The organism is Streptomyces sp. NPDC057136 (assembly GCF_042670885.1).
Taxonomy (GTDB): Bacteria; Actinomycetota; Actinomycetes; order Streptomycetales; family Streptomycetaceae; genus Streptomyces.
Genome location: NZ_JBHUUV010000007.1, coordinates 52,791 through 109,985 on the forward strand (window position 1 = coordinate 52,791; position 57,195 = coordinate 109,985).

The 57,195-nt window shown below is 70.4% G+C and carries 49 protein-coding genes and 4 pseudogenes (2 of these 53 running past the window's edge); 26 read left to right on the forward strand and 27 right to left on the reverse strand.

The annotated features are described in order from the left end of the window. Positions 1–985, forward strand: the 3' portion of a protein-coding gene (locus ACFT7S_RS11380) for a helix-turn-helix domain-containing protein (protein ID WP_382729835.1). It extends 200 nt beyond the left edge of the window; 985 of the gene's 1,185 nt are visible here — the last part of the coding sequence; its start codon lies beyond the left edge, outside the window; the stop codon is at positions 983–985. A 113-nt stretch (positions 986–1,098) separates the two neighbouring features. After that, complete coding sequence (locus ACFT7S_RS11385; protein WP_382729837.1) at positions 1,099–1,314, forward strand: hypothetical protein; 216 nt, start codon at positions 1,099–1,101, stop codon at positions 1,312–1,314. A 526-nt stretch (positions 1,315–1,840) separates the two neighbouring features. On the opposite strand, the gene ACFT7S_RS11390 is transcribed toward ACFT7S_RS11385, so the two are convergent. After that, positions 1,841–2,716, reverse strand: a complete 876-nt coding sequence (locus ACFT7S_RS11390) for an undecaprenyl-diphosphate phosphatase (protein ID WP_382729839.1) — start codon at positions 2,714–2,716, stop codon at positions 1,841–1,843. Positions 2,717–2,907: 191 nt separating this feature from the next. Next, positions 2,908–3,618 (reverse strand): TVP38/TMEM64 family protein, encoded by a 711-nt coding sequence (locus ACFT7S_RS11395; RefSeq protein WP_382729841.1) that lies wholly within the window; start codon positions 3,616–3,618, stop codon positions 2,908–2,910. 357 nt (positions 3,619–3,975) lie between these two features. On the opposite strand from ACFT7S_RS11395, the gene tuf reads away from it, so the two are divergent. Together tuf and ACFT7S_RS11405 are read left to right on the forward strand one after the other, a co-directional pair. After that, positions 3,976–5,151: an elongation factor Tu gene (gene tuf, locus ACFT7S_RS11400; RefSeq protein ID WP_382729843.1), complete on the forward strand. Its 1,176-nt coding sequence runs from the start codon at positions 3,976–3,978 to the stop codon at positions 5,149–5,151. A 78-nt stretch (positions 5,152–5,229) separates the two neighbouring features. Next, positions 5,230–6,075 (forward strand): spermidine synthase, encoded by an 846-nt coding sequence (locus tag ACFT7S_RS11405; protein WP_382729845.1) that lies wholly within the window; start codon positions 5,230–5,232, stop codon positions 6,073–6,075. Here ACFT7S_RS11405 and ACFT7S_RS11410 read toward each other — a convergent pair. Next, a complete protein-coding gene (locus tag ACFT7S_RS11410) occupies positions 6,037–7,380 on the reverse strand; it encodes an MFS transporter (RefSeq protein ID WP_382729847.1) in 1,344 nt (447 codons plus the stop codon). The genes ACFT7S_RS11405 and ACFT7S_RS11410 overlap by 39 nt on opposite strands. 55 nt (positions 7,381–7,435) lie before the next feature. Beyond that, positions 7,436–8,485, reverse strand: a complete 1,050-nt coding sequence (locus tag ACFT7S_RS11415) for a hypothetical protein (protein WP_382729849.1) — start codon at positions 8,483–8,485, stop codon at positions 7,436–7,438. A 109-nt stretch (positions 8,486–8,594) separates the two neighbouring features. On the opposite strand from ACFT7S_RS11415, the gene ACFT7S_RS11420 reads away from it, so the two are divergent. Next, positions 8,595–9,032 (forward strand): DUF4442 domain-containing protein, encoded by a 438-nt coding sequence (locus ACFT7S_RS11420; RefSeq protein WP_382730251.1) that lies wholly within the window; start codon positions 8,595–8,597, stop codon positions 9,030–9,032. Positions 9,033–9,201: 169 nt separating this feature from the next. Beyond that, a complete protein-coding gene (locus ACFT7S_RS11425; protein ID WP_382729851.1) occupies positions 9,202–9,861 on the forward strand; it encodes a DedA family protein in 660 nt (219 codons plus the stop codon). Between the two features lie 25 nt (positions 9,862–9,886). On the opposite strand, the gene ACFT7S_RS11430 is transcribed toward ACFT7S_RS11425, so the two are convergent. Next, on the reverse strand, positions 9,887–10,417 hold the full coding sequence (locus ACFT7S_RS11430; protein ID WP_382729853.1) for a gamma carbonic anhydrase family protein: 531 nt from the start codon (positions 10,415–10,417) through the stop codon (positions 9,887–9,889). A gap of 140 nt (positions 10,418–10,557) precedes the next feature. Between ACFT7S_RS11430 and ACFT7S_RS11435 the strand changes: the two genes are divergently transcribed. Continuing rightward, positions 10,558–11,310 (forward strand): acyltransferase, encoded by a 753-nt coding sequence (locus ACFT7S_RS11435; RefSeq protein WP_382729855.1) that lies wholly within the window; start codon positions 10,558–10,560, stop codon positions 11,308–11,310. On the opposite strand, the gene ACFT7S_RS11440 is transcribed toward ACFT7S_RS11435, so the two are convergent. Continuing rightward, positions 11,307–12,173, reverse strand: a complete 867-nt coding sequence (locus ACFT7S_RS11440) for an EamA family transporter (RefSeq protein ID WP_382729857.1) — start codon at positions 12,171–12,173, stop codon at positions 11,307–11,309. The two genes, ACFT7S_RS11435 and ACFT7S_RS11440, sit on opposite strands and share 4 nt — an antisense overlap. 93 nt (positions 12,174–12,266) lie before the next feature. On the opposite strand from ACFT7S_RS11440, the gene ACFT7S_RS11445 reads away from it, so the two are divergent. From ACFT7S_RS11445 to fxsT, 5 genes are all read left to right on the forward strand, one after another. Then, the gene (locus tag ACFT7S_RS11445; RefSeq protein WP_382729859.1) at positions 12,267–12,839 is read left to right on the forward strand and encodes a helix-turn-helix domain-containing protein; all 573 of its coding nucleotides are present in this window, start codon (positions 12,267–12,269) and stop codon (positions 12,837–12,839) included. 44 nt (positions 12,840–12,883) lie between these two features. Further along, positions 12,884–13,438 (forward strand): YbaK/EbsC family protein, encoded by a 555-nt coding sequence (locus ACFT7S_RS11450; RefSeq protein ID WP_382729861.1) that lies wholly within the window; start codon positions 12,884–12,886, stop codon positions 13,436–13,438. 583 nt (positions 13,439–14,021) lie between these two features. Continuing rightward, entirely contained in the window at positions 14,022–16,445 is a 2,424-nt protein-coding gene (locus ACFT7S_RS11455) for an FxsB family cyclophane-forming radical SAM/SPASM peptide maturase (RefSeq protein ID WP_382729864.1), read from the forward strand. A gap of 177 nt (positions 16,446–16,622) precedes the next feature. Further along, positions 16,623–17,960, forward strand: coding sequence for a TIR-like protein FxsC (locus tag ACFT7S_RS11460; RefSeq protein WP_382729866.1), 1,338 nt, complete (start codon positions 16,623–16,625; stop codon positions 17,958–17,960). Next, entirely contained in the window at positions 17,944–21,906 is a 3,963-nt protein-coding gene (fxsT, locus tag ACFT7S_RS11465; RefSeq protein ID WP_382729868.1) for an FxSxx-COOH system tetratricopeptide repeat protein, read from the forward strand. Before ACFT7S_RS11460 ends, fxsT begins: the two co-directional genes overlap by 17 nt. 45 nt (positions 21,907–21,951) lie before the next feature. Here the strand turns inward: fxsT and ACFT7S_RS11470 are convergent, their stop codons facing one another. From ACFT7S_RS11470 to ACFT7S_RS11480, 3 genes are all read right to left on the reverse strand, one after another. Further along, positions 21,952–22,815, reverse strand: a complete 864-nt coding sequence (locus ACFT7S_RS11470) for an alpha/beta fold hydrolase (protein ID WP_382729870.1) — start codon at positions 22,813–22,815, stop codon at positions 21,952–21,954. Positions 22,816–22,944: 129 nt separating this feature from the next. Then, positions 22,945–23,787 (reverse strand): aminoglycoside N(3)-acetyltransferase, encoded by an 843-nt coding sequence (locus ACFT7S_RS11475; RefSeq protein WP_382729872.1) that lies wholly within the window; start codon positions 23,785–23,787, stop codon positions 22,945–22,947. Positions 23,788–23,848: 61 nt separating this feature from the next. Continuing rightward, positions 23,849–24,256 (reverse strand): CoA-binding protein, encoded by a 408-nt coding sequence (locus ACFT7S_RS11480; protein WP_382729874.1) that lies wholly within the window; start codon positions 24,254–24,256, stop codon positions 23,849–23,851. 93 nt (positions 24,257–24,349) lie between these two features. Here ACFT7S_RS11480 and ACFT7S_RS11485 point away from each other — a divergent pair, with 93 nt between their 5' ends. The 3 genes from ACFT7S_RS11485 (at position 24,350) to ACFT7S_RS11495 (ending at position 29,328) form a co-directional block, all read left to right on the forward strand. After that, positions 24,350–24,976, forward strand: a complete 627-nt coding sequence (locus ACFT7S_RS11485) for a YigZ family protein (protein ID WP_382729876.1) — start codon at positions 24,350–24,352, stop codon at positions 24,974–24,976. A 126-nt stretch (positions 24,977–25,102) separates the two neighbouring features. Beyond that, positions 25,103–26,269 carry an exonuclease SbcCD subunit D gene (locus ACFT7S_RS11490; RefSeq protein ID WP_382729878.1) on the forward strand — a complete coding sequence of 389 codons (1,167 nt, stop codon included), beginning with the start codon at positions 25,103–25,105 and terminating at the stop codon, positions 26,267–26,269. Further along, positions 26,266–29,328 (forward strand): AAA family ATPase, encoded by a 3,063-nt coding sequence (locus tag ACFT7S_RS11495; RefSeq protein WP_382729880.1) that lies wholly within the window; start codon positions 26,266–26,268, stop codon positions 29,326–29,328. The genes ACFT7S_RS11490 and ACFT7S_RS11495 overlap by 4 nt, the downstream gene beginning before the upstream one ends. Here ACFT7S_RS11495 and ACFT7S_RS11500 read toward each other — a convergent pair. Then, positions 29,318–29,764, reverse strand: coding sequence for an Lrp/AsnC family transcriptional regulator (locus ACFT7S_RS11500; RefSeq protein WP_382729882.1), 447 nt, complete (start codon positions 29,762–29,764; stop codon positions 29,318–29,320). The genes ACFT7S_RS11495 and ACFT7S_RS11500 overlap by 11 nt on opposite strands. A gap of 88 nt (positions 29,765–29,852) precedes the next feature. Here ACFT7S_RS11500 and ACFT7S_RS11505 point away from each other — a divergent pair, with 88 nt between their 5' ends. Both ACFT7S_RS11505 and ACFT7S_RS11510 read left to right on the forward strand, forming a co-directional pair. Then, complete coding sequence (locus ACFT7S_RS11505; protein WP_382729884.1) at positions 29,853–30,347, forward strand: rhodanese-like domain-containing protein; 495 nt, start codon at positions 29,853–29,855, stop codon at positions 30,345–30,347. 8 nt (positions 30,348–30,355) lie between these two features. Beyond that, positions 30,356–30,535, forward strand: a pseudogene (locus tag ACFT7S_RS11510) (GNAT family N-acetyltransferase); the annotation flags it as partial. Between the two features lie 59 nt (positions 30,536–30,594). Here the strand turns inward: ACFT7S_RS11510 and ACFT7S_RS11515 are convergent. Both ACFT7S_RS11515 and ACFT7S_RS11520 read right to left on the reverse strand, forming a co-directional pair. Beyond that, entirely contained in the window at positions 30,595–32,280 is a 1,686-nt protein-coding gene (locus tag ACFT7S_RS11515) for a DUF885 domain-containing protein (protein WP_382729886.1), read from the reverse strand. Between the two features lie 48 nt (positions 32,281–32,328). Further along, complete coding sequence (locus ACFT7S_RS11520) at positions 32,329–32,874, reverse strand: Lrp/AsnC family transcriptional regulator (RefSeq protein WP_382729888.1); 546 nt, start codon at positions 32,872–32,874, stop codon at positions 32,329–32,331. 59 nt (positions 32,875–32,933) lie between these two features. Between ACFT7S_RS11520 and ACFT7S_RS11525 the strand changes: the two genes are divergently transcribed. Next, positions 32,934–34,154, forward strand: coding sequence for a trans-sulfuration enzyme family protein (locus ACFT7S_RS11525; protein WP_382729890.1), 1,221 nt, complete (start codon positions 32,934–32,936; stop codon positions 34,152–34,154). On the opposite strand, the gene ACFT7S_RS11530 is transcribed toward ACFT7S_RS11525, so the two are convergent. The 3 genes from ACFT7S_RS11530 to ACFT7S_RS11540 all read right to left on the reverse strand — a co-directional run bounded on the left by ACFT7S_RS11530 (position 34,081) and on the right by ACFT7S_RS11540 (position 38,178). Then, positions 34,081–35,466 carry a GNAT family N-acetyltransferase gene (locus tag ACFT7S_RS11530; protein ID WP_382730253.1) on the reverse strand — a complete coding sequence of 462 codons (1,386 nt, stop codon included), beginning with the start codon at positions 35,464–35,466 and terminating at the stop codon, positions 34,081–34,083. The genes ACFT7S_RS11525 and ACFT7S_RS11530 overlap by 74 nt on opposite strands. Positions 35,467–35,591: 125 nt before the next feature. Continuing rightward, complete coding sequence (locus tag ACFT7S_RS11535) at positions 35,592–37,172, reverse strand: alkaline phosphatase D family protein (protein WP_382729892.1); 1,581 nt, start codon at positions 37,170–37,172, stop codon at positions 35,592–35,594. 175 nt (positions 37,173–37,347) lie between these two features. Continuing rightward, positions 37,348–38,178, reverse strand: a complete 831-nt coding sequence (locus ACFT7S_RS11540) for an alpha/beta fold hydrolase (protein WP_382729894.1) — start codon at positions 38,176–38,178, stop codon at positions 37,348–37,350. Between the two features lie 121 nt (positions 38,179–38,299). Here ACFT7S_RS11540 and ACFT7S_RS11545 point away from each other — a divergent pair, with 121 nt between their 5' ends. Next, positions 38,300–39,184 (forward strand): RNA polymerase sigma-70 factor, encoded by an 885-nt coding sequence (locus ACFT7S_RS11545; RefSeq protein WP_382729896.1) that lies wholly within the window; start codon positions 38,300–38,302, stop codon positions 39,182–39,184. Between the two features lie 275 nt (positions 39,185–39,459). Continuing rightward, positions 39,460–40,224 carry a GntR family transcriptional regulator gene (locus ACFT7S_RS11550; protein ID WP_382729898.1) on the forward strand — a complete coding sequence of 255 codons (765 nt, stop codon included), beginning with the start codon at positions 39,460–39,462 and terminating at the stop codon, positions 40,222–40,224. 58 nt (positions 40,225–40,282) lie between these two features. On the opposite strand, the gene ACFT7S_RS11555 is transcribed toward ACFT7S_RS11550, so the two are convergent. From ACFT7S_RS11555 to ACFT7S_RS11565, 3 genes are all read right to left on the reverse strand, one after another. Further along, a complete protein-coding gene (locus tag ACFT7S_RS11555; RefSeq protein ID WP_382729900.1) occupies positions 40,283–41,440 on the reverse strand; it encodes an ROK family transcriptional regulator in 1,158 nt (385 codons plus the stop codon). 100 nt (positions 41,441–41,540) lie between these two features. After that, positions 41,541–42,191: a response regulator gene (locus ACFT7S_RS11560; RefSeq protein ID WP_382729902.1), complete on the reverse strand. Its 651-nt coding sequence runs from the start codon at positions 42,189–42,191 to the stop codon at positions 41,541–41,543. 4 nt (positions 42,192–42,195) lie between these two features. After that, positions 42,196–43,368: a sensor histidine kinase gene (locus ACFT7S_RS11565; protein WP_382729904.1), complete on the reverse strand. Its 1,173-nt coding sequence runs from the start codon at positions 43,366–43,368 to the stop codon at positions 42,196–42,198. A 108-nt stretch (positions 43,369–43,476) separates the two neighbouring features. Between ACFT7S_RS11565 and ACFT7S_RS11570 the strand changes: the two genes are divergently transcribed. The 3 genes and pseudogenes from ACFT7S_RS11570 to ACFT7S_RS11580 all read left to right on the forward strand — a co-directional run bounded on the left by ACFT7S_RS11570 (position 43,477) and on the right by ACFT7S_RS11580 (position 45,734). Continuing rightward, a complete protein-coding gene (locus tag ACFT7S_RS11570; protein ID WP_382729906.1) occupies positions 43,477–44,415 on the forward strand; it encodes an ATP-binding cassette domain-containing protein in 939 nt (312 codons plus the stop codon). Beyond that, positions 44,412–45,155 (forward strand): ABC transporter permease, encoded by a 744-nt coding sequence (locus ACFT7S_RS11575; RefSeq protein WP_382729908.1) that lies wholly within the window; start codon positions 44,412–44,414, stop codon positions 45,153–45,155. Before ACFT7S_RS11570 ends, ACFT7S_RS11575 begins: the two co-directional genes overlap by 4 nt. 142 nt (positions 45,156–45,297) lie before the next feature. Then, positions 45,298–45,734, forward strand: a pseudogene (locus ACFT7S_RS11580) (hypothetical protein). Between the two features lie 42 nt (positions 45,735–45,776). Here ACFT7S_RS11580 and mug read toward each other — a convergent pair. The 3 genes from mug to ACFT7S_RS11595 form a co-directional block, all read right to left on the reverse strand. Next, positions 45,777–46,355, reverse strand: coding sequence for a G/U mismatch-specific DNA glycosylase (gene mug / locus ACFT7S_RS11585; protein ID WP_382729910.1), 579 nt, complete (start codon positions 46,353–46,355; stop codon positions 45,777–45,779). Positions 46,356–46,374: 19 nt separating this feature from the next. Next, on the reverse strand, positions 46,375–47,817 hold the full coding sequence (gene purB / locus ACFT7S_RS11590) for an adenylosuccinate lyase (protein ID WP_382729912.1): 1,443 nt from the start codon (positions 47,815–47,817) through the stop codon (positions 46,375–46,377). Between the two features lie 742 nt (positions 47,818–48,559). Beyond that, positions 48,560–49,702, reverse strand: coding sequence for a S1 family peptidase (locus ACFT7S_RS11595; protein ID WP_382729914.1), 1,143 nt, complete (start codon positions 49,700–49,702; stop codon positions 48,560–48,562). A gap of 352 nt (positions 49,703–50,054) precedes the next feature. Here ACFT7S_RS11595 and ACFT7S_RS11600 point away from each other — a divergent pair. Both ACFT7S_RS11600 and ACFT7S_RS11605 read left to right on the forward strand, forming a co-directional pair. Beyond that, positions 50,055–50,315: pseudogene (locus tag ACFT7S_RS11600) on the forward strand (XdhC family protein); the annotation flags it as partial. Positions 50,316–50,575: 260 nt separating this feature from the next. Continuing rightward, complete coding sequence (locus tag ACFT7S_RS11605; protein ID WP_382729916.1) at positions 50,576–51,442, forward strand: GNAT family N-acetyltransferase; 867 nt, start codon at positions 50,576–50,578, stop codon at positions 51,440–51,442. Between the two features lie 314 nt (positions 51,443–51,756). Here ACFT7S_RS11605 and ACFT7S_RS11610 read toward each other — a convergent pair. From ACFT7S_RS11610 to ACFT7S_RS11635, 6 genes and pseudogenes are all read right to left on the reverse strand, one after another. Beyond that, positions 51,757–52,533, reverse strand: a pseudogene (locus ACFT7S_RS11610) (zinc-binding dehydrogenase); the annotation flags it as partial. A 98-nt stretch (positions 52,534–52,631) separates the two neighbouring features. Next, a complete protein-coding gene (locus ACFT7S_RS11615) occupies positions 52,632–52,829 on the reverse strand; it encodes a hypothetical protein (protein ID WP_382729918.1) in 198 nt (65 codons plus the stop codon). Between the two features lie 246 nt (positions 52,830–53,075). Beyond that, a complete protein-coding gene (locus ACFT7S_RS11620) occupies positions 53,076–53,855 on the reverse strand; it encodes an SGNH/GDSL hydrolase family protein (RefSeq protein ID WP_382729920.1) in 780 nt (259 codons plus the stop codon). A gap of 81 nt (positions 53,856–53,936) precedes the next feature. Then, positions 53,937–54,956 (reverse strand): hemolysin family protein, encoded by a 1,020-nt coding sequence (locus tag ACFT7S_RS11625; protein ID WP_382729922.1) that lies wholly within the window; start codon positions 54,954–54,956, stop codon positions 53,937–53,939. Further along, the gene (locus ACFT7S_RS11630; RefSeq protein ID WP_382729924.1) at positions 54,953–56,290 is read right to left on the reverse strand and encodes a hemolysin family protein; all 1,338 of its coding nucleotides are present in this window, start codon (positions 56,288–56,290) and stop codon (positions 54,953–54,955) included. The genes ACFT7S_RS11625 and ACFT7S_RS11630 overlap by 4 nt, the downstream gene beginning before the upstream one ends. A gap of 147 nt (positions 56,291–56,437) precedes the next feature. Then, a complete protein-coding gene (locus ACFT7S_RS11635; RefSeq protein ID WP_382729926.1) occupies positions 56,438–56,872 on the reverse strand; it encodes a GNAT family N-acetyltransferase in 435 nt (144 codons plus the stop codon). A 174-nt stretch (positions 56,873–57,046) separates the two neighbouring features. Here ACFT7S_RS11635 and ACFT7S_RS11640 point away from each other — a divergent pair, with 174 nt between their 5' ends. Continuing rightward, positions 57,047–57,195: the 5' portion of an antitoxin gene (locus ACFT7S_RS11640; protein WP_382729928.1), read on the forward strand. 79 nt of this gene lie beyond the right edge of the window; only the first 149 of its 228 coding nucleotides appear in the window; it begins with the start codon at positions 57,047–57,049; its stop codon lies beyond the right edge, outside the window.

Below are 57,195 nucleotides of genomic sequence, written 5' to 3' on the forward strand. Positions count from 1 at the left end.
GACGGGACAGCCCTACGTGACCGAACTGCAGCAGGACCGCCTCGCCGAGCTTGTGCGCCCCATCCGGGAAGCACTCGACCTGTACGACTTGGGGGCCGACGACGCCATCCCTGACAGGCCAGCCGAGCAGCTGATCGAGAGCGCCGAAGAGTTGTGCGCCCAGGTCCGCGCCACGCACCTGCGGAACGCTGCCCGACGACTGCCCTCGACGATCGCGGAACTCACCACCGCGGCATGGCGCGCCCAGTCGACAGAGCTGTGGCAGGCCCTGGCGTCGACGTATCGGACCGCCCACGACATCTCGGTGAAGCTCGGCTACTACGACCTGTCCAGCGTCGCCTTGGACCGCATGGACTGGGCCGCCCACTGTGCGTCGGATCCGTGCCTCGCCGCGATCCGCCAGTACATGCGGGCGCTCGTCTATTTCCGGGAGGGCGAGTACACGATTGGGCAGCGCCTGGTGTCCGCCGGCCACGGAATTGTCGGGGCCGTCGAGCAGACCCGGGAGGCTGTCGCTGTCACCGGCCAGCTGCACCTTGGGGCCTCGGTCATCGCGGCGCGAGCGGACCAGCAGACCGCCGTCGACACCCACATCGCCGAGGCGAGGCGCTGTGCCCAGCAGATAGGTGACGCCTCCGACGTCCACTGGCTCAGCTTCGGACCAATGAACGTCGCGCTGCACCAGATGTCCGCCGCGGTGGAGATGCGCCAGTACGACGAAGCGCTCACGCAGGCCCGGCGCATCAGCCTGCCGGCAGCCCTGGCCACGTCCAGGCGGGCGCACTTCCTCATCGACAAGGCGCGCTCTGAGATGGAGACCGGCCGCGCCGAGGCGGCGCTGAGCAGCATCGTCGACGCCCGGCACGCGGCACCAGAACAGACCCGGTACCACCCGGGGGCCCGCGAGACCATCAAGGGCCTGGTGCACATCTCGCGCCGAACCCCGGACAGCCTCGGCCACATGGCTGCTTGGATCGGCTTGTAGCCACGCTCACTCCCTGACCTGCCAACGCTCACAGATTCGTGAGCGTTAGGCCCTTCCCCGCCCGTCACGCTGGTCACGTACCTGATCAACGACGAGCCGGGGACGCCGTGACAGTGAGGGATTTACCGTCGGTCAGTGACCTGACCGAGCAGCAGCAGCGCGGCGGGGTGTGCGTCTGGTGCCGCACCCCTCTCAGCGTCGGTGCGGACATCGACCTCGGTGAGCAGCGGGCAAGGCCGGACGGCGGCGCCGCCTACTCATGGTTCCCGCGGGCCTGTTCGGACGTGGCGGCCTGCTCGGCGCGGGAGGCGGGGGCGGTGAGGCAGTGATCTGCGCGCGATGCGACCGGGCAATCACGGGTGACGCGGTCAGGCTCGACCGCTCCGGGTCGATGAGCGGGGCCCGGCCGGACGGCTGGGCGCACAAGGTGGGTGACCCGGAGTGCAAGCCCCGCCCGCCGGCTTCGGGCCATGGCTCGCCTCTGGCCCGCGCGCTACGGCGCCGATGACCTCAGCTGCAGGCGCTAGTCGTCGACCAGTCGGGACACGGGAATGAGCGGTGAGTGGGCAGTCCCAGACTTCTTTCGATCACCTTGGTTCAAACCCGCTCGAACGAATGACAGTCATGCACGTGTCACGTGTCAGTTGCCATTCGTTGAACAGTCTGGCCAGGGCAAGGTCGCGGTCCACCCCTCCAGGTGGTGACCTTGCCCTGGTTCAGTCATGCGGGAGATCGAATGGGAGACGACTGGGAGATGATCATGTCCAGAAGGCCCGAACCGTCTCTGAATCTCTCTAGAAATCTCCAGCTAAGGGGCAGCAGGATGGGCGCTCAAGAGCGCCCTGGGCCCCTTAACTAGCCTGCCGACTCACCCGCGTGCGGGCTGAGCACACCGGCCGACACCAGCACGAACAGGAGGATGCCCAGCAGCACGCGATAGATGACGAACGGCATGAAGCTCTTGGTAGTAATGAACTTCATGAACCACGAGATGACGGCGTAGCCCACGCCGAAGGCGACGAACGTCGCGAAGATCGTCGGCCCCCAGGACACATGACCGCCCTCGCTCGCGTCCTTCAGCTCGAAGACGCCCGAGGCCAGCACCGCGGGAATCGCGAGGAGGAACGAATACCGGGCCGCCGCTTCACGGGTGTAGCCCATCAGCAGACCACCGCTGATCGTCGCCCCGGAACGTGACACACCCGGAATCAGCGCCAGTGCCTGGCAGAAGCCGAAGATCAGGCCGTCCCTGATGCCCAGTTCCTTGAGGGACTTGCGCTCCTTGACCGCGCGGTGCTTGCCCCCGGCCTCGTCACGGGCGGCGAGACGGTCCGCGATTCCGAGGACGACGCCCATGACGATGAGCGTGGTCGCGATCAGACGCAGATCACGGAACGGTCCCTCGATCTGGTCCTTGAACGTCACACCCAGCACACCGATGGGGATCGAGCCCACGATGACCAGCCAGCCCATCTGGGCATCGTGGTCACTGCGCATCGAGGCGTTCGTCAGCGAACGGAACCAGGCCGAGACGATCCGGGCAATGTCCTTGCGGAAGTAGATGAGGACCGCCGTCTCCGTGCCGATCTGGGTGATGGCGGTGAACGCCGCACCCGGGTCGTGCCAGCCCGCGAAAGCGGCGGTGAGCCGCAGGTGGGCGCTGGAGGAGATCGGCAGGAACTCGGTCAGTCCCTGAACGAGGCCCAGGACGAATGATTCGAACCAGCTCATGGGGCTAAGGCCATCCCGGAGGTGATCATGCATCGGCCGACGGACGCGAAGGCCGTCGGCAGCGTGCGGATTGCGGTCATGGAGGGACGGGACGCCTGAGCCCCGGAGATCCTTTGTCGGTCGCGGGCAGCGTATCGCCTGTCGGTGAACGCCCTTCCGCCTGCCCCCTGACGCCCGCCGGGCTCAGCGGATCACCGGGCGCCCAGCCGGTGGCGCTTGCGCCAGGCGACCAGGGCAGCGCCCGCGCCCGACAGCACGATGAAGCCCATCGCCGCCAGAAACGCCGGGGACGTTGGGGAGGACGCCTCGCTGCCCGCGATGACGTACGCGGCCGTGTTCGGGATGGAGCCGAGCCCTGTGGCCAGCAGGAACGGCGGATATCCCATCCGCGAGGTCGCCGCACAGTAGTTGGCCGCGGCGAACGGCACCCCGGGGAAGAGCCGCAGCGCCAGCATGGACCGGAAGCCGTGTCGGCTGAGCAGCCCGTCCGCGGCCTTCAGCCACCGGCCGCGCAGCAGCGTACGGAGCGCGTCCTGCCCCAGCACCCGGCCCAGCATGAAGGAGACGCCCGCCCCGAGCACGGTGCCCGCCAGGGCGGCGGCCAGACCTGTCTGCGCACCGAACAGCGCGCCCGCTGCCAGGTTGAGCAGGGGACGCGGTACGAACGCCACGGTGCACACGCCGTACGCGAGGCCGAACACCATCGCCGCGGTGCTGCCCGTGAGCTCGGGCGGCCAGCCGGAGGCGAGCAGCCGCTGCGGTTCGAACAGCAGCATCGTCGAGGCAGCGGCCAGCAGCACCGCCACGAGCAGCGAGAACCGGGACCACGGGGAGAGCAGCGCCCTCGTACAGCGCACTGCGAGACCGCCGGCGGGCCGGGCGGCGGGGACGGGGTCGAGCATTTGGGGAGAGTAACCGAAACGCATGTGTGATCGCCGTAATGTGCGAACGCGGCGCCGGCGGTCCTCCGGCATCAGGTAACGAACCCCTCGGGCAGGCATCCGCACCGCCGAAAACCATTCGACGCGGACTTCGCCGCCCCGCCATGATCAGGGCATGTTCCGGTACGCCTTCCTCGCAGCGCAGTCCGCAGTCGCGGACGCGCCGAAGGCTGCCGTACTCACCGCGACGGCCGTGGCAGCGCCCTTCGGCGGCGCCCGAAGCTGACCCTCCCCCGACAGTCCGGCGGACCCCGTAAGGGGAGGGTCGGCAGGGCCCTGGGGTCTTCTCGCTCAGCTTCGAACTGCAAGGAATCAGCCATGCCCAAGACGGCATACGTGCGCACCAAGCCGCACCTGAACATCGGCACCATGGGCCACGTCGACCACGGCAAGACCACCTTGACCGCCGCCATCACCAAGGTCCTCAGCGACCGCTCCGGCAGCAGCACCTCCTACGTCGCGTTCGACCGGATCGACCGGGCGCCCGAGGAGGCGCAGCGCGGCATCACCATCAACATCGCGCACGTCGAGTACGAGACCGACACCCGTCACTACGCCCACGTCGACATGCCGGGTCACGCCGACTACATCAAAAACATGGTCACCGGCGCCGCTCAGCTCGACGGCGCGATCCTCGTCGTCTCCGCGCTGGAAGGCGTCATGCCGCAGACCGCCGAGCACGTCCTGCTCGCCCGCCAGGTCGGCGTCGACCACATCGTCGTCGCTCTCAACAAGGCCGACGCGGGCGACCCCGAGCTCACCGACCTGGTCGAGCTGGAGGTCCGCGACCTGCTGTCCGCGCACGGCTACGGCGGTGACACCGTCCCCGTCGTCCGGGTGTCGGGGCTGGGCGCGCTGGACGGCGACCCACGCTGGACGGCGTCGATCGAGGGCCTGTTGGACGCCGTCGACACGTACGTACCGATGCCGGTGCGCTACACCGACGCGCCGTTCCTGCTGCCGGTGGAGAACGTGCTCACCATCACCGGCCGCGGCACCGTCGTCACCGGAGCCGTCGAGCGCGGAACGGTCCGCGTCGGTGACCGGGTCGCGGTGCTCGGCGCGGACATCGAGACGGTCGTCACCGGTCTGGAAACCTTCGGCAAGCCGATGGAGTCCGCCGAGGCCGGCGACAACGTCGCGCTGCTGCTGCGCGGAGTGGAGCGCGACCGGGTCCGTCGCGGCCATGTGGTGGCGGCGCCGGGCAGCGTCAGTCCCAGCCGTCGCTTCACCGCCCAGGTGTACGTCCTGTCGGGGCGGGAAGGGGGCCGCACGACCCCGGTCACCACCGGCTACCGGCCGCAGTTCTACATCCGTACCGCCGATGTCGTCGGAGACGTCGACCTCGGGGACGCGGCGGTGGCGCGGCCCGGTGAGACGGTCACCATGACCGTCGAGCTCGGCCGTGACATCCCGCTGGAGCCCGGCCTCGGCTTCGCGATCCGCGAGGGCGGCCGGACGGTCGGCGCCGGCACGGTCACCGGACTGCTCTGACCGGGCGGACCCGCCTCCTCGGCCCCAGGGCCCGGGAGGCGGGTCCGATGTCTCCCGTCCGACCCTCACAATGGGGGAGTGAACGAGCCGATACCCGTCATCCGCGACGTCGACCACGGCACCGCCCGGCTGCTGCCCGATGTGGACCGCGACCGGGCCTGGCTGCTCACGGTCGACGGCGCCCCGCAGTCGTACGTGGACCTGGACGATCCGACGTACCTGGAGTTCGAGTACGTACGACGCCTCGCCCACGTCCTGGACTGCGCGGCCGCGCCCGGCGCCGCTCTCGACGTGATCCACCTCGGCGGCGGGGCCCTGACCCTGCCCCGCTACGCCGCCGGCACCCGGCCGGGTTCGCGGCAGGACGTGGTGGAGGCGGACCGCGGGCTGCTGGCGCTGGTCGCCGAGCATCTGCCGCTGCCCGCAGGAGCGGGGATCGGCGTGCACGGCACGGACGCCCGCGCCTGGCTCGAACAGGCACCACCGGGGTCGGCGGACGTCCTGATCGCCGATGTCTTCGGCGGCTCCCGGGTGCCCGCCCACCTCACGTCCGTCGAGTACGCGCGAGCCGCGGGACGGGTCCTGCGCGAGGACGGGATCTACGCCGCGAATCTGGCGGACGGCGCGCCCTTCGGATTCCTCCGGTCCCAACTGGCCACCTTCGCGGCGGTCTTCGAGGAACTCGTCCTGATCGCCGAACCCGCCGTGCTGCGCGGCCGGCGTTTCGGCAACGTGGTGCTCGTCGCCTCGCACAGCACCGTCGACACCGGACCGCTGACCCGCCTCTGCGCGGGCGACGCGTTCCCGGCCCGGGTCGAGTACGGGGCGGCGCTGACGCGGCTCATCGGCGGCGCGAAGCCGGTGCGGGACAGTGAGGCGGTCGCCTCACCCGAGCCCCCCGCCGGCGCCTTCAGCATCGGCTGAGGACACCGCGGGCGGCCGCGCGGCAGGGAGCTTCGCGGCGCCCCCGGCGATCTCCTTGCCCGTAGGACTGCCCGTACGACGCGTCAGATTGCGTACGTCCGGCACGAGCAGCACGAGCGCCGTCACCAGCACGACCAGCGCCGCGCACCCCCACAGCGCCTGGCTGCGGCCGACGAGTCCTTCCACCGGACCGGCCACCGCGGTGGACAGCGGCACCATGGCGACGGAGCCGAACCAGTCGTAGGCCGACACCCGCGACAGCTTCTCCTCCGGGATCTCCTGGTGCATCGCCGTCATCCAGGAAACGCCGAACACCTCGATGGCGACGCCGCTGACGAACATCACCGCGGCCAGTCCGGACACCGGCAGCGGCACCGCAAGCGCCGCCGACGGCAGGGCCAGCGGGAACACGCAGAGGGTTCCGGCCAGCAGCAGCCGCCGCGGTTTCCAGCGCATCATCAGCACCGCCCCGGCCAAGGTTCCGACGCCGAACGCGGCGAGTGCCAGCCCCCAGGGCTGCGCGCCACCGAGTTCGTCCCGGGCGACCAGGGGCCCGTACACCGACTCGGCAGCGGCGACGACCGCCACGACCACGGAGAACTGCGCCACGATCGACCACAGCCAGGGACGGCCGATGAACTCCTGCCAGCCCTCGCGCAGATCGGACAGCAGCCCGCCGCCCGCAGCACGCACGGGAATGTGACTCACATCGAGAAACGCCCGCAGGACCCCGGCGACGGCGAACGCGGCGGCGTCGACGGCGAGCACCCAGCCCGGGTCCATGGCCGCGATCATCGCCCCGCCCAGTGCCGCGCCGCCGATGGCCGCACCGTGCATCGACATCCGGAAGAGCGCGAAGGCGCGACTGGCGTGCTCGGCGTCGACGCTGGACATCAGCATGCCCTCGGCCGCCGGGTTGAAGAACGCCTGCCCCGTGCCGCAGAGAGCGGTCAGCAGCATCATCTGCCACAGCTGAGGGTCACCGGTCAGGACCAGCCAGGCGAAGACGGTCTGCGACACGCAGTTCAGGGCGTTCGCGGCCACCATCACCCGGTGGCGCGGCAACCGGTCCGCTATCGCGCCGCCGATGAGCAGGAAGAGCACCAGCGGCGCGGTCCGGGCGGCGGCGACCAGTCCGACGTCGCCGCCGTCGCCTCCCGACTCCAGAACCGCGAACGCCGCCGCGATCAGCGCGCCATGGGTACCCAGGCTCGTGATGATCGCGGCGGCCGTCAGCAGACCGTAGTTGCGGCCGGCACCGACAGGGCGGGCGGCAGGGGCGGGAGGTTCGGAGGCGGGGGTCACCAGGGGACTATCGCCACTGGAACCCCTTCCCGACAACTCGAATACCGGGCGTGGGTCAGGACGAGGACTTCGCCAGCCGCACCGTGCTCAGGATCTGCTGGATCGTGGTGTCCGGGAGCTCGTCGTCGACGCCCGCGTTGGCGTACAGGACCCAGGTCGAGTACTCCTTCTTGGCGTTCGTGAAGCTGAAGGCGATCGACTTGCCGTCGGTGTCGCACTTCTTCTTCTTGGAGACGTCCGCCGCGGTCGCCGTCGCCACGCTGCCGGAGAGACCCGACTTGGTGGTGTACGGCTTGGGCTTGCCGACCTTGACGGTGCCCTTGGGCTCCTCCTGGGCGTAGGGGGCCCACACCCAGTTGCCCGCCTCGTTCCTGGCGGCCTCGTCGGTGCTCTTCGCACCCTGGGCGCCCTTGGTACCGACACCGGCGAGGCTGGTGTCCTCCTTGGTGCCGTCCTTGTCGGCGTCGTCGATGCACCACTTGCTCTTGTAGTAGGCCGGTGCGGAGAAGCCGACCGCGGGCGGCCCCTCGGGGTTCTTGGCGTCCTCGAAACCGGAGAACACACCCGTGCCCGCGACCTCCCAGTCACCCGGGACGTCGAACTGCGTGCCCCACTTGGGGTTGGTGACGACCTTCCACCCCGGGATCAGCGGTTTGGCGTCCCCGCCGCCCCGCGGATTCTCGGCGGGAGCCGACGACGTGGCCTCCGACGGCTTCGCCGACGCGGACGGCTTCTTGCCGTCGGCGACGGTCTTGCCGCCCTTCTCGTCGTCCTTGCCCAGAACGATCACACCGGTGACGACCGCCGTCACGACGACCGCGGTGGCGGCAACGATCGCGACGATCGTCGTCTTCTTCTTGTCGTCGCCCTGCGGGCCGCCGGGCTGACCCGGAACGGCGTACTGCGGCACGGTCGGCTGCTGGTACGGATTGGGCTGCGGGTACCCCGGCTGCTGCGTGGGCTGACCCGGCTGCTGATACCCGGGCTGCTGGTATCCCGGCTGCTGATAGGGATTCGGCTGCTGGTACCCCGGCTGCTGGTACGGGTTCTGATTCTGGTCCTGCGGGTTCTGCTCGCCCCCGGGCGGCTGCTGTCCTGGCCACATGGCCAGTAACCATAGAGGGGTCGCGGCACCGCTGCTACGGCCGCCCCCGTGCGGGGATGGCCAAACGCCCCTACTCGTGAGTAACCTTCGGCGCATGAGCGCTGAACAGATGACAGTCGGCGAGATGCTCGTCGCGACGGTTCCGATGGCCAGGACCCTCAACCTGGAGTTCCTGGAGACGACCGCGGACCGCGCGGTCGTCCGGCTGCCCGACCAGGCCGAGTACCACAACCACGTCGGCGGACCGCACGCCGGAGCGATGTTCACGCTCGCCGAGTCCGCGAGCGGCGCCATCGTCATCGCGGCCTTCGGCGACCAGATGTCGCGTGCCGTGCCGCTCGCCGTGTCGGCGGAGATCGGCTACAAGAAGCTGGCGATGGGCGAGGTCACCGCGACCGCGACGCTCGGCCGGCCCGTGGCCGATGTCGTCGCCGAACTCGACGAGGGCAAGCGGCCCGAATTCCCGGTGGCCATCGAGATCCGGCGTGCCGACGGCGCGGTGACGGGCGAGATGACCGTCGTCTGGACGCTGCGTCCCAACAGCTGACCTCCGGCTCGGCCGGGCAGGGCCGTCGCGTATCCCGTACGAGGGGCGCGGCGGCCCTGTGCGCTGCCGGGGGCGGGTAGGCTGCCCGCCGTGCGCCACCGAGGTGCGCGGTGGGTGGTGAGCGGCTGCGCGGGGCGCGGCTGCGGAACCTGTACGGGAGGAATCGGCGTTGCACGTTCAGGAGTGGCTCGAGACCGTTCCCGCGGTCAGCATCTACCTCCTCGTGGGGATCGTCATCGGACTCGAGAGCCTGGGCATTCCGCTGCCGGGCGAGATCATCCTCGTCAGCTCGGCGCTCCTCGCCTCGCAGCACGGTGACATCGACCCGGTGGTGCTCGGCATCTGTGCCTCGGCCGGCGCGATCATCGGCGACTCGATCGGTTACGCCATCGGCCGCAGGGGCGGCCGGCCCCTGCTCGCCTGGCTCGGCGGCCGATTCCCCAAGCATTTCGGGGAGGCCCAGATCGCCATGGCGGAGCGGTCCTTCGAGAAGTGGGGCGTGTGGGCGGTCTTCTTCGGCCGCTTCGTGGCGCTGCTGCGCATCTTCGCCGGACCGCTGGCGGGCGTCCTGCACATGCCGTACTGGAAGTTCCTGATCGCCAACGTCCTCGGCGGCATCCTCTGGGCGGGCGGCACGACGGCCGTCATCTACTCCGTCGGCATCGTCGCCGAGGCGTGGCTGAAGCGCTTCTCGTGGCTGGGCCTGGTCCTCGCCGTACTCATCGGGCTGACCTCGATGCTCGTGCTCAAGAACCGGGCCAGGAAGGCCGCCGCACAGAGCGACGGCGACGCCGTGCCCGAGCCGGTGACGGTGCCGGCCGCCGACTGAACCGGCGGCCGGGTTGTTCCGGCGCTCAGCCCTCGTGCTCCTGGCGGTGGGCCTTGGCCAGCTCGACGTAACCGACCGCGTTGAACCTGACGCCCTCGCGCTCCTCCGCGGTCAGCTCCCGCTTGACCTTGGCGGGCACGCCGGCGACGAGCGAGTTCGGCGGTACCCGCATGCCCTGCGGTACGAGGGCCTGCGCCGCGACCAGTGAACCCGTGCCGATGTGCGCGCCGTTGAGCACGGTGGCGCCCATGCCGACCAGGACGTCGTCCTCGATCGTGCAGCCGTGCAGGACCGCGTTGTGGCCGACCGAGACCCGGGCACCGACGGTGAGCGGGAAGCCCGGGTCGGTGTGCACGCTGCAGTTGTCCTGGATGTTGCTGTCCGGACCCAGGCTTATGGGACCGCAGTCCGCACGGAGCACCGCGTGGTACCAGACGCTGGAACCGGGCCCCATCGTGACCTCACCGATCACGACGGCGGTCGGCGCCACGAAGGCGTCCGCGTCGATGTCCGGCTCATGGCCGCCCATACCCATGATCAACGCCTGTTCAGCCATGGCCTGCTCCTCCGTGCTCCGGTGTGGTGCGGTTGCTCCGGAGGAACGGTAGGCGACGCCCGCGCGGCTGCCGGGGTTGGGGTGAACATCACAGGCCGGGGCGCCGACCGGCCCCTGCCCCGGCCATTACGGTGTGTCGGGTGCCGACGAACAGAAACACGTTCTCCTCGCTCGCCGCCCGGCGGCGCAGCGTCCTGTCCCGGGCAGTCCACCGTGTCTGGGCCTGGGTGCAGGAGACGGGTGCGGTCACCGCGGAGCACCCCGGGCGGCTGCGGTTCGGCCGGATAGGTCCGGGGACCCGGCTGGCCTTCCCACAGGGCACGGTGTTCGGGGAGCGGTGGATCGAGCTCGGAGACCACTGCATCATCGGCGAGCAGGTCACGCTCACGGCCGGTCTGATGCCCGATCTCGACCTGGGCTCCGAGACCGTCCTGACCCTGGGCAACGGCGTCGTGCTGGGCCGGGGCAGCCATGTCATCGCCGACACCACGGTGACGATCGGCTCGGACACGTACTGTGGCCCGTACGTCTACATCACCTCGACCAACCACAGTTACGACGATCCGCACGAGCCCGTCGGCCGGCAGTGGCCGCGCATGGAACCGGTCGTGATCGGCCCCGGCTGCTGGATCGGCACGGGCGCGGTGATCCTCCCCGGCGCCAGGCTCGGCCGCAATGTGGTGGTCGCCGCCGGAGCGGTCGTCCGGGGCGAGGTCCCCGACCACGCGGTGGTGGCCGGTGCGCCGGCCCGTGTCGTACGGAGCTGGGACCCCGACAAGGGCTGGCAGCCACCGCTCCGCACGCCCGCACCGGTCCCCATCCCGGAGGGCGTCACCCCCGAACAGCTGCTGCTCCTCGCCGAACTCGAACCGGAGACCCCCGAGGTCTCCTAACCGGATGCCAGCAGCACCGTCCCCACCAGCGCCAGACCTGCGCCCGCTGCCTGGATGCCCCGCAGCCGCTCGCCCAGCACTCCGCGTGCGGCCAGGGCCGTGACCACCGGGTAGAGCGAGGCCAGTACGGCGGCCACGGTGACCGGGCCGTGCTGGGCGGCGATCGAGTACGTGCCGTTGGCCGCGACATCGGCGAGACCGACGAAGGCGAGCGCGGGCAGCGCGGCCACGACGACCGCCCGGCCGCCGTCCTCCGGCAGCGCACGGCCGCCTCGGCGCACCGATACGTACAGTGCCGTGCCGCCGACCGCGATATTGGTGATGCGCTGGACGAACAGCGCCAGGAACAGCCCGGTGACCGTCGTGGACGCCTCGGAGATCAGCGCCATCACCGCGCCGAATCCGAACGCGGCCAGCAGCGTCAGCAGGACCGCCTGACGCTGCACAGGCGCCCCGCGCAGCTCCGGCCCGCCCGCCAGCACGATTCCCACCACCGCGACGCCGACACCGGCGAGCTGGAGCAGCCCCGGCCGCTCACCGACGACCAGTCCGACACTCACCGGCACCGCCACCCCCAGTGAGCCGAGCGGGGAGACGACGCCCATCGGGCCCAGGGCCAGAGCCTTGTAGAAGCTCAGCATCGCCACCGGGCCGACGGCGCCCGCGGCGACCGCGAACCACAGCTGACCGCCGGCCTCGCTCCAGGCGCCGGTCGCGATCACGACGGCGCCCAGCACCACGGCCGCGATGGTCTGCGAGACGACCACCACGGTGAGCGCGGGCGTACGTCGGGTGAGCAGCCCGCCGCCGAAGTCGGCCAGCCCCCACAGCAGGCTGGTGGCCAGGGCGAACAGTGCTGTCATTGCATGCCTCGCAGTACAGTGCGGTGAACGGTTGGGTGCACCACACCGTAGTGCAGTATTTTGAACTCTGTCATCCAGAATATTGGACGGAATGTGTCTGACCTCGATCAGCTCACCCAGTCGCTGGCCCGCAATCTCAAGCGGTGGCGGGGTGAGCGCGGTTTCACCCTGGACGCCCTGGCCGCACGTGCCGGGGTCAGTCGCGGCATGATCATCCAGATCGAACAGGCGCGGACCAATCCCAGCGTCGGCACCACCGTCAAGCTCGCCGACGCACTCGGCGTCAGCATTACCACGCTGCTCGACTACGAGCAGGGCCCGCAGGTCCGGCTCATCCCCGCCGAGCAGGCCGTACGCATGTGGTCGACGGAGGCGGGCAGTTCGACCACCCTGCTGGTCGGCACGGAGGCCGCCGGCCCCCTGGAGCTCTGGTCCTGGCGCCTGATGCCCGGCGACGGCAGTACCTCCGACCCGCATCCCGAAGGGACCGTCGAGCTCCTCCATGTCACCGCGGGCGAACTGACCCTGGTCGTCGACGGCGAGCCCCATGCGGTGCCGGCTGGTACCTCCGCGACGTTCGAGGCGCATCTGTCGCACGGCTACCGCAACGACGGTACGCAACCGGCCGAGTTCACCATGGCGGTCTCGGTCCCGCCCGCTCGCTGAGACGGTGAACTGACCACCGGGTGACGGCTGTTAGCGTGTGATGCATGCGCGCACCCGTGGGCTCCTTCGAGGACGCCTCTCCCGCTGTGGACCGTATCGGCCTGCTCACGCCGCCCGTGGCGCGTGCCGTTGGGGCCGGGTGGGGTGGTGTGCCGGCCGATCACATCGTCTACGTCGACACCGATCCGGCGATCGCCGACACCGCCGCGTTCGTCGAGCGCCACGGCGCCGAACTGCTCGACCGGTCCGCCAACTGTGTGGTCGTGGCGGGCAAGCGGGGCGGCGAAGTGACCCTGGCCGCCTGCGTGGTGCTCTCCAGGTCGCGCATCGACATGAACGGGGCGCTGCGCAAGCACCTCGGCGCACGCCGGGTCTCCTTCGCCCCGATGGACACCGCGCTTGCCGAGACCGGCATGGAGTACGGCGGCGTCACTCCGGTGGGACTGCCCGCCGACTGGCCTGTGCTGATCGACCCCGCCGTGGCCGACGAGGAGTTCGTACTGATCGGCAGCGGCCGGCGCCGCGGCAAGCTGATCGTGCCGGGCAAGGCCCTCGCTGCGCTGCCGAACGCCGTCCTCGTCGAGGGTCTCGGTGTCTGAAACATTACTGTCCGGAATCATCTTTGATGAATTCCGGGTTTTGGCCGGGGCGGCATAGGAAGGTGTGCATCATGGCCCGCCCTCTGCCCTCGAACTCGCGCGCGCGGACGGTATGCGTGCGCGAAATGGGTCCCCGTAGCGCTCGCCCGAAGGAGTGCTTTCCGCCCTTGGGGAGTACGCGCATGCCCGGACCGAAGTTTGAGGCACAGGGGACAGGTGTGTCTGAATCTCACCCGTTCAGCTTGTGCCTGATTTGCGTTCCTTTACCCGTTGTGCAGAAATGAGGTCCCGTGGTATGCGGACGGCGGAATTCCGCCAACGCCCGCGCGCGCACGGGCCCTCGTATTTCGATCTGAGAGGCTCTCAATGGACATTACGCTCGTCTCCGCAGCCGGCAGGCCGGGGCTCGCTCCCCGCCGACAGGCTGCTCCTCGGGTGCCGCTGGCGAAGAGTGCCGCTGTTCAAGGCGGCGGCACGGTGCCCGCTTCCCTCAGCCGTCTGCTGTCGACGGGCACCGGGCCGAGCCCGCTGGTCGTCGCGGCCTTTCAGTCGTCCGTCTGAGTAGCCGGGCACCGACACCACCATGGACCGGCCGCCGCTCTCCTTGAGTCAATTTGTGCTGAAGATGCACAGCCGCTGTGACCTCGCTTGCGACCACTGCTACGTGTACGAGCACGCTGATACGAGTTGGCGTGGCCGGCCCAAGGTGGTGTCCCAAGAAATCCTGGCCAGGGCGGCGGAGCGGATCGCCGAGCACGCCAGGGCCCACCGGCTTCCCGAGGTCCACGTCGTCCTGCACGGCGGCGAACCGCTGCTCGCGGGCCCCGCGAGGCTGCGGACGGCGGCCGAGGAGCTCTACCGCGCACTCGACGGCGTGAGCACCCTGGATCTGCGCATCCACACCAACGGCGTACTGCTCAGCGAACGGTTCTGCGAGCTCTTCACCGAACTGGGCATCAAAGTCGGGGTCTCGCTGGACGGCGACAAGACCTCCAACGACCGTCATCGCCGGTACTCCGACGGGCGCAGCAGCCACGCACAGGTCCTGAAGGCCGTCGAACTGCTCAGCAGGCCCCGCTACCGGCATCTGTTCGCCGGTCTGCTCTGCACGATCGACATCGAGAACGACCCCGTCGCCGTGTACGAAGCGCTCGTCGCCCTCGATCCGCCCCGCATGGACTTCCTCCTGCCGCATGCGACCTGGGACGTACCACCGCCCCGGCCCGAGGGGTCACCGACGCCGTACGCGGACTGGCTGGACGTCATCCACCGGCGCTGGGACGCGGACGGCCGGCCCGTACCGGTACGCATCTTCGACTCCGTCGAGCGCACGCTGCGCGGCGAGAGCAGCCTCACCGAATCGCTCGGACTGGCGCCCGCGGACCTGGTGGTGATCGAGACCGACGGAACGTTCGAGCAGGCGGACAGCCTCAAGACGGCCTACGAGGACGCGCCCGCCACCGGCATGGACGTCTTCACGCACTCGCTCGACGAAGTGCTCGGCCACCCGGGACTGCTCGCCCGGCAGCAGGGGATCGAAGAGCTCGCCGAGGAATGCCGGTCCTGCCCCGTGGTCACCTCCTGCGGCGGCGGCCTCTACGCCCACCGGTACCGGACCGGCAGCGGGGGCAGCGGCTTCGACAACCCCTCGGTGTTCTGCCCCGACCTGATGGAGCTCATCGTGAGTATCCGGGACCGTGAAGCCGCCGCTCCCGTCGCACCCGCCCCCGTTTCCGGCAGCGGAGACCTCGACGAGCTGGCGACAGGCTTCGGCAGCGCCGAGACCGTGGGACGGCTGGCGGAGAGCCAGCTCGACCTCGACCGGCACCTGCTGGCCGCCGTGCACGAACGCGGCCCCCGGACCGACCGGCTCGCGGCCGACGCCTGGGAGCTCCTTGTCGACCTCGACACCTCGCTGCCCGACGTGGTGGACGCGGTGATCGCGCATCCGTATCTGCGGCCCTGGGCCCTGCGCGCCCTGGACGGCAGGGCGCCCGGCACGGCGGGGCAGGGGCTCGCGGAGATCGCCGCCGCCTGCGCACTGCGTGCCCGGCGCGGCGACCGCGTGACGGTGCCGGTGCGCGATGGGCTGCTGCGGCTGCCGGGACTCGGCACGGTGTCGCTCCCGGGCGACGCGGAACTGGCCGAGGTGGAGGCGGGCCCGGACGGTTTCACGGTGCGGGCGGCGGGGCGGTGCCTGGAGATCGGCTGGGACAGCGGCGCCGACGGGCTCGTACCCAACTGGCGGCCCGTGCGCCTGGTGGAACTGCCCGGCTGGACCGTGGCGCTGGAGGACACCGACCCGATGCGCGACAGCCATCAGTGGCCCGTGTCGGACCGGCTCTCCCACGGCGAGGCCAAGCTCTGGTCCGAGGACCTCGCCGAGGCGTGGTCGCTGATCGGGCGTGAACTGCCCGCCTACGCACCGGGAGTGGCCGCCGGTCTGCGCGTCGTCACCCCGCTGCATGCGCCGGACGGCAGTGACGTCAGCGCCGCGTCACGGGAGGCGTTCGGCGCGATCGGCGCGGCGCGGCCCGTCACACCGGACCTGCTGGCCCTGTTGATCGTCCATGAGTTCCAGCACGTCAAGCTCGGGGCGGTCCTGGACAGCCATGACCTGTACGACCCGGACGACGGGGACCGGCTGTTCTACGCTCCCTGGCGCGACGATCCGCGACCGCTGGACGGCCTGCTGCAGGGCACGTACGCGCACATCGCCGTCACGGACTTCTGGCGGGTGCGACGGCTCACCACGCAGGGACCGGCCGCGCGGGCGGCTGAGGCGCAGTTCGCCCGGTGGCGCGAGCAGACGGCCGCGGCGGTGGACGAACTCGCCGGCTCCGGCGTGCTCACCCTCCTGGGAGAACGTTTCGTCGCGGGCATGGGCGAGACGATCGCGGGCTGGTCGGCCGAGAAGGTCTCGCAGGCCGCTCGCGCCGAAGCCGGACGGGCTGCGGCGATCCACCGTGCAGCGTGGGACGCAGCCGCAGCCGTCGCCACCCGGTAAATGATCGTATACACCTCCGGATTTGGCAGATTTGACATCAATTGATTGATCCAAAGGGAGATTTGATCAATTGGATCAATCAATTGATGTGTTCGCGTGGTTCCGCCGGGGAATCGAGGTTTCCTACACTGAGGACCCAGCGAACAGGGACCGGGGGCGAAGTTGGCCAGTGGAGCGGTGGGAGCCGGGGGAGACGAACCAAAGCCTTACTTCTTTCTCAGCTACGCGCATACGCCGAAGAACCATCCGAAGGACAAGGACCCGAACGTCTGGGTGGAGAGGTTCTACCGGGATCTGTGCGCGCACGTACTGCAACTGACCTCGCTTCCGGCAGGGGTGCCCGCCGGATTCATGGATCAGCAGATGCAGCCGGGCGAAGGGTGGCAGGAGAGGCTGTCCGAGGCGCTGGCGTACTGCAGGGTCTTCGTACCGCTCTACTCACCACGCTATTTCCTCAGCGAACAGTGCGGCCGCGAGTGGTACGCGTTCTCCAGCCGGGCCGTGCACCACCAGGCCGCCCAGTACAACAACAACAGCTCCCCGATCACCGGAATCGTGCCCGCGCTCTGGGTGCCCGTACCGCCCAAGCAGCTTCCGCAGCCCGCGGAGCGGCTGCAGTTCAACCACGCGACCTTCGGGGACGACTACGCGGACGAGGGCTTCTACGGGCTGATCAAGCTCCGCTATCTCAGGGACCAGTACGAACGCGCGGTGTATCTGCTGGCCAAGCGAATCGTCAAGGTCGCCGAGCAGACCCGGATGGCCGAAGGCCACCCGCACCAGGACTACCTGGCCGTACCCAGCGCCTTCGGGCCGCCGGGGCCCGCCCGCGAGATGGACATAGCCGTGCTCGCCTGTTCGCAGGCGGACCGGCCCCAGGACAGGGGTCCCGACTGCTACGGACCGGATGCCCGGGACTGGAACCCGTACCACCCCAAGTCCTCCCGCCCGCTCGCCGACCACGCGGGCGATCTCGTGCGCAACCTCGACTACCTGGTGCGGGTGGGCGACTTCGAGGCCGAGGCCGAACGGCTGCTGGCCGCCGGGGAACCCAGCGCTCCCGGACTGCTGCTGCTCGACCAGTGGGCACTCGAAGCCCCGCACCGGAGAGATCTGCTGCGGCGGCTCTGCGCCCAGGACCGGCCCTGGATCAGCATCATGGTCCCCTGGAACCGCGAGGACCCGGAATCCGCGCTCCGGTCGGAATCCCTGCACTCGGCCACCGAGATCTTCGCGGCGGAGACGGCCGGCGGCCACCGCTCACCCAACGCCGGAGTGCCCACACTCGAAGCGTTCAGCGAAGAACTGCCGCGCGCCGTGCGGGCCGCCGACCGGCACTACACGGCTCAGGCGAAGACCTACCCCCCGGAGGGGCGGGGCGGGCGAATACCACGAGTGCTTCCCGGCGGTGTCGGTTACGGCGCCGATGTTCACGTCACCCCTCCTGACGGATCGCACCAGGGCAAAGGCCACGCCGACGACGCGGAGGGACCCTCGGATGACCGAGAACCGTGAAGGCACCATCGTCACCTTTTACTCGTACAAGGGCGGCACGGGGCGCACCATGGCTCTCGCCAACACCGCCTGGATTCTTGCCGCCAACGGATACCGGGTGCTCGCCGTCGACTGGGATCTGGAGGCGCCGGGCCTGCACCGCTTCTTCCATCCCTTCCTCGACTTCTCCGACCTGGAGGCCACCCCAGGGGTGATCAACCTGATCACCGAATACCAGGAGGAGGTACGACGGCCCGCCGAGCGGGAGCCCGAATGGCACCGCGACTACGCCCGGGTCCGCCCGCACGCCACCTCTTTGAACTGGTCCTTCCCCTTCGGCGGGAGCCTCGATTTCGTCTCCGCCGGGCGGCGCAACCGGGACTACTCGGCGACCGTGGGGCGGATGGACTGGGAGGACTTCTACGAGCGTTACGACGGCGGCCAGTTCTTCGATGCGATGCGTACCGATATGCAACGTCACTACGACTACACCCTCATCGACAGCCGGACCGGAATCAGCGACATCGGGGACATCTGCACCGTCCAGATGCCTCAAGTGCTGGTCGTCTGCTTCACGTTGAGCGACCAGAGCATCGACGGTGCGGCCGCCGTGGCCCGCGACATCGAAGAGCGCTTCCACGACAAGAACATCCGCATCCTGCCGGTGCCCATGCGGATCGACGACGGCGAGAAGGAGAAGGCCGACGCGGGCCGGGCCCTCGCCAGGGAGAGCTTCAGTGGCTTCCCGAGCGGACTGAGCAGCGAGGAACTGGCCGGTTACTGGGGCTCGGTGGAGATTCCCTACCGGCCCTTCTACGCGTACGAGGAGATCCTCGCGACCTTCGGCGACGCGCCCAATGTCTCCAGCTCCATGCTCACCTCCTGCGAGCGGCTCACCTCGGTCCTCACCGACGGAGCGGTCAGCGCCCTGCCCCCGATGGACGAGGCCGAACGGCTCGGCTACGTCGCGGCGTACACCCGGCGACGCCCCGTGCCGCCGTCCAACGTGGTGCTCACCTATGTGGCCGAGGACCAGATGTGGGCCGACTGGCTGCAGGCCGTGCTCGTCCGGGCCGGCTTCCACGTCGTCGCCGTCGACGTCCGGACGACGCAAGTGGCCGGTGCAGAGGCGGCGTTCGCACCCGGAGCCACGTACCGCGTCGTCTCCGTCGTCTCGCAGGCCTACCAGAACTCCAGTCCTGCCAGGACCCTGTGGGACTCCGTGGTCGGCCTCGACCCCACCGGAAGCCGCCGCCAGCTGATACCCGTCCGGGTCGGTGACGTACGGCTGAACCTGCCCGCGAGCAGCCGGGCCGTCGTCGACCTCGTACGGCTCGACGAGACCGAGGCCGCGTCCGCACTCCTCGGTGCCCTGGACCGGGACGAACCCGTCGCCTCGCCGCCCGTCCCCGAGGGCGGCCCCCGCTTCCCCGGAGCGGCGCCGAAGGTGTGGAACGTACGCCCGCGGCACGCATGGTTCACCGGGCGCGCCTCCGTACTGGAGCGGGTGCGCGACCAGCTGCGCGGCGACACCCGCTCGGGACAGCGCCTGCCCCAAGTCCTCTACGGACTCGGCGGGGTGGGGAAGACCCAGGTGGCCAGGGAGTACGCACACCGCTTCCGCGCCGACTACGACCTGGTGTGGTGGGTCGAGTCCGAGCAGCCCGACCGGGTGCTCTCCTCGCTCGCCGAACTGGCCGCCGAGATGGGGCTGCGTACCGGTGACGGGGTCACCGACGCCGCCATGGCGGCCCTGGAGGCGTTACGCAGCGGATCGCCGTACTCCCGCTGGCTGCTCGTCTTCGACAACGTCGAGGACCTCGACAACGCCCTGGACATCTTCGCCGACGAGACCGCGCCCATCGCGGGCTCCCTCTACGGCCACATCCTCGCCACCTGCCGCAACAAGCCCGTATCGGCGCAGGTCGAGACGACGGAGGTCGAGGTCTTCACACGCTCCGAGAGCGTGGAGCATCTCTGCCGCCGCGTCCGCAAGCTGCCCGCACGGGACGCGGACCGGGTGGCCGAGGCCGTCGGCGACCTGCCACTGGCGGTCGAGGTCGCGGCCGCCTGGCTCGCTGAGACCGCCACCCCGGTGGACGACTACGTACAGCAGCTCAGGGAACAGAGCACCAAGGTCCTTTCCCTCGGCACACCGGACGATTACGCCCAGCAGATCGGTGCCACCTGGAACATCTCCATCGCCAGGCTGCGCGAGGAGTCCAAGGCCGCGGTACGGCTCCTGGAACTGTGCTCGTTCTTCTCGGCCGAACCCATATCGATGAGTCTCATCGGCAGCGACTCGATGCTCCGCTCGCTCCTCCCGTACGACCCCGATCTGCGCGAGCGGTACATGCTCGGCAAGGTCACCCAGGCGCTCAACCGCTTCGCGCTGGCCAAGGTGGACCCGGCCGACAGCAGCATCCAGGTGCACCGCCTCGTCCAGGCGGCCGTCCGCTCCGGGATGTCGAGGGAGGAGCGGGAGAAGGCGATGCACGAAGTGCATGTCACCCTGGCAGCGGCCCGCCCGCAGGACACCGGGGAACTGGACAGCCCCGTGAACGACCCCCGTACCTGGCCGAGCTTCGAACTGATCTGGCCGCACCTCGGCGCCTCGGGCATCGCCGACTGCGACGAGGAGTCGGGCCGCCAGCTCATGCTCGACCGGATTCGCTACCTCCTCAAGCGCGGTGAGCTGGAGAACGCCCGGCTGCTGGGAACCCAGCTGAACCGCACCTGGACCCGTGAGCTCGGCGAGGACGACAAGCAGACGCTGAACCTCCGCTTCGAACTGGCCAACGCGCTCCGGGCGCAGGGCAGATACCACGCGGCGCTCGCCCTGGACGAGGACACCAGGGAGCGGCAGATCCGGGTTTTCCACCCCGACCACCCGAACGTCCTGATCACCACCGGGAGCCTCGCCGCCGATCTGCGGGCCCTGGGCCGCTTCGACGAGGCGCTGGAACGCGACGTGCGGATCTACCGGGGCATGCGGGAGACCTTCGGCGAGGACCACCCGCGCACCCTGACCGCGGCCAACAACCTGGCGATCGACTACCGGCTGACCGGCGACAGCGAACGCGCCCGCCGGCTGGACGAACAGACCGTCGAGCGGCGCAGCGCCCTGCTGACCATGGACCACCCCTACACCCTCACCACCAAGGGCCACCTCGCCCGCGACCTGCGGGAGACCGGGGAGTACGAGGCATCGGTGCAGGTCCTGCGGGAGGTGATCGCCGCCTTCGACCGCAGCGTGCTCAACGCCGACGTACCCGAGGCGCTGCGCACCGCCAAGAGCCTCGCCGTCTCGCTGCGCAAGGCCGGCCATCCGCACGAGGCGAAGCGCCTCACCGAGGAGACGTACGGCCGCTACCGGGGGCGGTACGGGGCCAAGGTGCCCGACGCGCTGGCCTGCGGGCTCAACCTGGCCGCCGACTTCTCGGCGGTCGGGGACAAGCAAGCGGCCCTCGACCTCGCCCTTCAGGCGCTGGAGGGCTACCGGGAGAGCCTGGGTGAGGAACACCCCTTCACGCTGGCCTGCCGCAACAACGTGGGCATCTACCTGCGGGGGCTCGGCGAAGCCCGGCGTGCCGCCGAGGTCGGCGAGCTGGTCCGGGCGGCGCTTGAGGACCAGCTGGGGCACTCGCACCCCTTCACGCTCTGCGCCGCGATCAACCTCGCCAACGCCTACGGGGACCTGCACCGGCCCGAGGCGGCGGAACAGTGGGAACGCATCGCGCTGGAAGGCCTGATGGCGAGGTACGGGGCAAACCACCCCGATGTGCTCGTCTGCCGCTCCAACCTCGCAATCACCCTGCGCGCGGCGGGCCGCGAGGTGGAGGCACAGCGGATGCGGGCCGAGGTCCTCGAACCGGCCGCCGTACGGCTGGGGGCGGATCACCCGATCACCGAGGCGGCCCGCTCCTGGCGGCGGGTCAGCCGTGACCTGGAGCCACAGCCGGTGTGAGCCGGGGCGCGCGAGCGGTGCGGGGCCCGGGGCCCGGCGGACGGTTCACCACGACGTCCAGCCGAGCACCCGGGTCAGCACGCGCAGCGCGCCGAAGTGTGCGGCGCCCCGCTCCACCACCAGCTCGGCCCCGGGGATGCGCTCGGCGAGCCACCGGGTGTGCGACACCGGCGCGAAGACATCGTCCTCGCCGTGCCACAGGAGTACGGGCGAGGCGATGTCCTCGGGGCGGAACCCCCAGTCGGTGCTGAACGACATCACGTCGTCGACCCAGCCGTCGGCCGAACTGCGCAGGCCCTCGGCGAAGTTCCGGGTGAGCATCGCCCGGATGCCGGCATCGGCGACGATGCCGCGGTCCGACGCGGGCAGCGTGCTGTGCATATCGGCCACCATGCCCGCCGGATCCGCCCGGATCGTCGCCGACCGGAACTCCAGCGCCGCCGTCAACTGGCGTGCTCCGGCTGCCGCGTTGTCGTACTCCCGGACATTCGACTCGGTCATGCCGTCGAACCAGTCCAGGCCCTGCGCGTCGCGCGGCGCCAGTCCGACGAGTGCCGCCGTCCTTGCCGTACGGTCCGGCAGGAGCGCCGCGCAGGCGAGAGCGTGCGGAGCCCCGCCCGACCGGCCCACGACGCCGAACCGCTCGATGCCCAAGGCGTCCGCGATCGCGGCCACGTCCTCGGCGACATGCGCCACGGGGCGCCCGGGCAACCGGTCCGAATCGCCGTAGCCCGGACGGTCGTAGGCGATGAGATGCACGCCCAGCCGGTACAGCACGGAGCCCCGGGGTGCCGGTCCGAGCCGGCTGCCGGGTGTGCCGTGCAGAAGAAAGACGGGCCTTCCGTGCGGTTTGCCGTAGTGCTCGACGGCCAGTTGACGGCCGTCCTCGGTGCGAATCAGCTGCTTCATCCGGCGCCTCCCCCATCGGTCCGACACGCCGCAAGTATGAGCGCAGGCACGGCAGTTGGTACATAGGTGCTCCAGCCAACGGTCGTAGCCGGCCCACACACGGGGCGGGCCCGGCCGGCAGGCCCGGTCCTATGGACGGATCGCCTCCGCCGGGTCCGCCGGGCGGTCCACCCGGTGCTCCGCGAACCATCCGGCCGCGAAGTCCACGGCAGCGGTGAGGCCGACGAGCCTGGTGTACGCCGCGCCGACCCGGCCCGTGCGCACGGCCCCCGTGGTGTCCGACTCCTCGAAGTCCCGCCCCAGCGCGGCGAAGTCGCTGTCGTCCAGATCGACGTCCTCGTACTCCCACCACCGGCGCCGCCCCTCCGCCGTCACCACACAGCGGTAGCGGCGGAGGGGCGGACGCGCCACCCGGTACTCGGCCAGGTGGAAGGCGGTGCACGTATCGAATCCCGTCCCCAGCAGCAGGATCCGGGCATCGCTCTCGTACAGCGCGGCGAGCGGGGAATCCTCGCCGTAGTGGCAGTCCGGGCGATGGCGGGCGGTCAGTGCGTCGGCGGCCGGCCCGAGCGCGGCGAACGAGGTCTGCGGGTGGCCGCTGCGTTCGGCGCCCGGTGTCAGCCGCACCGCCTCGGCGAGACGGCCCACGGACGGCGCGGGCGTGGTCGCCCGGTCGAACGGCGGCATCGCGGCACGCACGGCCTCGCGCCCTTCTTCGCCCAGGCCATGGACGCTGCGGCGATAAGCGGGCGAGGTGTCGGAGTTCTCCGGAGTGATCGACGGGACCACCAGGGTGCCGTCGGGCCCCAGGGCCCGCCGCAGGGCGCCGACCAGGGTGCGGGCACCCCCGTCGACAGCCCCGACGGAACGCATCGAGGCGTGCACCAGCAGCACCCCGCCCCGCCGCACGCCGAGCTCCGACAACTGGGCCGCTGCCCGCTCACCGCTGAGGAGGTCGCTCACGGCGGTCATTGTCCCCGGCGGCGGCCCCGCACGACAGCACGCCCTGGCAGGCCGGCCGAGCCGCGGAAGGTCAGCCGAGCCGCGGGATCTCGATGGCGGGGCAGTGATCCATGACCATGTCGAGCCCGGCCGTGCGGGTACGCGCGTAGGCGGCCTCGTCGATGACACCGAGCTGGAACCAGACGGCCTTGGCGCCGATGGCAGCGGCCTCGTCGGCGACCGCGCCCGCGAGCTCGCTGTTCACGAACACATCGACCACGTCGACGTCGAAGGGAATCGCTTCCAGGGACGCATACCCCTGCTCCCCGTGGACGGTCTCGGCCTTGGGATGCACGGGCACTATCTTCTTGCCGTAGCGCTGGAGCACGTCCGCGACACCGTAGGCCGCCCGCCCCTCGTTCGACGACAGGCCCACGACGGCCCAGACGTCCCCGGACTCGGTGAGGATCTTGCGGATGGTGTCCTGGTCGCCGTACATGCCATGCCTCCTGCGGACGCGAATACTGACTGCCTGCGCAACCTACGGCGGGCGCCGGGGATTCCCCGGCGGGGCGACGCATAGGGTGGCCGGATGCAGGAGCAGTACCGGACAGTCGCCCGTGCGGGCGTGCACGAGACCGAGATCAACCGATCGCGCTTCATCTGCGCGCTCGCACCCGCCGCCACCGAGCAGGAGGCGCAGGACTTCGTCGCACGCGTACGCAAGGAGCACCCCACCGCCACCCACAACTGCTTCGCGTACGTGATCGGCGCCGACGCCTCCGTACAGAAGGCGTCCGACGACGGGGAGCCCGGGGGTACCGCGGGCGTTCCCATGCTGCACATGCTCATGCGCCGTGAGGTGCGTTACGTGGCCGCGGTCGTCACCCGCTACTACGGCGGTGTGAAGCTCGGCGCCGGTGGTCTGATCCGGGCCTACGGCGGATCGGTCGGCGAAGCGCTCGACGCGCTCGGCACCATTACACGTCAGCGCTTCCGGCTGGCCACCGTCACGGTGGACCACCAGCGCGCGGGCAAGCTGGAGAACGATCTGCGGGCCACCGGCCGCGCCGTGCGCGAGGTCACTTACGCGGAGATGGTGTCCATCGGGATCGGACTGCCGGACGCCGATGTCGAAGGATTCACGTCCTGGCTGGCCGATGCGACGGCGGGCTCGGCCACTCTCGAACTGGGCGGGGAAGCGTACGGGGACGTCTGAAACCATGATTGATGCGGGTTCCGGGGGCGACCGGCGCTAGCGTGGTCGGTGCCGTTCGTGGGATCACGGGCAGGCCCCGGGGTGGAGGAAGAGGAACATGCAGGTCGCAGCCGTCGGAGTGACGTTTTGAGGATTCTGCACACGTCCGACTGGCATCTGGGGCGCTCACTCCACCGGGTCCCGATGCTCGACGCGCAGCGGACCTTCCTCGACCACCTGGTGGCCACGGTGCAGGAGCGCGGGGCCGACGCCGTCCTGGTGTCCGGGGACGTCTACGACCGGGCCGTGCCGCCCCTGTCCGCCGTCGAGCTTTTCGACGACGCACTGCACCGGCTCGCCGCCGCCGGAGTCCCGACCGTGATGATCTCCGGGAACCACGACTCGGCCCGCAGGCTCGGCGTCGGCGCGGGCCTGATCGGGCGGGCCGGAATCCATCTGCGCACCGACCCCGAGGGCTGCGACGCCCCCGTCGTCCTGCGCGACGCACACGGCGAGGTGGCGTTCTACGGGCTGCCCTATCTGGAACCCGCCCTGGTCAAGGACACCCTCGGCGCCTCGAAGGCGGGCCACCAGGCCGTCCTCACGGCCGCCATGGACCGGGTCCGCGCCGACCTCGCGAGCAGGCCCGCCGGGACCCGGTCGGTGGTCCTCGCCCATGCCTTCGTCGCGGGCGGCGAGCCCAGCGACAGCGAACGCGACATCACCGTCGGCGGGGTCGCCGCCGTGCCCGCCGGAGTCTTCGACGGCGTCGACTACGTGGCCCTGGGACATCTGCACGGCAGCCAGCGCGTCACCGAGCGCGTGCGCTACTCCGGCTCCCCGCTCGCCTACTCCTTCTCCGAGGCGGATCACCGCAAGACCATGTGGCTGGTCGATCTCGACGCCGAAGGCTCCGTCGCCGCCGAGCGTGTCGACTTCCCGGTTCCCCGCCCCCTCGCCCGGCTCCGCGGACACCTCGACACCCTGCTCGACGACCCCCGTCACGAACAGCACCAGGAGTCCTGGGTCGAGGCGACCCTCACCGACCCGGTGCGCCCGGACGACCCGATGGCCCGCCTCGTGGAGCGCTTCCCGCACACCCTCAGCCTGGTCTTCGACCCGGAACGGGCCCCCGAGGACCCCTCCGCCTCGTACGCACAGCGCCTCAAGGGACGCGACGACCACCAGATCGCGGAGGACTTCGTGGCCCATGTGCGCGGCGGCAGCGGACCGGACGAACAGGAGCGCACGGTGCTGCGCTCCGCCTTCGACGACGTACGGGTGGACGACGGCGTGCACGAGGTGTCCCGTTGAGGCTCCACCGGCTCACGATCACAGCCTTCGGCCCCTTCGGCGCCACCCAGGAGGTCGACTTCGACGCGCTCTCCTCGGCGGGACTCTTCCTGCTGCACGGTCCGACAGGCGCGGGGAAGACCTCGGTTCTCGACGCCGTCTGCTACGGCCTGTACGGGGCGGTCCCCGGTGCCCGGCAGAGCCCTGGGACCTCACTGCGCAGCGATCACGCCCCGGAAGGACTGACCACCGAGGTCTGCCTGGAGCTGACCGTCGGCGGACGCCGCCTGGAGGTGACCAGGCGCCCGGCCCAGCCCCGCCGCAAGAAGAAGGGCGCCGGCTTCACGACGGAGAAGGCGCAGAGCTGGCTGCGTGAGTACGACTCCGAGCACGGCTGGCGCGCCCTCAGCCGTTCGCACCAGGAGATCGGTGAGGAGCTCTCCGAGCTCCTCGGGATGAGCAGGGACCAGTTCTGCCAGGTGGTCCTGCTGCCCCAGGGAGACTTCGCCCGCTTCCTGCGCGCCGACGCGGAGGCCCGCGGCAGGCTGCTCGGCAGACTCTTCGACACCCGGCGCTTCGCGGCGGTCGAGGAACGGCTCGCCGAGCTGCGCCGTGGCGCCGAGGCGCAGGTCAGAGCCGGGGACGAACAGATCATCGGCCTCGCCCAGCGGATCGCGCAGGCCGCCGGACCCGCCGGACGGGAGTGTCCGCTGCCCGAGGACCGGCCCGGCGAGCCCGGACTCGCCGAAGGCGTCCTGGAGTGGGCCGCCGTGGCACGCACCGGGGCACGGGAACGGCTCACCGTCGCCGAGTGGGCCCTGTCCGCCGCCGAGAACCGGCAGGCCGCCGCCCGCCGCGCGCTCGACGCGGAACGCGAACTCGCCAGGCTCCAGCAGCGGTACGAGGAGACCGGGCGCCGCGCCGCCGCTCTCGAGGCGGGCCGCACGGAACGAGACCGTTGCGGCGAACAACTGGAGCGTGCGCGCAAAGCGGATCTGGTCGCTCCCGCGCTGGACCTGCGCGATGAGGCGGAGCGGGCGTACCGCGCGGCGAGCGAGGCCCTTGAGCGGTCGCGCGGGCAGTTGCCCGCGGACCTGGCCGACGCGGGCGCGGAGCAACTCGCCACGCTGGAACGCCGGTTCCGCCAGGAACTGGGCGGACTGGAAGCGGCGCGCCGGGCGGAGCGCCGCAGCACGGAGATCGACGCCGAACGGACCACGCTCGAACGGCAGTCGCGGGCCGACGACGAACTGATCCAGGAGACCGGGCACTGGCTCGCCGGGTGGGACGTCACCCGCCGCGCGCTCCAGGAACGCATCGAGGACGCCCAGGAGGCGGCGACCCGCGCGGAGCAGCTGGCCGGCTGTCTGGCCCCCGCGCGCAGGAGGCTGGAAGCGGCCCGCCGGCGCGACGCGCTCGCCCTGGAGGCGGCGGCCGCCGCCGGGCGGATGTCCGACGCCCGCGAAAGGGCGCTCGCGGCACACGAACACTGGCTGGGCCTGCGCGAGAGGCGGTTGCGCGACATCGCGGCGGAACTCGCCGCAGGACTGGTCGACGGCGCCGCCTGCACGGTCTGCGGTTCCGCCGAGCACCCGGACCCCGCGCGGCCCGGAGACGGGCACGTGGACCGGGCCACCGAGGAGGTGGCACTCGCCGCGCACCGCCGCGCCGAAGCGGCACGCACCGCTGCGGAGCACGAACTCGGCTCCGTACGCGAGCGGTTCGCCGGAGCGAGCGCCGAGGCGGCGGAGCGGGTAGGGGAGGAAGGGGTATCGGAGGAGACTGACGGCCTCACGGTCACCGGCCCCTCGGTCACCGAACTCGACGCGTTCGTCGCCGAGTTGGCCCGGGAGCACACCTCCGCCCACCGACTGGCCGCCGGTACGCACGCGGCGCGGGAAGCGCTCGCCGCCGCCGAGCGCGAGCACGCGGGCCGGCTGGAGCAGCGCGGGCAGGCCGAGCGCCGCGCCGCCGCCCGTACCTCTCAGCGCGAAGCGCTCGACCGTGAACAGGTGGCACTGGAAGCCGAGTTGGTGACCGCACGCGGAGAGTCGGCCACCGTCGCCGCACACGCACACCGGCTGGAACGCAGGGTGGAACTGCTCGGCGAGGCGGCCGATGCGGTACGGACCGAGCAGAGCGCGGCGCAGCGGCGCAAGGAAGCCGACGACCGGCTGGCCGACGCCGCGTTCAAGGCCGGGTTCGACACCCCCGATGCCGCGGCGGCGACCCTGCTCACCGATGCGGGGCAACGCCAACTCCAGCACCGGATCGACGCCTGGCAGGCCGAGGCCGCCGCCGTCGCCGACCGGATCGCGGAACAGGACGCGCACGCCGCCGCCGAACGCCCGCAGGCGACACCGGACGCCGCGCAGACCGCGTACGACACCGCCGAGCGGCTGCTGAGGGACGCCGGGGCAGCGCTCGCCGCCGCCCGCGAGCGGTGCTCCGAACTCGACCGGCTGTCGCGCCGGGCCGCCGAGGAGGTACGCGCGTTGGGGCCGCTGCGCCGGGAGTACGAACGGGTGGCCCGGCTCGCCGGACTGACCGCGGGTACCTCCGCGGACAACGAACGCAAGATGCGCCTGGAGGCGTACGTGCTCGCGGCCCGGCTCGAACAGGTCGCCGCCGCTGCCACCGCCCGGCTCCAGAAGATGTCGTCGGGCCGCTACACCCTGGTCCACTCGGACGCCCGCTCCGGCGGACGCCGCGCCGGGCTCGGCCTGCACGTCGTGGACTCGTGGACCGGCCGGGAGCGCGATACGGCGACCCTGTCCGGCGGTGAGACGTTCTTCGCCTCGCTCGCGCTGGCACTCGGTCTCGCCGATGTCGTCACCGACGAGGCCGGTGGCATACGGCTGGACACGCTCTTCATCGACGAGGGCTTCGGCAGCCTGGACGAGCAGACCCTCGACGAGGTGCTCGATGTTCTGGACTCGCTGCGGGAGCGCGACCGCAGCGTGGGCATCGTCAGTCACGTGGCCGATCTGCGCCGCCGCATTCCCGCCCAGCTCGAAGTGGTGAAGGAGCGGCACGGTTCGGCGGTGCGCCACCGCGCGGCGGACGGGCTCAGCGGCTGATCGGCCGCCGGGGGAGCGGGGAGGAGTACACGATGCTGGTGGTGACGGCGCCGAGGGTGCCGATCCGGCCGGTGACCTCTTCCAGGTGGCTCATGGAACGGGCGGTGACCTTGAGCACGAAGCAGTCGTCGCCCGTCACATGGTGGGCCTCGATGATCTCCGGGGTCGTGTCCGTCAGATCGTGGAACGGCTTGTAGTTGCCGTTCGGGTAGCGCAGCCGTACGAGGGCGAGGATCGGCAGTCCGAGCCGCTCGGGGTCCACCACCGCGGCGTATCCGCTGATCACGCCCAGTTCCTCCAGGCGGCGCACCCGTTCGGTGACCGCGCTCGGGGACATCGCCACGGCGCGCGCCAGCTCGGCGAACGAGGCCCGGCCGTCACGCTGAAGGACATCGAGGATGCGCCAGTCGGTGGCGTCCGGGGAATAGTCGGTCATGTGCGACAGACAACAGGGAAATCCCCGGCTGATCAAGTGGGATGCCGGGGATCTCCACTTCCGCCAAATGATCACTGCCCATAGATTTTTGGTCATGACCTCACAGCTGATCACCACCGAATCGAACCCCGTCCTGCGCGTCCCGCCGGCCGCGCCGGCTGTGGCGGCCGCCTACTTCGGCGCGTCGCTCGCCTTCCACGCCGATGTCTCCGACGTCGCGGCGACCCTCGCGGCGGACGGTGACCCCGGATTCGTCGTCATCGACTCCCGTTCCACCGCCTCCTGGGACCAGGGGCACATCCCCGGCGCGGTACACCTGCCCACCGCCCTCATCGCGGAACAGGCCCGCGAACTCCTCGACCCGGCAGTGCCCGTGATCACGTACTGCTGGGGCCCGGGCTGCAACGGCGCGACGCGCGCCGCCCTCGCCCTCGCCGAACTCGGCTACCAGGTCAAGGAGATGCTCGGCGGCTTCGAGTACTGGGCGCGCGAGGGCTTCGAGTTCGAGACCTGGGAGGGACTTGAGCGGCGCACCGCCGACACCCTCACCGCCCCTGCCGACTCCGAGGACTGCGGCTGCTGACCGCGCGGATGCACGGAGGGCTGCATGCCTTCGTGCTCGACACGACCGTGCATCCCGAAGGCCAGGGGCGGGGGCTCGGCCGCCGCCTCGTGACGACGGCGGCCGAGCAGGCGCGCGAACGGGGAGTGCAGTGGCTCAACGTGGACTATGAGCCCGAACTGGCGGATTTCTACGCAGGTTGCGGCTTCCGGCCGACGGCGGCCGGACTGAGCGGTGCCCGGCCGCGGTGGGCGGCCGGGCCGCGTGATCAGAGCTTGGACAGCTCGTCCACCAGATCGTCCAGGCCGAGGGACCCCTGCGAGAGGGCCGCCATGTGCCACGCCTTGGCGTCGAACCCGTCGCCGTGCGCCTTGCGAGCGTTCTCCCGGCCCAGCAGCCAGGCGCGCTCGCCCAGCTTGTAGCCGATGGCCTGCCCCGGCATCGACAGATAGCGGGTCAGCTCGCTCTCGACGAAGTCGGCGGGCCGGCCGCTGTGGCTGCCGAAGAACTCCTGGGCCAGTTCCGGTGTCCACCGCTCGCCGGGGTGGAACGGCGAGTCCGCCGGAATCTCCAGCTCCAGGTGCATACCGATGTCGATGATCACCCGGCAGGCGCGCATCATCTGCGCGTCCAGGTAGCCGAGCCGGCGCTCCGCGTCGGGCAGGAAGCCCAGCTCGTCCATCAGGCGCTCCGCGTACAGCGCCCAGCCCTCGGCATTGGCACTCACGTGGCCCAACGACGCCTGGTAGCGGGAGAGGTTCTCTGCCACGTGCGTCCACTGCGCGATCTGCAGATGGTGCCCGGGAACCCCCTCGTGGTACCAGGTGGAGACCAGGTCGTACACGGGGAAGCGGGTCTCGCCCATCGTGGGCAGCCAGGTCCGGCCGGGGCGCGAGAAGTCCTCGGAGGGGCCGGTGTAGTACGGGGCCGCGGCGCCGCCCGCCGGGGCGATGTGGGACTCCACCTTCCGTACCCGCTCGGCGAGTTCGAAGTGGGTGCCGTCAAGAGCCTCGATGGCCTCGTCCATCAGCCCCTGGAGCCAGGTCCGCACCTCATCGACACCCTCGATGTGCTTGCCGTGCACATCGAGATGCGCGAGGGCCTCCCAGGGGCCGGCGCCGGGCAGGATCTTCTCCGCCTCGGCCTTCATCTCGATCAGGAGGCGGTGGTATTCGGACCAGCCGTACGCGTACGCCTCGTCGAGATCCAGGTCGGCGCCGTTGTACTGGCGCGCCCAACGCGCGTACCGCTCACGGCCCACGGTGTCGGGAGCACCTTCGATCGCCGGGGCGTACACCTCGCTCATCCAGTCGCGCAGCGCCACGAGCGCCGCCGCGGCCTCACCGGCCGCGGCGTCCAGCTCCGCGCGCAGGGCGACAGGACCGGGCGTGACGAAGTCCTGGAAGAACCCCGAGCCGTTGGTGCCGGCCCACTCCGTCAGCTGCTCGATGAACGTGGCGGTCGGGCGCGGACCCCCGTACAGCTTGCGCTCCAGGCCGAGTTCGAGCGAGGCGCGGTACCCCTCCAGCGAGGCCGGGACGGCCCGCAGGCGGTCCACGACCGCGGCCCAGTCCTCGTCCGTATCGGTCGGCGTGACCGTGAACACCTCACGGAGGCTGTGCGCGGGCGAGTGGAGATTGGAGACGACCCGCAGCCCCTCGTCGGCGTCGTGGACGCCGAGTTCGGCCGTGAGCCGCTCGCGCAGCAGCCGTCCGCAACGCCGCTCGGCATCGCTGTGCGCGCCCGGCAGCTTCTCGGCGGCGTCGAGCTTAGCCAGGGTCTCGCGGGCGAGATCGGCGAGGGCCGTCTGACCGGCGGGCGAGAAGTCGGGCAGCCGGCGTGAGCTTTCGGCGACACCGAGATACGTACCGGTGATCGGGTCGAGTTCGATGAATGCGTCGACGTAGGCGTCGGCGACCTGGCGGGGCAGCGCGCTCTGAGAAGTGTCTGACATGCGGACATCCTCGTACGACGAGGGCCTCCGCGTCACCACCACCGGAAATCAGCCGCCGTACGATCCCGACGGCGAACCGGGCGGTGGCCCCGGCGTCGATCCGGGCGTCGATCCGGGCGTCGATCCCGGTGGCAACAGGGGGCCGCACTCCCACTGCTGGAAGATCAGCCGGGTCTCCACCCTGGCCACTTCGCGGCGCGAGGTGAACTCGTCCAGCACCAGCCGCTGGAGGTCCGCTGTGTCGGAAACGGCCACCTGGACCAGATAGTCGTCGGGGCCTGTGAGATGGAACAGCGCGCGGGACTCCGGCAGCGCCCTGATCCGGTCCACGAACGGGCCGATCAGCTCGCGGCGGTGCGGCCGGACCTGCACCAGGAGCAGGGCCTGCACACCCCGGCCCAGGCGCGCCGGGTCGAGGCGCAGCTGATGCCCGAGGATGACGCCGGAGCGGCGCAGCCGGGTCACCCGGTCCAGACACGTGGACGGAGCCACCCCGACTTCGGCGGCCAGCTCCCGGTATGTGGTCCGTGAATCGTTCTGGAGGAGCCGCAGAATGTGTAGATCTACCGGATCGAGAACGACAGAATCAGCCATGCATCGAACGTAACACGGGGTTTTGCCTCCTCGACCCGGCAGCTGTTCAGAGTGGTGACATGGACACCGAAGCCTCGACGACGCCCCGGACCTCATCCCCGTCCCGGGCGCTGGCCACCGAAGCCGTGCACGCCGGACGCGATGATCTCGCCTCCCTCGGACTGCATGCCCCGCCGCTCGACCTGTCCACCACCTACCCCTCGTACGACTCGAGGGGTGAGGCCGAGCGGATCGACGCCTTCGCCACCACCGGCGCCAGGCCGGACGGGCCGCCCGTCTACGCGCGACTCGACAATCCGACCACCGGCCGCTTCGAAACGGCCCTGGCCCGGCTCGAAGGAACCGAGAGCGCCGTCGCGTTCGCCAGCGGAATGGCGGCCCTCACCGCGGTCCTGCTGGCCCGCGCGAGCATCGGCCTGCGCCATGTGGTCGCCGTCCGCCCGCTCTACGGCTGCAGCGACCACCTCCTGGGCGCCGGCCTCCTCGGCACGGAGGTCACCTGGACCGACCCGGCGGGCATCTCCGACGCGATCCGCCCCGACACCGGCCTCGTGATGGTGGAGACCCCTGCCAATCCGACCCTGGCCGAGGTGGACATCCGGGCCGTCGCGCACGCCTGCGGGTCCGTTCCGTTGCTCGTCGACAACACCTTCGCCACCCCGGTGCTCCAGCGGCCGGTCGAGCACGGTGCCCGGATCGTGCTGCACAGTGCCACCAAGTACCTGGGCGGCCACGGCGATGTGATGGGCGGAGTCGTGGCCTGCGACGAGGAGTTCGCGGCCACCCTGCGCCAGGTGCGGTTCGCCACCGGCGGCGTGCTGCACCCGCTCGCCGGATATCTGCTGCTGCGGGGCCTGTCCACGCTGCCGGTGCGGGTACGCGCCGCGTCGGCGAGCGCCGCAGAACTCGCCAGGCGGCTCACCGCCGACCCGCGCATCGCCCGTGTCCACTACCCGCGGGTGGGCGGCGCGATGGTCTCGTTCGAGGTGTACGGGGACCCGCACCGGGTGATCGCCGCGGTGCGGCTCATCACGCCTGCCGTCAGCCTCGGAAGCGTGGACTCGCTGATCCAGCACCCGGCCTCCATCAGCCACCGCATTGTGGCCGAGGGAGACCGGCGGGCATCCGGTGTCGGTGAGCGGCTGCTGCGGATGTCGGTCGGCCTGGAGGACGTCGAGGACCTGTGGGCCGACCTGTGTCAGGCGCTCAGCGACCCGTCTGTTCAGCCCGCTCGTACGGCGGCAGTGATCGGACGGGAGACGAGTCCAGTCGGGCTGTGACGACGAGCGTGCCTTCCTCGATCTGGTAGTCGAGGGGCAGTCCGAGCCCGCGCATCGCCGCGACCATGCCCGTGTTGTGGGCCTGGGTGACGGCGTAGACGCTCTCGCAGCCGGCCTCGACGGCCAGCGCCACCAGTCGGCCCAGCAGCTCGGAGCCGATGCCGCGGCGCTGCCAGTCGTCCTCGACGAGCAGGGCGACCTCGGTCTCGTCACCGTCCCAGAGCAGGTGGCCGAGCGCCACCAGCTTGCCGGACGCCGTCTGCACGGCGAGGGTGCGGCCGAAGCGCGGGCTCAGCAGGTGATCGAGGTAGCGGCCGGCATCGCGGACCGGGCCGTGATAGCGCAGCCCGAGGGTCCGCTCGGAGCAGCGGTCATGCATGGCGCGGGCTGCGACGAGGTCGCCGCGGTCCGCGCGGCGCACGGTGATCTCGTTGCCCTCGGGGAGGGTGAGCACGTCCTGGCTGCGCGGAACCCGGGGGCCGAGCCGCGCGTCGAGCTCCACGAGGGCGCGGGCCCGGGCGAACTCGGTCGGTGTGAACGGCAGGTGCGGACGCTCCACGGTGATGACACCGCCGGAGGGATCGCGCAGCCGCATCACGGTCTCCTCCAGTACCCCTTCGACGGGTGCGCTCTCACCGGTGGGACGGCCGGTGATGGAGACGGCGGGCAGTGAGTGGATGGTGCAGCGGCCAAGCAACTGTCGTAGTGCCAGCGGAAGTTCGGCGGCATCCAGGGCGGTACGGGTGGCAAGCCCGAGGACCCGGGTCGGGGTGTCGACCAGGTCGTGGGCGTCCGCGCGCTCGATCCAGGTGGAGCTGCCGCCCGCCGCGGAGATCTCCCGGGTGAGCTCCTGCGCCTGGAGCGCTGCGGGCGCCCGCAGCAGGAACTCGTCGACGGTGCCGTTGGCCAGCGGGTGCGTCTGGAGCGTCAGGATGTCGACCCGGAAACGGGCGAGCACGACGCACAGGGCGGCCAGGCTGCCCGGCGCGTCGCGCACGGTCGTCCGCATCCGCCACAGGGCGGTGTCCTCGACGGTCAGTTCGGCCTGGGTCCCGGCTCCGATGTCTTGTGTCGCCTCGTCGCCGCCCGCGCCCGGCGGGGCGTGGCTGTGGTGCCGGGCCCACCACGTGTGGAACGCGGCCGTGGCGACAAGTGCCACGGCCGAGGCGATCAGCAGATAGGGGCCGTCGGGCTGGTGCCCGATCAGGTTGGCGATCGCGTCGGCCACGGCCACCGCCGTGAACAGGGCAGCCAGCTCGATCAGGTCCCGCCGCCAGTGGTGGGGACGGCGGGCACTCTTCGCGGATGTCACATCAGTCATGTCCTCACTGTGACCGAGTGGTGTTGCCTGATCACGAACGGCTTGTGACTGACGGGTTAAGTGTGGATCTGGTTGCCTATCGTCCCTTTTTGTCGGGTCCTCCCGCTCTCATCGGCTCACTGTCCTGTGAGCCCCGGCTGAAGCACCTTGCTGAACAGGACGGTCCCGCCCTGCGCCCGCAGCCGTACCGTGAGCTCGCCGCTGTCGCCGTCGATGTCCACCTCGCCGAAGTACTGCGGCGACTCCATGGGGGAGACGTTCGCCCGCTCCGGTGCCTGGACGAAGACCCGGTCGGGTCCGAAGGTGGCGTCGAGCGCGTTCGCCGGGAAACCACCGGCAGCCAGCGGCCCCGAGACGAACTCCCAGAACGGCGCGAAGTCCTTGAAGGCCGCGCGCTCGGGGGAGTAGTGCTGCGCCGAGGTGTAGTGGACATCGGCCGTCAGCCACACCGTGCCGGTGATCCGCTGCCGCTTGATGTACCGCAGCAGTTCGGCCAGCTGGAGTTCGCGGCCGAGCGGGGCACCGGGATCGCCCTGGGCCACTGCCTCGAAGTTCGTCGCACCGTCCGGGACGACCAGCCCCAGCGGCATGTCCGCGGCGATCACCTTCCATGTGGCGCGTGAGCGCGACAGTTCCCGCTTGAGCCAGGCGAGCTGCTCGGCGCCGAGAATGCCCGTGGTGTCGTCGGCCTGCCGGCCGGGGGAGTTGGCGTTGCGGAAGGAGCGCATGTCCAGGACGAAGACATCCAGGAGCGGTCCGTGCCGTACGACGCGGTGCATCCGCCCCTCGCCGGAGGGCCCGTGAGCTGCCGGGGCCGGGACGTACTCGCTGAACGCCCGCATCGACCGGGCCGCCAGCACATCCACGTTCTTCTCGGTGTAGCGCGGGTCGTCGAGGATCTGGCCGGGGTACCAGTTGTTACGGACTTCGTGGTCGTCCCACTGGATGATGGAGGGCACCTGCGCGTTGAAGCGGCGGAGGTTCCCGTCGAGCAGGTTGTAGCGGAAGTTGCCGCGGTACTCGTCGAGCGTTTCGGCGACCTTCGCCTTCTCCTCGGTGGTGATGTTGCGCCAGATCCGGCCGTCGGGCAGCGTCACACTCGGCTCGATGACCCCGTCCGCGTAGATGTTGTCTCCGCTGCAGAGGAAGAAATCCGGGTCGAGGCGGCGCATCTCGTCGTACACCAGGTAGCCGCCGATGTCCGGGTTGATGCCCCAGCCCTGGCCCGCGATGTCGCCCGACCACAGGAAGCGCACGCCGTCGCGGCGCCTCGCGGGGGCGGTGCGGAACGTTCCGTACACCGGCTTGCCCGTCCGGCGCGGGTCGTGCGGGTCGGCGAGCGTCACCCGGTAGTGCACCTGCTCGCCCGGCGGCAGCCCGTACAGGGGAGTCGTGCCGGTGAAGTCCGTACGGGAGCCGATCAGCGGGCCGTGCCATCTACGGGCCCGGCGGAACGACTCGGTGGCCGACGTCTCGACGAGCATCTGTGCCGGACGGTCCGACCGCACCCACACCAGGGCGGACGACGAGGTCACCGCACCCGTCTGGACACCCCATGTAGCACTCGGCCGGCCGGAGAGCGCGAAGGCTGGGGCCGCGGCGACGGTGGCCGGAAGGGTGACGGCGGCCGAGGCCAGGAGCGAGCCGCGCAGGACGGTGCGGCGGCCGGGGTGCGGGACGTGCGTACGCGACGACATCGATGGGCCTCCGGGGCGATGGGGCGATAGGGCGGTGGGGCAATCGGGGGCAGAGGATTGACTGCTGCCGACCCATGCCTAGTGCCCGGCGGCGGCCACCACACCAACCCCAGGTGAACAAGAGGGCGTTGGCCCCCGGCCGCCCTGCCCCGCCAAGGGGCGGAACCGGAACCGCTCAGTGGCTCGTGTCGAGGATGACCCGTGCCACCGCCGCGGGGTCGTCGTTCATGGGGACATGACCGCAGCCCGGCAGCCGCACCAGCCGGGCCCCCGGGATGGTGTGCTTCGCCCGGATTCCCTGCCTGCGCAGCAGCAGCCGGTCCTGACTGCCCCAGGCGATGGTCACGGGGAGGCCGGGCACGTCGTCGGTGAAGTCGACGCTCCTGCCGACGGCCAGAGTCTGGTGGAAGCCCGTCGCCTCGCGCAGCGCGAACGTCTCGGCGACCACGGCCTCGGGTGAACGGCGCCCGGGCCGCGCGTAGATGGTGCTCGTCAGCGCCGCGCGCCCGGCGGCCCCGGCCGCGAGCCGTTCGATCAGGGAAGCCGGCATCGACAGGGCGCCCCGGCGCATCGCGCGCAGCGTCGCGAAGGCGTAGCGGCGCTCACCCGGCGTCCAGAATCCGGCCGGGGACAGCACTGTCACCGACCGGGCAAGCTTCAGACGGCCCAGTTCGAGGGCGAGCAGACCTCCGAGGGAGTTCCCGGCCACATGCGGGTGCCGCACGCCGAGCTCCTCGCAGAACGCGCCGAGCACGGGGGCCACCGTGGCCAGGTCGTACGGGAGACCGTCCGGCAGACCCGGGGAGGTGCCGAACCCCGGCAGATCCACGGCGATGACGTCCCGCTCCGCGGCGAGAATCCGCACCACCGGGTCCCATGCCTGACGGTGGTGCCCGATGCCGTGGAGCAGCAGCAGGGGCTCACCGGACCCGGTTCGTTCGTACGCTATCGACACGCTGTGCCGCTCTCCGGCGGAACCGACGGTGAACGAGGCCGTGGTGGCCATACGGCTGCTCCCTGGGGATTTAGACATTGCGTCAACAACAATTACCGCTCGGTAGCTTGTAGTTCAAGAGCCCGGGCGATTCCCGCTGGACAGCACACCGTGGGTGGGCTGGGATGGAACGGTGACTGCCAACACCGTGACCGATCTCTTCGAAGAACACCGGCCTGTGCTGACCGGAGTCGCCTACCGCATGCTCGGGCGCATCGCCGACGCCGAGGACGTGGTGCAGGAGGCGTGGCTGCGCTGGTCGTCCGCGGAGCGGGAGGACGTACGGGAACCGAGGGCCTATCTCGTACGGATCACCACTCGCCTCGCCATCGACCGGCTGCGCCAGGTCCAGTCCCGTCGCGAGGCGTACGTCGGCCCCTGGCTGCCCGAACCGGTCGTCACCGACTTCGGTCCCTCCGTCCCCGACACCGCGGAACGGGCGGTCCTCGCCGATTCCGTGTCCCTCGCCGTGCTCGTCGTCCTCGAATCCCTCTCGCCGCTGGAACGCGCCGTCTTCGTGCTGCGTGAGGCGTTCGGATTTCCGTACGCGGAGATCGCCGCCGCCCTCGACCGGACCGAGGCCGCCGTGCGCCAGCTCGCCGGACGCGCCAAACGTCATGTGGAGGAGCGCAAACCGCGCTACGACGTGGACCCGGCCGAGCGCCGCGACCTGACCGAACGCTTCCTCGCCGCGGCGTCGGGTGGCGATCTCGAACAGCTGCTCGCGCTGCTGGCGCCGGATGTGAGGCTCGTCAGCGACAGCGGGGGCAAGTCGAAGGCGCCGAGGCGGATCATCGAGACCGCGGACAAGGTCGGCCGCTTCCTCGTCGCCGTCAGCCAGGAGCAGGCCCCGGACATGGAATTCCGGTTCACCGAGCTCAATGGTGGCGTGGCGCTGGTGATCCTCGTCGGCGGCAAACCGGACACCTTCTTCCAGGTGGACATCAGGGATGGAGTTATTCAATGCGCCTATCTCATCCGTAATCCGGACAAGCTCTCCGGATTGCCCGTCGAGTAACTCCGGCCCGCCTTCTGTGTATGGGCACCGCCGGCCCCTCGCGGCGCATGCACCGAGCCCCACGACCCGCCCGGACGTGGGGTTTTGTGCTGCGCGCGGCTCACGGCACCAAGAACGTCCTGTGAACGCTCTGTGGTGCGGCGCCGTTTCGCTCCGTTACCGCATAAGGATTGGTCTTGACCAAGGGGGTGCGCCGTCCTATGGTCACAACGTTAAGACAGGAACCTTTAATAAATAACGTCGCGGAAAGCCGCTGGGCGATTGCGGAGGACAGGGTGGGGACCACGCAGCTGGAATCGGTGCAGGAGCCGAAGTACTGGCACCTCAAGACCGTGCTCAGTGAGGCACTCGACTCGGACTTTGCGGTGGGGGAGATCCTGCCCAACGAGCGTGACCTCGCGGCCCGGTTCGGTGTCGCCCGAGCCACGCTCCGGCAGGCTCTGGAACAGCTCGAACTCGAAGGCCGGCTCCAGCGTCGCCGTGGCGTGGGCACCACCGTCGCTCCGCCCCGTGTGGGCGTCGCCGTGTCCACCGCGCAGCAGGACTGGACGGGCGGCGCCGGTGAGACGTGGCAGCCCGTCGACTGCACCACCGGGCCCGCTCCGGCGGTCGTGAGCGCGATGTTCGACGTGGGTACCGGGGACGCCGTGCACAGGGTGCGCCGCATCCGCGTCAGCCACGGGCAGCCGCTCGCGGCGGAATTCCTCTACGTCCCCGCCTCTTCGGTGCCCGCTCTCTCCGCGATCGACGCCCCTTCGGGTCCCGCCCGTGCGCGGAGCGTCCTGCGCGAGCTGGACCGTCTGGGCCTCAACGGCCAGGACCGCTCGGTGGAGCTGGGGTCGGCCCGGGCGGACGACGCCAAGGAGCTCGACAGGCTTCCGGGTTCCCCCGTACTCGTGGTCACCACACGCTACTTCGCGGCAGGCGGCACGGCGGCAGTCTCCGTAGCCACCTACCGGGCCGACACCTGCCGGCTCACCTTCGGTGACTCGGGCGCCCTGGAAATCAGCCACGAAGACCAGGCACGGCAGGCTTCCTGACCTTCTGTACCCCAGCCACCGAGCTGCCCGCTCAGGTGCACCGTGCGGCCCGTCGCAGTCAGCGGCGGGCCGTTACCGTGCCCTCCACCGCGAACAGCTGCTCCTCGACATGGTCCAGTGCCAGCCGCAGAGCGCCGGTCGCAACGGCGGCTTCGCCCAGCAGGGAGAGCGTGACCCGGGGCGGGCGCAGGCAGTAGCGGGCCAGCTCCCCGCGCAGCGGATCGAGGACGCCGTCCAGCCCTGCGGCCCAGCCGCCGATCACCACGAGCTCCGGATCGAGTGCGAGCACCAGAGCCGCGACATCGTGGACCAGCCGCTGAATGAACCGCTCGACGGCCGCCTGCGCACCGGCGTCACCACGACGGGCCTCCGCGAAGACCGCGGCCACCGCGTGCTCGTCCAGAGGAACGAGCGGGGTGTCGGTCGTCGACAGCAAATGCTCCGGCGTTACATCCCGGCCCAGCAGATGCAGCGCACCGATCTCCCCGGCCGCCCCGCCGAAGCCGCGGTGCAGACGCCCCCCGATCAGCGAACCGGCCCCGGGGCTCAGTCCCGCCAGGACGAACACGATGTCGTCCGACTCGGTCGCCGCGCCCTTCCAATGCTCGGCCACCGCCGCGGCGTTGGCATCGTTCTCCACGAGCACGGGACAGCGGAACGACCGCCGAAGCCGCTCCCCGAGGGCGAGCCCGGTCCACTCCGGAAGCGCGGTCCCCAGTCGTACGGTCCCGTCAGCTTCCACGATGCCCGGGCTGCCCACGCCGACCGCCCGCAGACTGCTGCGGGCCACCCCGGTACGCCGAAGCAGATCGGCGATCACGGTCCTGACCTGGTCCAGACGGTCGTCGGCCCCCGCGGTCTCGGACACTGCGCGTGACCCGGCACCGATGATCCGGCCGTCCAGCCCCGACAACAGCGCGGAGACGCGGTGCGGCCCGATCTCGACCCCCAGCAGATGCCCGGCCTCGGCCCGGAAGCGGAACCGTCTGGCCGGCCGTCCCTGGCGCCGCGCCTCGCCCTCGTCGGCCTGTGCCTCGACGACCAGCCCGGCCTCGAAGAGGCCCTCGACGACACCTTCGACCGTGGGGCGGGAGAGCCCTGTGATCCGCGTCAGGTCCGTCAGAGTCGGAGAACCCGCGCCCCTCAGGGCGTGCAGTACCACCGCGGAATTGATCCGCCGCAACAGTGACGGGTCCCCTCCGGTCAGCCGCCCCACGGTGTGTCCTCCCAGCTCGCGCGCATGTCTGCCGGATCGTACTCGCTGGTCGGGGACGCAGCGACCACTGGACGGAGCCGGTATCGAGAGGTGACCTACGTCAGCGCGGAGCGACGAAGCCGGACTCATAGGCGGCGATCACTGCCTGCGTGCGATCCCTGGCCCCCAACTTGGCCAGGATGGCGCTGACATGCGACTTCACCGTTTCGACACCGACGACGAGCTTGGCGGCGATCTCGGCGTTGGACAGTCCCCTGGCCATCAACCGGAGCACCGCTTCCTCCCGCTCGGTGAGCGAAGCCAGCTCCATGGCTGCCCGCGCCTTGCTCGTGCCGTACTCGGCGGCGAGCTGCCGGACCGCTGCGGGGAACAGCAGCGACTCCCCCTCCGCCACCAGCCGGACCGCATTGACGATCTCGGCCGGCCGGGCACGCTTGAGCAGAAATCCGTCAGCCCCCGCCCGCAGCGCCTCGTAGACGTACTCGTCGTTCTCGAACGTGGTCACCACCAGGATCTTCGGCGGATCCGGCACCGTCCGCAGTACCACCTTGGTCGCCTCGATGCCGTCCATCAGCGGCATGCGCACATCCATCGCGACCACATCGGGCCGCAGCTGACGCACCAGCGGGATCACCGCGGCACCGTCGCCCGCCTCGCCCACCACCTCGATATCAGGCTGTGCCTCAAGGACCGCACGCAGTCCCGCGCGTACGAGAGGTTCGTCGTCGACCAGAAGAACGGTAACCGGCATCCGCTCAGCGTATGCGCTCCAGCGGAAGGCTCGCGTGCACTCTCCATTCGCCGTCGTAGGGGCCGGTCTTCGCCTTTCCTCCCAGCAGGGCGGCTCTCTCCCGTATGCCCCGCAGCCCGCTGCCACCGCCCGACATGCTCGACGCACCCGTGAGCGGATTCACCACCTCCAGCTCCAGCCATCCGTCCACCACACTGATCCGCACCCGGACGGGCACGGAGCCCGCGTGACGCAGTGCGTTGGTGAGCGACTCCTGGAGGATGCGATACCCCTCGCGAGACACCGGAGCGGGCACCAGGTCCAGCGCCCCGGACACTTCGGCCTCGACCTTCGCACCCGAGCCACGCGCGGAATCCAGTAGCCGGTCCGCCTCGACGAGCGTGGGCCGCCCGCCTACCGGAGTACCCGACTCACGCAGCACCCGCAGAACCCGCTCCAGGTCGTCCAGCGCCTCCCGGCCCGTCTCCTCGATCGCGGCGAGCGCCCGCTCCGTGAACGCGGGATCGTTCGCCGCGCGCGCGGCACCGGCCTGGACGACGGCAACCGTCAGCGCGTGCCCGATCGAGTCGTGGAGTTCGCGCGCGATGCGATTGCGCTCCAGCAGTTGCTCGGTGCGCTCCTCCAGGGCCGTCATCCTCTCCATTGCGGTCGGTCCGAGCAGCCACCGCGCAGCCGCCGTGGCCAGGTTGCCGCCCACGGTGATCAGGCAGAGAAGCACAAGGACCGGCAAGGGGGCCAGGAGGACATACCACCAGTGCGGCTCTATGCCGCGTATCAGCCAGTCGTTACTGGGTCCCTTCCCGAAGGCTGTGAGGACGAGATCGACGGAAGTCGCCGGCAGCCAGACCGTCGCGAACATGGCCGGCGTCGCGAGCAGGAGCCGCACCTCGAGCCAGAGCACGGTCCGCCACCGCTCCGCCCACGTTGACGCGGACGCCACCGAGATCGCGGCATCCGGGCTGCCGCGCTCCCACGGTGTCAGCAGCAACTGTCCCTGAACGCCCTCGGCCAGGCGCATCGCGGGAATCAACCCGACCGGCACCGCCATAACCATGAGCATCCACGGCTTATCCGGGGAAATGAACAGCCACACACTGGCTACCGCGGCCGGACTGAGGAGATGCAGCCAGCGGCTGTACGTGGCCGGCCTGGCCAGCGGAGCGAGGAAGCGGTTCATGTGAGCCATCGTGCCAGCGCGGCTGCCGCGGCAGCTCCCCCGAGCGAGGGAGATGATCTACACGGGCGGGGGAGGCCGTGGAGGGGGGACGGCGGCCAGGCTGAGGACATGACCAGCATCGACGTCCATGAGCTCACCAAGGAATACGGCGCCACCCGCGCCGTGGACCACCTCACGTTCAGTGTGCGGCCAGGCCGGGTCACCGGCTTCCTCGGCCCCAACGGCGCGGGCAAGTCCACCACTATGCGCCTCGTCCTCGGACTTGACCGGCCCACCGGCGGTACGGCCACCATCGGCGGACAGTCGTACGGGACGCTGGACAACCCGTTGCGCAAGGTCGGCGCGCTGCTCGACGCGCAGGCGGCCCATGGCTCGCGGACCGCTCGGCATCATCTGCTGGCACTCGGCGCGAGCAACGGAATCCCCGACGCGAGGGTCGACGAGGTTCTTGAGGAAGCCGGTCTCAGCCAGGTCGGGGGGAAGCGGATCAAGACCTTCTCGCTCGGTATGCGGCAGCGCCTCGGAATAGCCGCCGCCCTCCTCGGCGACCCGGAGGTGGTGATGCTGGACGAGCCCTCCAACGGGCTGGACCCGGAAGGCATCGTCTGGATACGTGAGCTGATGAAGCGGCTCGCACGCGAAGGGCGTACGGTCCTCGTCTCCAGTCATCTGATGAACGAGACGTCGTCCTTCGCCGACCACCTGGTGGTTCTCGGCAAGGGCAGGCTCCTGGCCGACCTGCCGATGCAGGAATTCCTCGACTCCCGCAGCAAGCCCCGCGTGCGGCTGCGCACCACCGAGTCCACGCGACTCCGGGACGTCCTGATACGGAAGGGGCACGACCCGGTGCAGGGTGAGGACGGCAGCTGGACCGTCGAGGGCGTCAGGGCGGAGGAAGTCGGCGCCATAGCCGCCTTCGAGGGAATCCCCATCCTCGAACTGTTCGACGAACAGGCCACTTTGGAGCAGGCATACCTCGACCTCACAGCGGCAGAGACCGAATTCGCGTCCGCCGGTACGACCTCGACCACTCGCCAGGAGGCGTGACCATGTCGACGACCGCAGTTCTCCGCTCCGAGTGGATCAAGATCAGATCAGTCCGGTCGGTCGCGGGCTCGCTGATAGCCGTCTTCCTCGCCACGCTGGCCATCACGGTGCTCACCTTCGCCACGGTCGGACAGGCGGAGGCGGACAACGAGGGCGCCGAGCTGCTCTTCGGAGCGTTCTACGCGCTGAACTTCGGCCAGATCGCGGCCATCAGCTTCGGCGCGACGGCTCTCTCCTCCGAGTATCTGAACGGTGCTCTGCGTATATCGCTCTCGGCCGTGCCCCGCAGAGGCCTCTTCTACCTCGCCAAGATGTCGGTAGTCGGCGGGCTCGCGCTTCTCGTCGGGCTGGTTACGAGTTTCACCTCATTCCTGGTGGGTCAGCTGTTCATGGGTGAGTACGCGATAGGTCTGGGGGAGCCGGGTGCTGTGCGTGCGGCCTTCGGCGGTGGCATCTATCTGGCGCTGATGGCGTTGTTCGCCGCGGGTCTTGCGGCCCTGCTGCGCAGCGCGGTCGCGGTCCTGAGTCTGCTCATCCCTTTCATCCTTATTGTCTCCTTCGTGGTCGGTGACATCGCGGGCGGAGCGGCCCAGTATTTGCCCGACCGGGCGGGGCAGTTGGTGCTGCACCAGAATCCGGAGGGCAGCCTCGGACCGTGGACGGGGCTGGCCGTGACAGCGGCATGGGCCGGCGTGGCCCTGCTGGCGGGCTGGTGGGCGGTGCGGAACAGGGACGCGTAACGGCACTCGCGTACAAGCGGTGGGTGCGCCGAGCGCGGGGGCCGGGGCAAGTCCCGGATGCGCCGGGCGCCGGCGCCGCCGACCAAGTCCCATGCTGCGCGGCAGGGCGTCACTTGTCAGTGGCGGACGGTTTACTGACGACATGACGACCGCACACCACCTTCGCCTCATGGACGGGATGCGCGCCCGGGACTTTCCCACGGAGCGCACCCCGGCGGGCTCGGGAATCAGCGGGCCGGCTACCACACGGCGTTCCTGCACGTCGAGGACCAGCATGGGGGGAGTGACGAGACGGAACGCCTGGAGGACCGGGCGCAGTGCCTCGCCGAGCACGACGCCTTGCTCACGCTGCTCACCCTCCGCTGGGGTGAGCCGGAGATCGTCAGCCTGTGGAGCGCACAGGCACGGATGTTGGCCGGGGAGGAGATACCGGAACCCTGGGCCCATCCGGTGGCGGGCTGCGAGTATCTCCAGCTCTGGCGGATCGAGGAACGCTGGATCGCGATAGGGCTTCACCTGGAGGACGGCGGGCCGGGCTGCGAGCTGAGTGTGCTGGTGACAGTGATCGACCCGCCCTGACCCGCGGACGACCGGTTCGTTCCAGGCGGCCGCTCGCTCGGCTCAGCCGGCGCCGGGGGTTGGGTTGTCGCCGGGGGCCGGGCTGTCGATGAACGCGGCGGTGCGGAGGAGGGCGTACTCGTCGGCCATCGTGCGGACGGTCCAGTGGGCGTTCAGGCCGCTGGGGTTGGGGAGGGCCCAGACCCGCGCCCCGCCGATTCTCCGCTCCTGCGGGCCGATCTGTGCGCGGCGCTCACCGAATGCCGTGCGGTATGCCGTGACTCCGACGACGGCGAGCCACTGCGGTGTCAGTTGGGTCACCTTCGCGGTCAGGAGCTGACCGCCCTCGCGGAATTCGGCGGTACTCAGTTCGTCCGCACGCGCGGTGGCTCGCGCCACGACATTGGTGATGCCCAGGCCGTAGCCCGGCAGCTCGCTCTGCTCCGACGGCTTGAGCTGCCGGGGAGTGAAGCCCGACAGGTGGAGCACCGGCCAGAAGCGGTTGCCCGGATGGGCGAAGTGGAAGCCGGTGGCGGCGGTCATGAGGCCGGGGTTGATCCCGCAGAACAGCACACGCAGACCGCCCGCGGTCACATCGGGAACGATGCGGTCGCGGGCGGCCAGGAGTTCTTCGGGTGTCATCCGGTGCCGGTTCCGGCCGTCAGAGGATGGAGCCGGGGGTGTAACCCGCGGCTTCCGGGTGCTGCTTGGTGATTTCCTCGATCCGGGAAACCACGGCAGTGACCTGGTCGCCCGCCGCGCCCGTGAAGGACAGCTTGTCGGCCATCAGCGCGTCCAGCTGCGCGCGGTCCAGCGGGATGCGGTCGTCGGCACCCAGCTTGTCCAGCAGCTCGTTGCGCTCCGCGCCCTGCTCCCGCATGGCCAGCGCCGAGGCGACGGCGTGCTCCTTGATCGCCTCGTGCGCGACCTCCCGGCCGACTCCGGCGCGTACCGCACCCATGAGGACCTTGGTGGTGGCGAGGAACGGCAGGTAACGGTCCAGCTCGCGCGCCACGACCGCGGGGAACGCCCCGAACTCGTCCAGCACCGTCAGGAACGTCTCAAGGAGGCCGTCGAACGCGAAGAAAGCGTCGGGCAGGGCCACTCGGCGGACCACCGAGCAGGACACATCGCCCTCGTTCCACTGGTCGCCCGCCAGCTCGCCCGTCATCGAGGCGTAGCCGCGCAGGATCACCATCAGGCCGTTGACGCGCTCGCAGGAGCGGGTGTTCATCTTGTGCGGCATGGCGGACGAGCCGACCTGACCGGGCTTGAATCCCTCGGTCACCAGCTCGTGGCCGGCCATCAGCCGGACGGTCTTCGCGACGGACGAAGGCGCCGCGGCCAGCTGAACCAGCGCGGTCACGACGTCGTAGTCGAGCGAGCGGGGGTAGACCTGGCCGACGGAGGTGAAGGCCTGGGCGAAGCCGAGGTGTCCGGCGATGCGCTGTTCCAGGTCGGCGAGCTTCGCGGCGTCGCCGCCGAGCAGGTCGAGCATGTCCTGCGCGGTGCCGACGGGGCCCTTGATGCCGCGCAGCGGGTAGCGGCCGAGGAGATCCTCCAGCCGTCCGTACGCCACCAGCATCTCGTCCGCGGCGGTCGCGAAACGCTTGCCGAGTGTCGTCGCCTGGGCGGCGACATTGTGGGACCGGCCGGCGATGACCAGCTCGCGGTACTCGCCCGCCAGCTTGCCGAGCCGGGCCAGGACGGCCACCGTGCGGTCACGCATCAGTTCCAGCGAGAGCCGGATCTGGAGCTGCTCGACGTTCTCCGTGAGGTCCCGGGACGTCATGCCCTTGTGGACCTGCTCATGGCCGGCGAGAGCGTTGAACTCCTCGATCCGGGCCTTCACGTCGTGCCGGGTGATCTTTTCGCGCTCGGCGATCGAGGCCAGGTCGACCTGGTCGAGTACACGTTCGTAATCGGCGAGGGCGGCGTCAGGCACCTCGATCCCGAGGTCCTTCTGGGCGCGCAGTACCGCCAGCCACAGCTGACGCTCCAGCTTCACCTTCTGCTCGGGGGACCAGAGGACAGCCAGCTCCGTGGAGGCGTAGCGGCCGGCCAGGACATTGGGGATGCGAGGCTTCGCAGACACAGCAGTCACGTGTCCAGAGCTTACCTGCCATCTTCAGCAGTTCGTGAGCGTCCATTAAGTCCATAAGGTCCAGGTCGGAGACTCCTAGGTAGCAGTCTCACGCACAGCGTGGGAGACATGCGTGAGGCGGAACGGCCCCGGCGGTGATTCCAGTACCGCCGGGGCCTTTGGGTAGAGCCCTTGCGATCAAGGGAGCCGGACCCGCGTAAGTCCGTAGCCTGCTTGCCGAGCTGGGGGCCTCCTGGAAGCACTCGCCATCCCCGCGCCGGCCGCAAGAAGACGTCCGTCCGCATCCCGACCGGGTCGTGCATGCCCGGGGCGTCCTGGAGCGGGTCCAGCAGGGCGACGGCCCTTGACGCCGTGGATCGTGGAGAAGGGAAGAAGCGCGCTGACGTCGCTCGTCAGCAGCTCAGATCGCGCCCGGTCCACATGCCTCTGGGCGCCTTGAAGTCGCCCAGGCGGGATTTCAGGAAAGTGATTCCTGCCTGCGGGACAGAGTCGTCGTAGCACCCGCAGGTTGACCGGTCCGTCGGCAATGGGCCCGAGCCGCGCCTGCGTCGGAATTGACCCAGTTCTTGAACCACTGGTAGCAGACGTTGAAGGCGAACCTGCTGAGTGGGCCGGTGGTGGCGACGACGTTGGTCACGGACGGGCCGAAGGGCGCCGCAGGCCAGGTGTACGGGGCACCCGGCGACGGCCGGTCGTCCACCCGGTGCACGGCCGTGGCCTGTGGCCGTGCACCGGTAATCGGTCAGGCCGTGTGGAGGGTCAGGCCGTACCTGCCGAGGATCTCGTTGACGGGTTGGAACCACGTCTCGCCGCCGGAGGAACAGTTGCCCCAGCCGCCGGAGGTGACGCCCTGGGCCTGGTCACCGCTGATGAACGCGCCGCCGGAGTCGCCGCCCTCCGCGCAGACGCTGGTCTTCGTCATCTGGTGGACGGCGCCCTGGCTGTAGTTGACGGTCTCGTTCTTGGCCAGGACGGTGCCGCAGTGCCAGTGCGTCGTGGAGCCCGAGCGGCAGATCGAGGCACCGACCGGGGCCTCGACAGAGCCGCGCACCAGTCGGTCCGGGATCGTGCCCCAGCCGAGGACGACCGGTACGGTCCACCAGCCGCTGTGGATGCTCACGTACGCGTAGTCGTCGCCGGGGAACGAAGAGCCCTGGAACGTGCCCATGGCGGAACCGTCCCAGCCACGCACCGCCGCCCCGGCCTTCCCGCAGTGACCGGCTGTCACGAACCCGCCGTGCACGGAGAAGCCGATCGAGCAGCGGACGTTGCCGGTGTAGTACGGGTCGCCGCCGACGGTGCCCGCCGCGTACGTACGGGGCGCCGCGGCCGTTTCGGCGACGGTGACGGGTCCGTTCCCGCGGGCCTTCTCGACGAAGGCGCGAACGGCGGGCGCGTTCCGCTCGGCACGCACGACCGTGACGACGACGCTGTTGGCCTCGGGGTCGACGTGCCAGCCGGCCACGCCTGCGGGCGCGGAGAGCGCGTCCAGCCGGGACTTGGCACGGTCCAACGCGACGGCGCTGTGGCGGACGATCCGGGTATCGGCGCCCAGGGCGCGCACGTCGGCCTCCTCGGTGCGGTCGATGAGGGCGACGACGAGCCGTCCCGTGGCCGGTTCGAACCACGATCCGCCGTACGCGCCGCCCGCGGTCTGCCGGGCCGCCTGCTCGACGGCTGCGGCCGCCTTCTCGGCGTGGATCCGCTCCTCCGCCTGCGGCGCGGTCAGTCCGAGGTCCTGGCCCATGGCTTCGAACAGTCCGGCCGAGGCCGTGGGCGGGGCAGCGACGGGGGTGGCGTGGGCGGCTTCGGCGTGGGCACCGCCGAGTCCGACGGTCAGTAACAGCGCCGCGGCGGCGGTACGCAGGGGGGTCGTGCTTTTCACGAGGCCTCCAGAGGTGGGGGATCGAACGCGTTGAGAGCGCTCTCAGTAAGCGCCGGGGGTCACGCTAGCGGCGATGTAATGTCAGGTCCATACCAAGAATCGGTCGCACGGCTGGTCGCCCCGAGCGAGACCCGCGTGATGGAGCTGTGGACCACGGTTACCGACGCCACCGGAGCGCCCCTGCACCGTCACAGAGCGGTCTGCCCTGAGACCCAGCGCGTCACCGGCGACGGCAGCGCGCACAACGGGACCACAGGACGCGAGGACCGGGACCGGGCGGTGGCGGCCCAGGCCCGTGCGTTGCTGCGCGCGGGCCGTGCCCGCCGGGTCGATGTCGGCGGAGACGCGACGACCTGTGGGCTACGTGGGCGCACTGGGCTCACGCCGCACCCACGCACACCGCCTGCAACTACTCCAGGAGGCCGACGTCCCCGAGGAGCACCTCTCCCGCCTGCGCTCCCCGATCGGCCTCGACCTGGGCGCCCACACTCCCGAAGAGACCGCCATCTCCATTACGGCGGAGATCATCGCCCACGCGCATCAGGGCTCAGGAACACCCCTGACCCAGAGCACGGGTCCCATCCACCACCCACAACATCCACGTGAGGGCTGACTGCTCAGCGATATACAAGCAGGGGCTGAACCGAGAAATCACGCATACGAAGGCTGCCGGGATGCCTCACAGCCGGTGAGAGCTTGCAGGGCAGCGTGCTGAGCCTCCTACCAGTCGGCCGCGACTCTCGACTGAGGGCGGTTCTGCCTGGGCCGTGTCTCTTCGATCATCGGCTGCCTTCCCGCGTCCCCAAACCCGCACCACGCCGGCCGGTCGGAAACCGGGTGCGGACTGTCGGTGCGGTGGTGTGTGATCGGGGCATGGCGATTGTGTTGGGCAAGCCGGGAGTTGACAGGCTGAGCAAGGCTGTGGGCGTGCTGCGGGAGTGGCAGTACGACGGGGCGCCGATGCAACTGCATCCGGGGGACCTGGGCTGGTTCTGGCGGTTAGGTGCGGAAGCGACTGCCGCGGCGGTCAGGACGTGGAGCCGGGACGGACAGATTCTCGCCGTCGGGCTGCTGGACGGTCCCGGGCTGTTGCGGCTGACGATCGCGCCGGACGCTCAGCGGGAGGAGGAGCTGGCGCAGCAGTTGGTTGAAGACGTGACCGAGCCGGAGCGCGGCGTGCTGCCCGAGGGGAAGGCGAACATCGAGGCGCCGATGGGTGCACTGGTCCAAGATCTGCTGTTTGAGGACGGCTGGAACGCCGACGAGCCGTGGACGCCGCTGCGCCGCGACCTCACGGAGCCGGTGAATGACCCAGGCGTGCGGATCGAGGTGGCCGGGCCGGAGCAGGCGCACGTCTTTGCCGCCGTACATCGGGCAGCGTTCGACGGGTCGAGGTTCACGGACGAGCGCTGGCACGCGATGGCGTCCGGACTGCCGTACGCCGAGGCCCGGTGTCTGGTCGCGTACGACGACCAGGGCAACGCGGTGGCGGCGGTGACGGTGTGGTCGGCCGGTCCGGGTAGGCCCGGGTTGCTCGAACCGATGGGCGTGCACCGGGAACATCGCCGTCACGGCTACGGCGAGGCGATCACCGTCGCCGCGGCGGCCGCACTCCAGGAGCTGGGCTCGTCGAGCGCGATCGTCTGCGCCCCGAGCTCCAATGTCGGCGCCGTCGCCACCTACAAGTCGGCCGGCTTCCAGCAACGCCCCGAGGTCCGGGACCAATACCGGGACGCCTAGCTAGTGCCTTGTCACCTCGATCACGACTTCGTGGGCAGCCCGCCGCGGGAGCGGCCGAGTGCTTCGCCTGACGCACCGCCCAGGCAGCCTGCACCAGGTAGTGCGGGCGACCCCACGCCGCTCTGTCGGACGGGCCGGCCAGCGCTGAGGCGCCGCCCGCGACATCCTGCAGACGGCGCTCGAGCCCTCCACGTAGGGTCGCCCTCGGCTGGTTGAGTCCCCCGTGCCGGGACGCGGCCAGCGTACTGGGATCGTGCTGGGATGACCCCCTCGAAGTCCGTGTTTCCGCAGGTGGGAGCGTGCACCACCCGGGCCTACTGCCCGCGTGGTGCACGCTTTGGTCGGGGAGTTATGAGGACCTTGAGGGCCTCGCGCTGGTCCATGGCGAGGTAGCCTTCCGCAGCGTTTTCCAGAGACAGGGTGCGGTCGAAAACGCGGCCGGGGTCGACGGTGCCGTCGAGGACTGCGGGAAGCAGTTGCTCGATGTAGGCGCGTACGGGGGCCGGTCCGCCGGTGAGGGTGATGTTGGGGCCGAAGAGGCTGCCGAAGCCGATGGCGGCGTCTTCGTACTGAGGGACGCCGACGCGGCTGATGACGCCGCCGGGGCGGGCGGCGCCGACGGCCATCTCGTAGGCGGGCATGTGGCCGACGGCTTCGAGGACGGCGCGGGTGCCGTGGCCGCCGGTCAGGTCGCGGACCTTGGCGATGCCTTCTTCGCCGCGTTCGGCGATGACGTCGGTGGCGCCGAAGAAGCGTCCGAGGTCTGTGCGGTCCTTGGGGCGACCCATGAGGATGATCCGCTCGGCTCCGAGCTGCTTGGCGGACAGGACGGCGAGCAGTCCGACAGCGCCGTCGCCGATGACGGTCACGGAGTCGCCGGGACGCACGCGGGCCTGGTGGGCGGCGTGGTAGCCGGTGCCGTAGACGTCGGCGAGGGTGAGCAGGGAGGGCAGCAGCTTCTCGTCGGTGTCGCCCGGGAGCTTGACCAGGGTTCCGGCGGCCTGGGGGACGCGGACTGCTTCGGCCTGGGCGCCGCCGATGCCGGCGGCGAAGAAGCCGCCGTTGGGGCAGGAGGTGTGCAGGTCGGGGCGAGGCCCTTGCGTCTCCATCCCGGTCACAGAAGCCGGTGAGGGGCCGTCCGGGACCGTAAGCAATGCCAGATGGGCGAGGTCTCCGGGCGGAGGTGTGGTCAGCGACCAGAGTGGCGCGGGAGTTCCGTCGGCGATCCGACGAGCACCGGCTTACCTTCCTGCAAGGAGACACCAGGCACCTCGATCCGTTGTTCGCCGCTCTGGAAGAGGACCTGTCCGACGCGTTGGACGTGGTACGCGACGAGGCCAACATGCCGCTGGAGGACGAACCGCGACGGGTACGTGACGATCTCCACGCTCTTACGATCCGCCGTGATGCCTATCGGGTGGCACCAGCCGCTGGCCGCGCCGTGAGCTCACACCTGGGCAGCTTCGCCTTGCGCTCCGGGTGGGCGGCGGTGACGTAACGCATCGCGGTCTGCCCGGCGATGCCGAACAGCCGTATCTGCTTGAGGTGATCAGCAGTTGCTCTATTGAAAGTGCTGCGGGCGGACGCGAGCCGGTCCGCAGCACCTCCCAGGACTTCGCAGCCCCACGCACGGTCAGCTGAGCGGCGGCTCGTACGGCACCAGCTCGGCGCGCTTCGGCGGGCGGCCGTCGCCGGACGACCGGCCGGTCAGCCGCCGCCCGATCCACGGCGCCAGATGCTGCCGCGCGAACCGGACGTCGTCGACCCGCCGCACCGCCCAGCGCGGCGGTACCGTCGCCGGCATCGGCGTACGCCAGTCGAGCTCCGCGGGCAGCCCCAGTGTCTGCCACACTGCCTCGGCCACCCTGCGGTGACCCTCCGCGGTGAGATGCAGCCTGTCGACGTCCCACATCCGCGGGTCGCCCAGGGACGGCGCGTCGTACAGATCGACCACCAGCGCACCGTGCCGGCCGGCCAGTTCGTCGATCAGGGTGAACAGCTCTTCCATCCGCGGCCGGAAGCGTTCCATCACCGGGCCGTTGCGCCCCGGGCTGCGCATCAGCACCAGCTGTCCGCACGACGGCGCGAGGCGTTCCACGGCCTCCTCCAGCCGTGCGCGCACCATGCCCATGTCGCACTTCGGCCGCAGCGTGTCGTTGAGCCCGCCCACGAGCGTGACCACGTCCGCCCGCATGGCCGCGGCGACGTCGATCTGCTCGTCGACGATCTGGGCGATCAGCTTTCCGCGTACGGCGAGATTCGCGTACCGGAATCCGGGGGTATGGGCCGCGAGACGGGCGGCGAGGACATCGGCCCAGCCCCGGTACGAGCCGTCGGGGAGCAGGTCCGACATGCCCTCGGTGAAGGAGTCGCCGACTGCGACAAGACTGGTGTAGGAGGCATTCATTTCCATGGCCCTGCGATCGTACCGCGCCGGATTCCGCCCCTCTCCAGGCCGAAAGGCCGAAAGGCAGAGCGGGGGCAGCGGGCGGGCTCAGCGCGCCCGCGGTCGGCCCACCAGCTCACGCAGTACGTCCTCCATCGTGACGAGCCCGGCCAGCCGGTCGTTCTCGTCGACGACGACCGCCAGGTGCGTCCGGCTGCGCCGCAGCGCAGTCAGTACGTCGTCGAGCGGCGTCGACGCCCGTACCCGAGCGATCGGGCGCATCGCCGTCACCGGGAACGGGACATCGCGTGGCGTCGCGTCCAGCGCGTCCTTCACATGCAGATAGCCCAGAATCCGTGCCTCGCTGTCCATGACGGGGAAGCGCGAGAATCCGGTCTCCGAGGAGAGCCTCTCCAGTTCCTCGGGCGTCGTACCGACCCGGGTGGACACCACCTGGTCCACCGGCAGGACGACGTCGCGGACAGGTCGGCGGCCCAGCTCCAGTGCATGCCGAAGCCTCTCCGCCGAACGGTCGTCGACCAGGCCGGCGTCCCCGGCGTCCTTCACCAGCCGGGCCAGCTCGTCGTCGGAGAAGGTCGCGGACACCTCGTCCCTGGTCTCCACCCGCAACAGCTTGAGCAGCACGTTCGCGAAGGCGTTGACCGTGAAGATCACCGGGCGCAGACCTCGTGCGAGTGCCACCAGCGGAGGGCCGAGCAGCAGCGCGCTGCGGACCGGCTCGGCGAGCGCGATGTTCTTGGGCACCATCTCGCCCAGGAGCATGTGCAGATACGTCGCCACGGACAGGGCGATCACGAACGACAGCGGATGCACGAATCCGTGCGGCACGCCCACCACGTCGAACACCGGCTCCAGCAGATGCGCGATGGCGGGTTCGGCGACGATACCCAGCACCAGCGTGCACAGCGTGATGCCCAGCTGCGCCGCCGCGAGCAGCGCCGACACGTGTTCGAGGCCCCAGATGACGCTGTGCGCGCGCCGGTTGCCCGCTTCGGCCTCGGGCTCGATCTGACTGCGGCGTACGGAGATCATCGCGAACTCCGCGCCGACGAAGAAGGCGTTGACGACAAGGGTCAGCAGGCCGATGAAGAGCTGGACGGCGGTCATCGTTCGTTCTCCGTCAGCTCGTGGGAGCCGGCAAGCGGCGCGTGCAGGAGGGCCCGCGCGGCGCGGCGCCCGGAGGCGTCCACCACGTCGATGCGCCAACCGGTCAGGTCGACGGTGTCACCCACCACCGGGATGCGTCCCACCTCGGCGGCGATCAGCCCGGCAAGAGTTTCGTACGGTCCCTCAGGGACGCGCAGCCCGATCCTCTTGAGCTGGTCGGTGCGGGCCGCACCGTCCGCGGACCAGAGCGTGCGTCCGTCGGCGTCCTCGCCGGCCGGGGCCAGGTCCGGTGTCTCGTGTGGGTCGTGCTCGTCACGGACCTCGCCGACGACCTCCTCGACGATGTCCTCCAGCGTGACGACGCCCGCCGTGCCGCCGTACTCGTCGATGACGACGGCCATGGCCAGCTTGCCGGACAGCCGGTCGAGCAGCCGGTCCACGGTGAGTGTCTCCGGTACGAGCAGCGGCTCGCGCAGCATGTCCGAGACCCTCTTGCGGGGCCTTTCGTCGGCGGGGATCGCCAGCACGTCCTTGATGTGGGCGACACCGACGACCGAGTCCAGATTGCCCCGGTAGACGGGAAAGCGGGAGAGCCCGGTCGCGCGCGTCGCGTTCGCGACGTCCTCGGCGGTGGCCTGGACCTCCAGGGCGGTCACCTGGACACGCGGGGTCATCACGTTCTCGGCGGTCAGCTCCGCCAGATTGAGGGTGCGTACGAAGAGTTCCGCGGTGTCCGCCTCCAGCGCACCTTCCTTCGCGGAGTGCCGTGCCAGAGCCACCAGCTCCTGGGGGCTGCGCGCGGAGGCGAGCTCCTCGGCCGGTTCGAGGCCGAAGCGGCGCACGATGCGGTTGGCGGTGTTGTTGAGGTGACTGATGAAAGGACGGAAGACCGCGGTGAACGCCCGCTGCGGGGTGGCCACCCTCCTCGCCACCGCCAGGGGTGAGGAGATGGCCCAGTTCTTCGGGACGAGTTCACCGACCACCATCAGGACCACGGTGGACAGGGCGGTGCCGAGCACCAGAGCCACCGAGGACGCCACACCGGGGGAGGCACCCAGCGCCTCGAGGGGCCCGCGGATGAGTTTGGCGATGGAGGGTTCGGCGAGCATGCCGACCACCAGATTGGTGACGGTGATACCGAGCTGCGCGCCGGACAGCTGGTAGGTGAGGCTGCGTACGGCCTTGAGGGCGCTCGCCGCCCCCCGGTCCCCTCGCTCGACGGCCCGTTCGAGCTCGCCGCGCTCGATCGTGGTCAGGGAGAACTCCGCCGCGACGAAGGCGCCGCACGCGAGCGAGAGCAATACCGCCACGAGGAGCAGAAGCACTTCGGTCATCGGTTCACCTCCGTCCCATGATCGGGCAGGGGTGGGAGGACTGCGCGACGGACGCGATGTCGGCTACTGGGAGGCTCGCCCATGGGCGGACGCTCACACCTTTCGTGGGGGTCGGTCGGATGACAGGACATCGTAAGGCCCAGGGTCTCAGCCGGTGAGGTGCTTCACCCAGCGGCTCCATTGCGGCTCCGGCGCGTACCCGGCGGCGCGCCAGGCGTGCTGCGCCAGGTCGTTGCGGTCGAGGACCATGGCGTCACCGCGTCGCCCGCCCAGTTCGGCGAATCGTTCCTCTGCCGCTGCCAGGAGGGCGGCGCCGATGCCACGACGGCGTTGGCCGGGATGGACGGCGAGCCGGTACAGATGGCACCGCCAGCCGTCGAAGCCCGCGATGACGGTGCCGACGAGGAGGCCGTCCAGCTCGGCGAGGATCAGTGCACCGGGATCGCGGGCGACCAGCCGCCGGATGCCGTCCTGGTCGTCACTGATGCTGGTGCCCTCGGCGGCCACCTTCCAGAAGGCGAGGACATCGTCCAGGTGGGCCGCTTCGGCGGCGCGTATCGCAAGATCATTCATAGCGGCCATCCCATCACCGGGCGAGTGGGGCCGTCGACAGGATTCCGGGATATGGGCGGGCCCGGTCGCCGGGCGGACCCTGTGTCTCCGCCCGGTTCCGGCGACCGTGCTCCGTACACACGTGTACGGGGCACGGCACGGTTGCCCTTGCTGGCGCTAGCGGAGGCGCGCTAGCGTGATGAGGTGCCCAAGACTCAGTTGAACGTACGAGTGGAAGAGGCCACCGCCGAGGCCGCGCGACAGCGCGCGCTGCAGAGGGGGATGAGCGTGAACCGTTATATCGAGGAGCTCGTGAAGCAGGACGCGGGCGAAGTGGGACACACCTTCGTCGA

Bases quoted from the DNA above. Each gene is read 5' to 3' on its own strand.
- ACFT7S_RS11390 (WP_382729839.1), bottom strand. From the start codon at position 2,716: ATGAGCTGGTTCGAATCATTCGTCCTGGGCCTCGTTCAGGGACTGACC.
- ACFT7S_RS11395 (WP_382729841.1), bottom strand. From the start codon at position 3,618: ATGCTCGACCCCGTCCCCGCCGCCCGGCCCGCCGGCGGTCTCGCAGTG.
- tuf (WP_382729843.1), top strand. From the start codon at position 3,976: ATGCCCAAGACGGCATACGTGCGCACCAAGCCGCACCTGAACATCGGC.
- ACFT7S_RS11415 (WP_382729849.1), bottom strand. From the start codon at position 8,485: ATGTGGCCAGGACAGCAGCCGCCCGGGGGCGAGCAGAACCCGCAGGAC.
- ACFT7S_RS11420 (WP_382730251.1), top strand. From the start codon at position 8,595: ATGACAGTCGGCGAGATGCTCGTCGCGACGGTTCCGATGGCCAGGACC.
- ACFT7S_RS11430 (WP_382729853.1), bottom strand. From the start codon at position 10,417: ATGGCTGAACAGGCGTTGATCATGGGTATGGGCGGCCATGAGCCGGAC.
- ACFT7S_RS11440 (WP_382729857.1), bottom strand. From the start codon at position 12,173: ATGACAGCACTGTTCGCCCTGGCCACCAGCCTGCTGTGGGGGCTGGCC.
- ACFT7S_RS11450 (WP_382729861.1), top strand. From the start codon at position 12,884: ATGCGCGCACCCGTGGGCTCCTTCGAGGACGCCTCTCCCGCTGTGGAC.
- ACFT7S_RS11455 (WP_382729864.1), top strand. From the start codon at position 14,022: ATGGACCGGCCGCCGCTCTCCTTGAGTCAATTTGTGCTGAAGATGCAC.
- fxsT (WP_382729868.1), top strand. From the start codon at position 17,944: ATGACCGAGAACCGTGAAGGCACCATCGTCACCTTTTACTCGTACAAG.
- ACFT7S_RS11470 (WP_382729870.1), bottom strand. From the start codon at position 22,815: ATGAAGCAGCTGATTCGCACCGAGGACGGCCGTCAACTGGCCGTCGAG.
- ACFT7S_RS11475 (WP_382729872.1), bottom strand. From the start codon at position 23,787: ATGACCGCCGTGAGCGACCTCCTCAGCGGTGAGCGGGCAGCGGCCCAG.
- ACFT7S_RS11480 (WP_382729874.1), bottom strand. From the start codon at position 24,256: ATGTACGGCGACCAGGACACCATCCGCAAGATCCTCACCGAGTCCGGG.
- ACFT7S_RS11485 (WP_382729876.1), top strand. From the start codon at position 24,350: ATGCAGGAGCAGTACCGGACAGTCGCCCGTGCGGGCGTGCACGAGACC.
- ACFT7S_RS11500 (WP_382729882.1), bottom strand. From the start codon at position 29,764: ATGACCGACTATTCCCCGGACGCCACCGACTGGCGCATCCTCGATGTC.
- ACFT7S_RS11515 (WP_382729886.1), bottom strand. From the start codon at position 32,280: ATGTCAGACACTTCTCAGAGCGCGCTGCCCCGCCAGGTCGCCGACGCC.
- ACFT7S_RS11520 (WP_382729888.1), bottom strand. From the start codon at position 32,874: ATGGCTGATTCTGTCGTTCTCGATCCGGTAGATCTACACATTCTGCGG.
- ACFT7S_RS11525 (WP_382729890.1), top strand. From the start codon at position 32,934: ATGGACACCGAAGCCTCGACGACGCCCCGGACCTCATCCCCGTCCCGG.
- ACFT7S_RS11535 (WP_382729892.1), bottom strand. From the start codon at position 37,172: ATGTCGTCGCGTACGCACGTCCCGCACCCCGGCCGCCGCACCGTCCTG.
- ACFT7S_RS11540 (WP_382729894.1), bottom strand. From the start codon at position 38,178: ATGGCCACCACGGCCTCGTTCACCGTCGGTTCCGCCGGAGAGCGGCAC.
- ACFT7S_RS11560 (WP_382729902.1), bottom strand. From the start codon at position 42,191: ATGCCGGTTACCGTTCTTCTGGTCGACGACGAACCTCTCGTACGCGCG.
- ACFT7S_RS11565 (WP_382729904.1), bottom strand. From the start codon at position 43,368: ATGAACCGCTTCCTCGCTCCGCTGGCCAGGCCGGCCACGTACAGCCGC.
- ACFT7S_RS11570 (WP_382729906.1), top strand. From the start codon at position 43,477: ATGACCAGCATCGACGTCCATGAGCTCACCAAGGAATACGGCGCCACC.
- mug (WP_382729910.1), bottom strand. From the start codon at position 46,355: ATGACACCCGAAGAACTCCTGGCCGCCCGCGACCGCATCGTTCCCGAT.
- ACFT7S_RS11605 (WP_382729916.1), top strand. From the start codon at position 50,576: ATGGCGATTGTGTTGGGCAAGCCGGGAGTTGACAGGCTGAGCAAGGCT.
- ACFT7S_RS11620 (WP_382729920.1), bottom strand. From the start codon at position 53,855: ATGGAAATGAATGCCTCCTACACCAGTCTTGTCGCAGTCGGCGACTCC.
- ACFT7S_RS11625 (WP_382729922.1), bottom strand. From the start codon at position 54,956: ATGACCGCCGTCCAGCTCTTCATCGGCCTGCTGACCCTTGTCGTCAAC.
- ACFT7S_RS11630 (WP_382729924.1), bottom strand. From the start codon at position 56,290: ATGACCGAAGTGCTTCTGCTCCTCGTGGCGGTATTGCTCTCGCTCGCG.
- ACFT7S_RS11635 (WP_382729926.1), bottom strand. From the start codon at position 56,872: ATGGCCGCTATGAATGATCTTGCGATACGCGCCGCCGAAGCGGCCCAC.